Genomic DNA, 47,110 nt, shown 5'->3' with positions numbered 1-47,110 from the left:
ATCAACAGCCCTATTCCAGCACAAACCAAAAAAACTGTAGACAAGCTCGATTTCCATCGAGTTTGTCTACAGTCTGAAAGGCTAAACCAAAAATTGGTTTAGCCTTTGTTGTGAGGTTAGCGCTGCTTGTCCGGATATTGCCAAACGCCGGTGGCTCTCATTAAGTCGCGGTATATGACCATTGTTTCGTCTTTGGTTACGTTGTGGGCTTCTTCAATCGATGGGTAATCCAAGTAAACAACATTCGTGAATGCCCGGTCGCTGTTTTTTGCTTTCATTTTATCGTAAAAATCGCTTGCTTCCGTAAAGATGGTGAGTGCGCGTCTCATATGGCTGGCGCTTGTCACGAGCGTGACATCCTTCAGACCTTCTTTTTCAAGGATTGCTGTAGTGAATAGGGCATTTTCAACGGTGTCTGTTGATTTATCCTCTGTCAAAATCCTACCTTCCGCTATACCGTTAGACATCAACCACTCCTTCATCAATTTTGCTTCTGTATTGCCTTGTTTCGGCACGCCGCCGGTCACAATGATCTTGGAATTTGGATACTTGTTGGCTGCGGCTAGGCCGACCTTTAACCGTTCAATTAGTGGTGCTCTCATCGTGCCATCATCCGCAAGTGCATATCCCAGAATCACTATTGCATGCTTGCTCTGCGACAGGTTATCCGGCACCTCTATGTTTAAGATGGTTTTCATAATCGTTTCTGTAGTGGAAAATTTTTCAAGGTATTCATTGGTTTTATGGGTGTCAAGCCGTTTTAAGTTGGCAATGGCCGTTTTATACGCTTTCTCATCCCCATTTACTTTGGAATAAACCCCGTATAGCAGATGTGCATTATAGTTGTCAGGATCCAAATTCAGAATTTGCTGGTAGGTCGCTAATGCTTCCGGGATTTTCTTCTGGATGATTTGTGTGGATGCCAGCGAGATTTTGAGATCCACATCATGAGGGTCCAGTTTGACGGCCTCATTATATGCCGCTTCGACTACATCATATTTGCCTTTTAGGGTAATGCCTTTGAAAATTTCTTCCTCCGCTTGCTTGAGGTCACCGCCATGCCAGTAATAGTACATCGCGATATCTTCTAGTTGATTTATTCGATAGGAGGTAGGTTCATCTGTTTTAATGGGGGTAACAACCGGATTTGGGTTGGTTTCCTCCGCCTCATTGAAAGTAGGTGCCGCAAAAGCGGATGATAGTGTGATGGTCCCAGCTAATGCAAGGGACAATCCCAATTTGCTGTTCCATTTATTCATAGAATCTCTCCTATATTTTTAGTTGCCGTTAAGATAAGGTGCCGACCGTTCTAATTCAAGGTCCACAGTGATTGGCAGGTGATCGGAATAGGTCGATTGTAAAACCTGTTGACCGGAAAACTTCATTCCTTCGCTAACGAAAATATAATCAATTCGTTTTGAAGGGTTTTTAACCGGAAATGTATTGGCATTATCTGCATCTTGAAAAACATCAACAAGATTGCCGCCAGTTCGCAGTAATTCCACTTCTTCCACACCTGGTTCAGCGTTTAAATCGCCCATGAGGATGGCCGGGGTTTCTTTTTTCGAAAGAATATCATTGATTTCATTCACTTGTGCCAGTCTTTGCGGTACATCCAACCCCAAATGGGTATTGTAAACCTGAAGATGATTTCCTTTTACATTAACAGTCGCTTCCAGTAAGCCACGCTGCTCTTTTCCAAAGCTTGATAAAAGGTAATTCTGAGATTGGATAATCGGATATTTGCTTAAGATGGCCGTTCCATATTGGCGGCGATCCTGTCCCTCTACAGCAGGGTTAAGGTCAAGATTGGCTCCATACACATAATGATACCCAAGCATTTTGGCGAGCACTTTGGCTTGATCTTTGAAATTACTGCGTGCGCCATAATGCCTATCCACTTCTTGGATTCCCACAACGTCAGCCTGTTTCTCGGTAATCAAGTCAGCAATTCTTTGAAGATCAAGGACATTATCGACTCCTACTCCATGATGGATATTGTACGACATTACCCTCAAGTTAACCTTGTAGCCCCTGGGAAACTCAGATACAGTTGCTTGTGCCGGAATGCTGCTAACGGTAAAGAACGCTAGCACAATGGCGGCAATAAAACTTGTGATTATTTTCATCATTTTTGTAATCCCCTGTACTAAGTATTTTGAACCACTGTCACTGTTAATAGGAACCTGCTCTGCCATGCCTCCTTTCTGGGTAAATTCCCTAGGTGGATATCCCGGTGAGTATATTGAAAAAGCATAAAGCTTGTCCAAACGTAGTGCAGGAAAAGAAGGAACAACAAATAGGCAGGGGAAGACGATGAAAAGGCAAATCCTTTTGATACGTGCCGCCCTGCCTGAGAGAACCAGTAACATACGTATAAGAATATTCACAGAAAATTATAACAATTAATAAAAGCCTTTTAAAGAGGAAAAAGGCCTGTTTTAAGGCGGGGTGAGAGTGGGAGAATAGCTTGTCCAACATATGGTTTCGGTGAATGCTAACTTTTGTACTTTCGGTGTTCATTCTCAACGGTTGTACTTTCATTTTATATAGAATTTATATAATCCATTAAATGTATTACAACAGAAAAAGGTGTAATGATATAGAAAAAAATCAGGACTATATTCACGAAATAAGTTACACTAATAGTAAATTTAAAACATAAGGAGAAATGTAACATTATGAAAAAATTTTTAATATTAACCTCCGCACTAACTCTATCTATAATTGTTGGTTGTGGCAATCAAGACGTAGGAACGAAAAATGGTTCTGATTCCGAAAATAAAGAAGCAACTACGGAAAATACAAATGAAGAAAAAGAAACGAATGATGAACTCTTTTTTAAAGATAATGAAGCAAAATTAAATGACTTAAGAATTAAAATTACTGAAACTAAAGTTATTCTAGCTGGTGAAAAAGGTAATGAATACGGTGAAAAACCTGTATTTGCAATTTGGTATGAAACAACTAATTTAAGTGATAAAGAAATTGACCCTACGACTGGATGGATGGCAGTATTTGAAGCAGTACAAGATAATGATCCTAATGCAGTCAATACTCTTGAAGTTGGTGGACTACCAGATGAACAATTTCTCGATTCTCAATTAGAAACAATTAAAAAAGATGGTACAGTTAAAAATGCAGTAGCTTATGAATTAGATGATTTAGAAACACCTGTAACATTAATCGCTACACAAGGTATTGGTGGTGATAAGTTAGGTGAACAAACTTTTAAAATTAAATAAACGTTTTAAATAGGTTTAAGAAGCACTCCTTTGTGAGTGTTTTTTTGCTAATTGATCCCAAAATATTACATCCCTGAACAGGATGAGGTTTTCAACAAGGTAAGGATAAGAAAAGAGGATTCCATTAAAGCAGAGCCGCCCCTTTTTAGGGGTTTTTATTTATCAATTTTTTCAGGATTAATTTGAACATTAATCCTGAAAGAATGTTCCCCTCGATGTTTGTGTGAACCGATTCTTAAATCAGCACTGGATATTGCAGGTAAATAGCTGGGTAATCCTCTCTGGCTGTGATTTGGCCGGCGAGTCGGTTGCTCGATTTATTATGAGAACAATATGGCAAACAGGTGCTTGATGCGGTAGAAGAACTGATTGTAGAAGGGAAAGTTTTAACTGCTGATATGAAGGGGACAGCCTCTAAATCTTAAGCATGTGACCGGTTGGTAAGTGCTCTAACCTTACTGAAGTTAGTTAATGTGGTAGAATAATAATATGGCAGCATATGAGGCTTCGGTCTTCATATGTTGCTAGCTTTTTTCTGGCTAGTAAATATTCCAGGAAAAGTATTATCATTGTTATTCTTGAAATTGTTTATAGAGTAAGGACTCTACATAAAAATCAAATTGATAAGGAGATGATTGGATGAATAGCAAGAAGGCCGTTTTTCGTATTTCTTTAGTTCTCAGCCTATTGTTAATTAGCGTGGGCATTTTTGCTCCTAAGCAGTTGGAGAGATTCTCAAATTCATCTCTAACCTTTATTTATAATAATTTTGGCTGGTTTATTCTTGGAAGTACCTTCCTTTTCTTTGCTTTCTGTATGTATATCGGCATTTCAAAGTTTGGTCATATTCGTTTGGGGGATGACGATGATCGACCTGAGTATAAAACAGCTACCTGGATTGCCATGCTTTTTAGTGCCTCTATTGGGATCAGTCTTGTTTTCTGGGGTGTAGCGGAACCTGTTTCCTACTATATTGACCCACCGTTTGGTAAAGCTAATTCTGAGGAATCTGCAAAGCTTGCCATGCAAGTTGTCTATCTGCACTGGGGAGTTTCAGCATGGGCATGTTACGCGGTTGTAGGTGTTTCGTTAGCGTTCTTCCAGTTTAGGAGAAAGCTTCCGGCATCCTTGAGCTCTGTTTTTTACCCATTAGTCGGTGACAAAATTTACGGTGCATTTGGCAAATTTATTAATATTATTGCCATTCTTTCGATTGTTATTGGAATTGCAACCTCCTTGGGATTTGGAACACTTCAAATTAATAGTGGAATGCACTATCTTTGGGGGATTCCAGTGAGTTTTCTCGTCCAGGTCATTATCATAGCTATAACAACCGCGCTTTACCTCACATCTTCCGTTTCCGGACTACAAGCCGGCATCAAACACTTATCAAATCTTAATATGCTTTTAGCCTTTTTTTTATTGGGATTTATGTTGATTCTTGGACCAACACAATCCATTTTCAAAATCCTTTTTCAGGGCATTGGCGATTATGCCCAGAACTTTATCAGCATGTCATTCCGTCTTGAGCCGTATAGTGCCGAGAAGGGTAAATGGATTGGCAGCTGGACACTATTCTATTTTGGCTGGTGGATTGCCTGGGCACCGCTAGTAGGAAGCTTTGTTGCAAGGATTTCAAAAGGAAGGACCATCAAAGAATTTGTGATGGGGACTGTGTTTATTCCTGTTGTTGGAGGATTTTTGTGGTTTGCTGTAATGGGAGGTTCAGCGCTTGATCTCATCCAGAATCAAGGCAAAACAGCCATTGCAGAAGCGGTCTCCTCTGATGTGACATCTGCCTTATTCGAGTTTTTTGAGTATTTCCCGCTGAGTACGTTTTTAAGTGTCTTGGCAATGGTGCTTGTCATTATCTTCTTTATTACTTCTGCGGATTCTGCGATTTTTGTGCTTGGTATGATCAGTGAAAACGGGAATTTAAATCCTGCTGCTTTTACGAAGATCATTTGGGGTGTCGTCATTGCTGCGGTATCTGCTGTTCTGATTACGACAGGGGGATTACAGGGGTTGCAGTCAGCTCTTGTAGCAACCTCCTTGCCGCTTGCTATTTTAATATTGTTTATGTGTTACTCCACTTATAAAGGTCTTGAAAGTGAATTGAGCCAAGCATCCAATAAAGAATACAAACAAGTACAAACTACCAGAACCCTTGAGAAAAAAGCACAGTAAAGGTGGGGAGGTTTCCTCACCCTTACTAAAGATTTTTCGAAGCCGCAACGATAGAGTAGGTATAAATACAGTTAATCCCTACAGGGACTTCCTTCGTACGGTTACCACGAAAATGAAAATCAATAATCATATGAATCTCATTAACACATGTTTAATCCGAATGTTCTGTAGGTAACAATTTGATGTATGATATCATCCTGTAGGGCCGCAGGCTTCAGGTCGATACCCAGCAGCGGCTGATCAGGCTAACTAAGGCGAATATGGCAGTTGCAGACCGGAAGATGTCCGGGAGAGCCGCAAATTTTCTGCTGGTGATGATTTGATACATTAGTACGACCTTTTGTGGCTTACCGGGTGACAGGGGATAAACTCTCAGCCAGGTGTAAGACTCTGGCCGCCATCAGACTGTCAAAGAAAATTGCTAAATTAAAGTGCCTGGCCGTATCTGTATAACAGAGTTAGAGACTTTTGTCCCAGGCACTTTTTATTATTCTGTTAACATCAACTCAAACAAGGAAAAAAACCTCGATTGGATTACATGAATCTCATTTGCCTATATCAACTACCATAGACTCCACTAATTCTTCCCTGATCTTCGTAATATGCTCCTCCATCAGCTCTTTCGCTCTATTCGCATTCCCAGAAGCAATTGCCAGATAAATTTCCTTATGTTCATCCAATGTATCTTCGTACCGGGAGGGATCTTTGAAGCGATGCTTTTGAGTAGCCCTAATGGTATCCTCCATATGGCTGCTAAGGGTATGAATCATTTTGATGAATATCGAGTTATAGGTGGCCTCGACAATTCCGGTGTGGAAATCAATATCCGCTTTTAGCCCCAGTTCGGGATTCTGTTTGGACAGAGCCATATTCATTAGTGCTGTACGCAGCTTTTCAAGGTCTGTTGAAGTGGCTCTCTTGGCAGCAAGGAAGGCTGATTCTACTTCAAGTGCGCGCCTGAGTTCAAGCATTTCATAGACCATGGGATTTTCTTCTTTGACAGCTTTCATGATCTCTTCTTTTCTCGACTGGAGGTCAAAGACTTTAACGAAGCTGCCGCCGCCTTGACGGATTTCAATAAGCCCGTTCTGTTCCATGAATCTTAAGGCTTCTCTTATGCTTGTCCGGCTGACATTCAATTGGCTTGCCAATTCTCTTTCTGAAGGCAGCCTATCACCGGGCTTAAGATTTCCGTTCAAATACCGTTCTGTGATTTTATCTACTAAAACTAGATAGGTCTTTTTCCTCGCCATAAACCGTAACCTCTTTCCAAAATCGTCCTTATAAACTGTCCTAAATGTAACAGAGGTAAAATCTATTAATCAAGATGAAAAAATTTAAATGAATTATTGAATTTTTCTGATAAGTTAGTATAATTGATTTAACTTGTTGGACCAATTTTGCTTTTGGTTCGACCAAATTTTTCCTATAGAGAAAGAAGGAGTAGTGGATGGAAACAGCTAGTGTGAGCCTCATACATGCTTTAAAGGAGGTTCTTTCTGAACAGCAGGTAACGGAAAATCAGACAGTCAGGGAATTGCATGGCAGGGATGAATCATACCATAGGGAGAGTCTTCCTGATCTCGTTGTCTTTCCAGAAACAGCACAGCAAGTCAGTGAAATTGTACAGCTCGCAAACAAATATGAAGTGCCCGTGGTACCCTTTGGGCTGGGATCCAGTCTGGAGGGCCATGTCATACCATACGAGCAGGGCATCACGATTGATTTTTCACTTATGAATAAGATTTTTGAGGTACGTGAAAATGATTTCCTTGTCAGGGTACAGCCCGGTGTTACACGCACCCAGCTGAACAAGGAATTGAAAAAGTATGGTCTGTTTTTTTCTGTGGATCCGGGAGCCGATGCGACACTTGGCGGAATGGCGGCAACGAATGCCAGTGGAACGACTTCGGTCAAATATGGGGTCATGCGTGATCAAGTGCGGGATCTTGAAGTTGTTCTCGCGGATGGTTCGATCATCCATACTGGAAATTTAGCTGCCAAATCCGCATCAGGATACCATTTGAATGGTTTATTCGTCGGATCGGAGGGGACGCTCGGCTGCTTTACGGAATTGACGTTAAGAGTTTATGGAATCCCTGAGCATGTGATGGCGGCAAGGGCTTCTTTTCCTTCATTGAACGATGCGGTAGAAGCGGTAGTATCGATTTTACAGGCGGGTGTACCGATTGCCAGGGTAGAGCTTGTCGATGAACCTTCCATGAAACAGGTGAACCTGTTTAGTGAAACGAACTATAACGAAAGTCCAACCCTCTTTCTGGAGTTTCACGGGAATGAGGCGGGCTTGAAGCAGGATGTAGCATTCACAAGAGAAATCGTTGAAGACCATCATTGTCTGGATATTCAATTTGAAACAGATAATGCAGCGAGGAACCGGTTATGGGAGGCGCGGCACAACCTTGCTTATGCCTATATCCACGGCCATCCTGGAAAGAAAATGATGGTAACGGATGTCTGCCTTCCGATTTCAAAGCTGTCCGGCGCTATAAGCCATGCAAGGGAAGCGCTCAATTTCCTTGGCCTTGATGGAGGTATACTTGGACATGTCGGGGATGGAAACTATCATGTTCTCTTGATGATTGATATGAATAACCCTGAAGAGGTTGACAAGGCTGAAAAGCTCAATGAACGAATTGTCCTCTATGCCCTTGAGCATGGCGGAACATGCACAGGTGAGCATGGAGTAGGAGTCGGCAAGCAAAAATATCAGCAAATAGAACATGGGCAGGCATTAAAGGTTATGGAAAAAATCAAACTTGCCCTTGATCCAGACAATCTGTTTAATCCAAATAAAGTCTTGAAGACAAAGGAAAGAGCGTGATTAGATGAAAGCATTAGAAGCAGTCAGTACAATCGCAGGAAAATATTTTGCTGTTTGGGTTATTTTAATATCTGTCATTGCTTTTATGGTTCCGGACCCATTTTTGGGACTTGGAAGCTATATCACCATCCTGCTTGGAGTTGTCATGTTTGGAATGGGGCTCACATTGAAGGCGGTCGATTTTAAGATTGTCTTTACCAAACCACTTCCAGTGCTAATTGGAGTTTGTGCACAGTTCATCATCATGCCTCTGGTTGCTTTCGTCATTGCAAAACTTTTGAATTTGCCGGCAGAATTGGCAGCCGGCCTGGTATTGCTCGGCTGTGTACCAGGGGGAACAGCTTCTAACGTTATGGTGTATCTGGCAAAAGGGAATGTGCCATTGTCGATTGCCATGACTTCTGTTTCAACCCTGTTGGCACCGATCATGACCCCATTGCTGCTCCTTTTGCTGGCGGGCCAGTGGATGCCGGTTGATGCTGTAGCCATGTTCAAGTCCATTGTCCAAGTAATCATTGTTCCAATCATTTTAGGGCTGGCAATAAAGAAATTCTTCCCTGTTGCAGTGGAAAAAAGCTTAGCAGTTTTACCGCTTATTTCGGTAACGGCGATTATCACGATTGTGGCTACCGTTGTTTCTGGCAATGCTTCAACCATGGCCACTTCAGGGTTCTTGATTTTTACCGCTGTCATGCTTCACAATGGATTCGGACTCTTGCTTGGCTATTTTACAGGAAAAGCGCTTGGCCAGGATGAAGTAAATCGAAGAGCGATTGCAATAGAAGTTGGAATGCAGAACTCAGGCCTTGGCGTTGCGCTTGCGACCGCTCACTTTGCGCCATTGGCTGCACTTCCAAGCGTGCTGGCAGCTGCCTGGCATAATATTTCCGGGCCAATCATTGCTACTTACTGGTCTAAAAAACCTGCCGACAGCATTGAAGAGGGGCCGGCAGTCCGTCCAGTCGGAATCAAGCTATAGAGTGGATTTAAGATGCCTTGCTTCGTTAATGGTTAATGATCGGGGATGCAGGCACCTTTTAAAACACGTAGAGTAGATGTGACCTTCTTTCTTTATGTTTGGTTTATCCCTGCATATGAAAGGAGGTTTTTTATATCGATGAGCAATAAGTAGGAAGAAAAGTCGTTAATCACGGCATTTTTCATGAAAAAGAAAATTGTAAATCTGCTTAAGTCGTATCTTTATAACATTTTCATACGCAGGTTTTGGAAAACAATAAGGTGAGGGAACTTGATTCCTTGCCTTACCTTAGCCTTAGATAAAAATAAAGACTTGCGGTTAAATCTTGATGGTTAACAGAAAAATGGGTGAATGTCCAGTGTTTATTTGAAAATTTTGAAAACTTAAATTAAAATGGAAGATGTTACAAATATTGTTAGGAGGGTGATTGTACTGCATATGAAGCTATTTGCCGCAGGTTTGTCTTCTTTCCTTTTGTTGGGCCTTGGCAGCTCAGCGAGTGCGGATTATGTAAAATCCCAGGCAAGCGAATCGCTGATTCCCGGAGCCCACTCAGTCACGGAAACGTATTTTGACGGAAAAGATGAAAACTGGCTGACGACAAAGAATCCTTCGCAGTTCCAGAAAGCCACCGTTTTTGGCAATATAGGGCTTGCTCCGATCTACTGGGGCGATCCTGCTGCCGGGACAGGCTGGCACCAGATGTATAAGCCAGCTCCCATCAAAGGAACCCAAGTGAATGGGATGTTCGAAGATGCCCAATTTGTCATCCGTGTTCCTGAACACTGGAATGGAAAACTGGTGGTTTCCGGGATCCCGGCGACCAGGAATGAAACATCAACCGACCTCTTATTCAGCGACTATGTTCTCGAACAGGGCTATGCTTTTGCCGCAATTGACAAGGGGACACAGGGAGAGCTTAACCCGGAAGATCCGTTTGCGAAGGTGAAAAATGCCCTGGTTGCTGATGATGACAGTGTTGCAGAATGGAACATGCGATTCCGCCAGGTAACGAAATCGGCCCAGGCCTATCTTGCCGAGCATTATCATGCCCAGCTTATCAAAAGCACCGATTCTTCCAACCCGGCAAGCGGCCTCGTCACTACCAATCACCCAGTCCCTACATACGCAATGGGGATATCGAACGGCGGGTATGTGGTCAGGTATGCACTGGAAAATGACGATCCGGAAGAGACAGGAGAGCCGCGATTGTTTGACGGTGGGGTGGATTGGGAAGGGGTTCTCTGGACTGAAAAGCAGCCCAATTTGATCAGTTCCCTGACGGCTGTGGTAAATAATGCGGCACAAGCGATTTATGGAAGCGGGAAAGAACAGGAAAAAGCACGGGTAGAACTGTACAAGGCTGGTCTTCCTAAGGGATCGGAAAAGCTCTGGGCCTATCACGATCAGATCTATTGGTTTGTCACCTTGAATATTTACCGTGACCATTTCGATCCTGAAGCTCCAGGACGGATCCAGTGGCCTAACTATCTGAATTTTATCAATGGAGTAAGGGACCGATCATATGATAATATTTTTGAAGATTACAAGTACGTTGCCCGCGGAAGAGAAGTGAAAGATAACATAAAGGAGATTTCGAACACTGGTGATATTGACGTGCCGCTTGTCAGCATCACCGGCTCGCTTGATTCGCTGATTTTCCCGGAAATCCATGCAGAAGGTTATGCGAAGCTGGTAAAGAAGGCAGGCAAAACTGACCTGCACCGAATGTATATCATTGAAAATGGCAATCATGTCGACAGCCTGGTCTGGAACCTGGCCACGGATAAAGAAAAAGAGCTTCAACCTTTATTGCCATATGCGCATCAAGCCTTTGAACTCATGGTCGACTGGGTGGAAAACCACGAAATCCCTCCAGAAAGCAAGAATGTGCCATTGCCAGGAAACCCTGTGAAAGTCATCGACATAAAGACCGGAACTGAACGCGACCCTCGATAAGCAGAAAGAAGCTGCTTTCCTGGCAGCTTCTCTTAACTGAGAAAGATGCAGATAAACATGCTCATGAAGGAAGCACTTAACGTTGGAGAAAAGGACACCAAAATATCATTCCTAGTTCTGGAACATTTGTAGTCTTAAAATCTGAAATGAAGGTGGAATACTATGTCGACTTCAAAGCAAATCATCGTCCCGCATTTATGGTATGACAAGGAGGCAAAAGCAGCAGCTGAGTTTTACTCTTCCATTTTTCCACACTCGAAGGTCCATGATGTAACAACAATCCCTGATACGCCCTCTGGAGATTCTGATAGCGTCACATTTGAGCTTTGGGGCCAGAGGTTCATGGCAATCAGCGCAGGACCCCATTTTAAAATAAATCCGTCAATATCTTTCATGGTCAATTTCGACCCATCAAAAATAAAAGACGCCAGGGAAAAACTAAATGAGGTTTGGCGCAAGTTGTCCGAAGGCGGCACAGTGTTGATGCAGCTTGATAAGTATCCTTTCAGTGAGTGGTATGGCTGGATTCAGGACAAGTTTGGTGTGTCCTGGCAACTAATCCTCACCGATCCGGAAGGTGAAGAACGACCTGCGATCATCCCGACCCTTTTGTTTGTTGGTGAAAGATGCGGTAAGGCAGAAGAAGCATTTCGATATTATTTATCAGTATTCAAGAACTCAAAAGAAGGATTTGTCGCCCGCTATCCAAAAGGCATGGAACCTGACAAAGAAGGAACGATCATGTTCTCTGACTTCATGCTTGAAAATCAGTGGTTTGTCGCAATGGATAGCGCCCATGAGCATAAATTCAGTTTTAACGAGGCAATCTCCTTTATGGTGTATTGCGACAACCAGGAGGAGATTGATTATTACTGGGAAAAACTCTCTACAGTTCCTGAAGCAGAACAATGTGGATGGCTAAAAGACAAGTTTGGTGTATCCTGGCAGGTTGTGCCAATCGAAATGGAAGAAATGATGAGCAAGAGCACACCCGAGCAACTTGAACGCGTAACGAAAGCATTTCTTAAAATGAAGAAACTTGATCTAGCGGAATTGAAGAAAGCATACAAGGGAGATTGAGAAAGTCATTCGACGTCAGTAGCTAGATAGGATTTAATATTTATTCGATAAGCTCTTTAGCATTAGGCTGAATATCCGAAACGAGTACTATATCTATTAAACAAGGCAGGGAAATGATTCCTGCCTTATTTATATGAACACTGGAAAAATTCTTAAAGGATAGATTTGCCAATTAGGCCGGTTGGTTTCCACTTCTGGGGAGCCGAGCGAACCGCGAGGGATGGAAGCCCGGTTGTAATGAAATGCAAGCTAATGATATGTGACCTTTCAAAGCTTAAGGATCAAAGAAAGATTACACAAGAGATGGATGTGTGACCTTTGCAGCCTCAAAGTATAGGGGAAGAACAGGCAAAGCAATTGGTGCGACCCAAATGGAGCGCCAGATTGAGTTGAAATGGGATGCAAGAGAGGTATGCGACCCATTTGGAGGCTCAAGGAGAGTTGAAATGGGATGCAAGAGAGGGATGCGACCCAAATGGAGGATCAGGTTGAGTTGAGATGGGATGCAAGAGAGGGATACGACCCATTTGGAGGATCAGGTTGAGCTGAAATGGGACGCAAGAGAGGGATGCGACCCAAATGGAGGATCAGGTTGAGTTGAAATGGGATGCAAGAGAGGGATGCGACCCAAATGGAGGATCTGGTTGAGTTGAAATGGGATGCAAGAACGTGATGCGATCCAAATGTAGCATCAAGGAGAGTTGAAATGGGATGCAAGAGAGGGATGCGCCCCATTTGGAGGCTCAAGGAGAGTTGAAATGGGATGCAAGACAGTGATGCGACCCAGATGGAGCATCAAGGAGAGCTAAAATGGGACGCAAGACAGGGATTCGACCCATTTGGAGGTTCAAGGAGAGTTGAAATGGGATGCAAGACAGTGATGCGACCCAAATGGAGCATCAGGTTGAGCTGAAATGGGATGCAAGAGAGGGATGCGCCCCATTTGGAGCATCAAGGAGAGTTGAAATGGGATGCAAGAGAGGTATGCGACCCATTTGGAGGCTCAAGGAGAGCTGAAATGGGATGCAAGAGGGGTATTCGACCCATTTGGAGGCTCAAGGAGAGTTGAAATGGGATGCAAGAGGGGTATTCGACCCATTTGGAGGCTCAAGAAGAGTTGAAATGGGACGCAAGAGAGGGATGCGACCCAAATGGAGGATCAGGTTGAGCTGAAATGGGATGCAAGAGAGGTATGCGACCCAAATGGAGGCTCAAGGAGAGCTGAAATGGGATGCAAGAGGAGTATGCGACCCAAATGGAGGCTCAAGGAGAGCTGAAATGGGATGCAAGAGGGGTATTCGACCCAAATGGAGGATCTGGTTGAGTTGAAATGGGATGCAAGAACGTGATGCGATCCAAATGTAGCATCAAGGAGAGTTGAAATGGGATGCAAGAGAGGGATGCGCCCCATTTGGAGGCTCAAGGAGAGTTGAAATGGGATGCAAGACAGTGATGCGACCCAAATGGAGCATCAAGGAGAGCTAAAATGGGACGCAAGACAGGGATTCGACCCATTTGGAGGTTCAAGGAGAGTTGAAATGGGATGCAAGACAGTGATGCGACCCAAATGGAGCATCAGGTTGAGCTGAAATGGGATGCAAGAGAGGGATGCGCCCCATTTGGAGCATCAAGGAGAGTTGAAATGGGATGCAAGAGAGGTATGCGACCCATTTGGAGGCTCAAGGAGAGTTGAAATGGGATGCAAGAACGTGATGCGATCCAAATGGAGGATCAAGTTGAGTTGAAATGGGACGCAAGAGAGGGATGCGACCCATTTGGAGGCTCAAGAAGAGTTGAAATGGGACGCAAGAGAGGGATGCGACCCAAATGGAGGATCAGGTTGAGCTGAAATGGGATGCAAGAGAGGGATTCGACCCAAATGGAGGCTCAAGGAGAGCTGAAATGGGATGCAAGAGGAGTATGCGACCCAAATGGAGGCTCAAGGAGAGCTGAAATGGGATGCAAGAGGGGTATGCGACCCAAATGGAGCATCAAGGAGAGTTGAAATGGGATGCAAGAGGGGGATGCGACCCAAATGGAGGATCTGGTTGAGTTGAAATAGTACGCCAAAAAAAGCGATGAAGCCCATTTGGGAGTTGTGGAAGGTTTAAGCAGGATGCTTAAAGTTGAGAGAACGGTCATAGGAGATAAAAAAAATGTGCTTTTTCCAAAAAATGTAAGAAAGCACGGTTATTTTCATATTCACTTAAAAAAATACTAGCGGCCTCCCTTATTTATGGATAGGTTCTCCTCTCGATTTATATTTGTCAGGTCATAAGCCTTTATCGCAAGCTCGATGTTCAGGCGGTTCTCTTAATGCATGAAATCTTCACCAAGCAACTCTTTCAATTTCTCAAACCGCTGGTAAATGGTTTGCCGGTGTATGTAGAGTTGTTTGGCAGCCAGTTGCTTGGAATTGATGTTTCCGAGATACACTCGCAACGTGTTTAACAGATCTGTTGGGTGTTGCTGGTCATACAGGATGACAGGGGAGATGGATAAAATTCTCAAAAATATTCAAGTTCCAGCGTTTCAGGAAGGATGACCTGGCGAATATTCCGCAAAGTCAGCCGGAATCTTTGGGGTTTCCACTTCAAACTCGTTTCTGATTTTAAAATCTGTTGTTTCCAGTCGGTCGACTACCTCGCCAGCTTCAGTATAGGTTTCAGATTTCAGTATAATGCCTGTATTTTCGTCCATCCAGAGCGTAAAGGTTTTAGCATGCAGTTTCTCCTGGTAATAGGGAGAGAATGTGCCATCGATCACGACAGCATTCCGGCTAAGCATCTTCTCCGTTCCGCGTACCTTCCAAAGGCTGTAATCCTCCAGGAACCCGAGGGCGATTTCTTTTGCATGTAGCGAATTTTCCGCCATCCCAAGGTTTAAATCGGTCTCCGGGTAATGGTATTCTTTGCTGCCATCGCTATTTTTCACGATAGCTTTTTCCGTTTCCAGGAATTCTCCCTTATCCCTGATGTCCTGTTTTATTTTTTCAAATATCTTGTCATTCGTGTAGAGAATGGTTGTCTCCCCATTTGCATAGGATTGTTCTTCGGTTGTTTGTTTTTTCAGATCAGTTGTTTTTACATGGTATTGGACTTTTTTGTCCTTCCATTTCAATTGATATTTGACCGTATAGTCATACCCGACGTCGTTGGATGTAAAATGGAAGCTGCCCTTCACTGTATCGAAAAAGTGATAACTGTTCAGCATCCGTTCCTGGACTTCTTGTTGATTCGTGATGTTCAATGGATAGATGGTCTCTTTTACTTTGGCTGCGTTTACTTTGGCGACGGACGGTTCGACTTGCTTTTTTTCAGCTGGTCTGGAGGGATCATCCGTTTCGCTCATTTCTGTGGAAACAAGGATTCCAGCAATTCCGATGGAGCAGACAAGCGCCGCCCCTGCAATCACCTTTCGCATAGAACTTCCTCCTTAGTATGTACTGTATAGGATTCTCGCACCATCTGCCCCTGTGCCTCCCAATGCATTAGAGGTGACTACAAGGGCAAGTATACCTGTCTTTGCCTTGCTTGTTTTTCCTACATAATTCCATCCGCCCGGCGCGGTCCGCTGGTTTAAGTATGCCCTCATGGTTACATCATTGGTTCCTGAACCGTACCAAATGATCCGATAATCGGCTTTTTCATTGCTGAATTTTGTGTCCCATATATAGACCGAGACCTTTCCGTATAATCCGCTGCAACTCGGAAATTTCCAATCATACTCATATATTTTGCCGTCCACCGGAGCATATGGCATATACCTGTGATCTCCCCGGTAGGAATTGGAGGAAGTCTTATACTCCCATGGACCAGCATAGGGATTGTCAGGTGAATTGTAAGCATTGTTGTCATTATCGATATAATCCGCTCCTCCATTTACACATCCTGCATACGCTTTGGGTGCGTACAATCCAGGTGCAGCTATGATGGCTATGAGCATCATGAGTAGAAAGAACCTTCTCTTCATATCCAGCCTCCTATTCGCTAGTAATAATTTCCAATCACTAGCGTACCAAAGGATTTTTCCATCATCAACCAATTCTTTATATTTGTCGGAATTTTCATGCGAAAAGTTTCATGGAGAATGAAAAAACAAACCTCGTTCTCTAAAATGATTGTTGTTTTCTGAATCATATTAGAAGAATTTAATAGATCGTACCAATTCTCCTAGCGTATTCATGGGTTCCTTTAAGACCTGGAGAGGCTAAAGGTTATTTAAAAAGGGGAAAACCTTCTGTTTAAATAGTTTCCTGTACTGCCAGCAAATAATTTATCTTGAGCAGAGATGTCCAGTAAGAGAAAACAGGCGGATTTAAACAAGCGGGAATTTTTTGAAAATAGTTGACTTTTCCTCCATTCATGGCATAAGATAATGAATACATTAATTCCGACAAATATTATAAGAATTATAGGTTAAGTGGGTGATAGTGTGTTTTTACAGATTCAGAATGTCAATAAAGAATTTACGAATCAAAAGACAGTCAGTCTGGTTCTCTCGAATATTAATCTTGATATTGAAGAAGGTGAGTTTGTTTCCATCCTTGGTCCCTCAGGATGCGGAAAATCTACTTTGCTTTCGATTGTCGCCGGGTTGGCAAAACCTTCATGCGGGGAGGTTTTACTCAATGGAACACCAATCACTAAACCAGGGAAAGAAAGAGGAATGGTCTTTCAACAAGCTGCTTTGTTCCCGTGGATGACCGTTGAGGAGAATGTGATGTTCCCGCTCCGCAAAGAAATGAGAAAGGCTGATGCGAAGGAAATTGCCCATCGGTTTTTGAAAATGGTGCAGCTGAGCAATTACACGAAGCATTCACCACATGAATTATCAGGCGGGATGCAGCAGCGTGTTGCTCTCGCCAGGGCGCTTTCGATGAATCCCAAGGTTCTGCTGATGGATGAACCATTCGGGGCGCTTGATGAGCAGACGCGCTCCAGGCTTCACGTCGAGCTTGAGAAAATATGGCTTGAAACAAAAAAAACGGTCCTGTTCGTGACCCACAGCATCAACGAGTCAATCAAGCTATCAGATCGAATCATTGTCATGGGAACAAGACCTGGGGTTGTACTTGAGGAAATCCATGTCCGGATTCCAAGGCCGCGAGCTCCGTACCCGCAGGATGCTGCGAAATTGGAAAAAAGAATCATGGGATTACTGCAAACGGAAATAGACAAGGTCGAGGGAGAGGAACTGGCATATGCTTCAAACAATTAAAAGACTGATCTTTTTTTTGTTGCTGATAGTCATGTGGCAGGGCGCAGTAACAATCTTCAGTGTTTCTCCATCTCTCATGCCGGCGCCGACGGATGTTTATGAAGCGGTCGTCCAGGGGTTTGCTGATAAAACGTTGATCCATGACATCCTGGCAAGCTTCAGGAGGCTGGCGATTGGACTGAGCCTTGCGATTGTCATCGGGGGTGGCCTTGGGGTCTTGCTGGCAAAAAATAAAACGGCAGACGAAACACTTGGGACATTGGTACTTGCACTGCAAAGTGTTCCTAGTATTGTATGGCTGCCCATCGCCATCATGTGGTTTGGGCTGGATGAAAGTGCGGTGATTTTCATCGTCATCCTTGGCGCGACCCTTGTGATGACCATCAATATGAGGATTGGCATCAAGAATGTACCACCTCTTTATATAAAGGCTGCACAGACAATGGGCTCCACAGGGATGGACCTGTTTTTCAAAGTCATAATCCCGGCATCCATTCCATATGCGGTGACAGGGGCCAGGCTAGGCTGGGCATTTGCATGGCGAGCCCTAATGGCGGGGGAGATCCTAAGCACCGGACCAGGACTGGGATACACACTGAAGTACGCATCAGATTTTGGGAATATGAGCATGGTGATCGGAATCATGATCATCATTGGATTGATTGGGACGATCGTCGATATGATTCTCTTCCAGCGGATCGAGCAAAGCGTCATCCGCCGCTGGGGACTGGAAAACTAAGGAGGATACGGGATGAATACGAAGACAAAAATGCTTGGCCTTTCATTATTACTGGGTGTGGGATTGCTTGCTGGCTGCGGAACGATCGACAAGGGCAGCGGTTCAGGATCCAGTGAAGCAGGAAAAAAGGTTGTAATCGGCTATTTCCCTAATATCGATCACGCTCCGGCAATGGTCGCGAAAGAAAAAGGCTACTACGGAAAGGAATTAGGGAAGGAAGTCAAAGTCGAGTACAAGACGTTCCCTGATGGCGGGGCTTTCATGACCGCGCTTAAGACTGGTGACATTGATGCCGGGCTGGTTGGTCCGGGGCCTGTCATGAATAACTTTACCAATGGCGCCGATGTGAAAATCATTGCCGGTGCTTCCTCTGGCGGCACCGCGATTGTTGCTAGCAAGAAAAGCGGGATCGATTCGGTTGAGGATTTCAACGGAAAAACATTCATCACGCCTGGCGTAGGCTGCACGCACGATGTCCAAATGGAAACATTCCTAAAAGAATTGGGAATTACATCAGCGAGGATTGGCGGAACGATGAAGCATGTGACCGGGAACCCAGCTCAGTACGCGAGTATGTTCGAATCAGGGAAAGTCGATCTTGCTGCTGTCCCTGAACCATGGGCGACTCAATTGGTGAAAAAGGCCGGCGCGAAAGTGATCGTTGACAGTAGCCAGATTTCTTACGGAAAAACATTGCCGAACACGATTTTAGTGACTAGCAGCAAGAAAATGGATGCTGAAAAGGAGATCATTGCTAAAATTGTCAAAGCTCAGCAGCAAGCGATCGAATTCATCGCTGAAAATCCGGAGGAAGCAAAAGAAATCACCATTAAGGACATTAAGGACATCACAAAGCAGGAACTTGAGAAAGACATAGTCGACAATGCATGGAAGAACCTCCGATTCACTGAGGAAGTCAACAAGGAGGTCATCCAGCAGTTTGCTGAATCCTCTTTTGATCTTCATTTTCTTAAGGAAAAGCCGGATTTTGATGCTTTGATCGACCCTCAATTTATTAAGAGATAATTACCCGGCAGGTACCATATCATCCCGTTTCGTGAAACAACCAAATAAGTGATCGGCTGTCAGCCCAAATCCCAGATGATTTGGGCTCTTTTGATTACTTGAGCAATCATAACAAGCTTTGAAATTATGAAGAGCAGTGCCTGTTTCAAGACCAATGAACCGGTTTTTTAAAATTTTCTTACTGCTGTCGGTTTTTATTGTTGGTCCATGTTTACGATTCCTTTTAACTATGGTGATCCGGAAAAATGAGGTTGTCATCTGGGTTACGGAAATGATGACTGATAGGCTGGGCAAAAAAATGCCATATTGCTTTTAAAAAGGATTTCTCCCGATCCAGGCGAATTACATATTAAAATGGAATGAGAGGGGTAATAGATGATGACATCGGATGTATTAAGCAGGTTTGATGGCCTTGGGTTGGCTGAATTGGTCAAGAGGAAGGAAATTCATCCTCGCGAACTGATTAAGGCGTCCATTCAGCGAATTGAAGAAATCAATCCCCGGTTGAACGCTGTGATCCACACCATATATGAAAAGGCAATGGAAACAGCGGATTGTGTTGATGGAACAGGGACATTCGCCGGTGTGCCCATGCTCCTGAAAGATATCGGGCAGGAAATCGAAGGAGAACCGATGACGGCTGGATCGAGGGCAATGAGGAATTATCGAGCTGGATCTGATTCGGAATATGTAAAGAGAATCCGGAAAACCGGGAGCTTAATCCTCGGGCAGACGAATGTTCCGGAATTTGCCTTGATGGGAATCACTGAGCCAATATTACATGGCCCGACCAGGAATCCGTGGAATACTGGACATACTCCCGGTGGTTCAAGCGGAGGTTCAGCGGCTGCGGTTGCCGCTGGAATGGTACCTATTGCGGGTGCGAATGACGGCGGTGGCTCAATCAGGATCCCAGCGGCCTATTGCGGTTTGTTTGGTTTGAAGCCGACAAGGGGCAGGGTTCCAGCTGGCCCAAGATTCGGACGCCACTGGCAAGGCGCTTCGGTTGACCATGTACTCACCAGGACTGTTCGCGATAGCGCTGCCATGCTTGATGCAATTGCAGGATATGAGAAAGGTGGCGCTTTTCATACCCCGCATTTCCCCGGTTCCTTCCTTGAAGAAATGAGGAAACCTTTAGGAAAGTCGGCCCGCATTGCTTTTACAACCTCATCCCCGCTTGGAACCGAAGTCCATCCAGAATGCAGGAAGGCAGTTCTGAAGACCGCGCGGTTCCTGGAAAAGGAAGGCTGCGAGGTTGAAGAGGTGGAAGCACCGGTTAATGGAAGGAAAATTGCCAACAGCTATATGACATTATACTTTGGCGAGGTAGCAGCCTCGCTAGAATCACTGGAAGAAGTGCTGGGAAGAAAGGCGAAGTTCGGCGACGTGGAACCAGCCACCTGGGTACTGGGTCTCCTGGGTAAGGCCACTTCAGCCGGTGAGTTTGTAATGAGCCTCAGGGAATGGGACAAAGCGGCCTTCCAGATGGAAGCTTTTCACGAGACATACGATTTTTATCTTTCACCAGCAACAGCTTTTCCTCCCGCAAAAATAGGCGAACTGGAGCCTGGCGGGCTGGAAAAGTGGCTGATTGAGCTTGCCGGGAAAGCAAATGCTGGAGCTTTATTGAAAAAAGCAGAATCGTCGGCCAGCTGGCTGAAAAGAGCCTGGAAAGGACTCCGTTTACACAGCTTGCCAATTTGACTGGACAGCCAGCCATGTCCGTACCACTCCACCTCACAGAGGAGGGGCTGCCGTGCGGCGTTCAGTTCATGGCAGGGCGAGGGCGGGAAGATCTTTTGTTAAGATTGGCTGGCAAACTCGAACAGAGTGAGTCATGGGTTGAACTGAAGGTTAAACCTTAGCTTTTCCACAGTTAACACCAAAACCATCATGGACTTGGATTGCCGAATTGAAGGAGGAAGTGGGGGATTATTGCCTTTCAATCTTATGCTTTTGGAAACTCTGAAGCTATCAGAAGCCAGTAATGTGGGTGAACACTGAAAGCCTTCAAATCATCCATTTTAAAAAATGAGATTGAATCAATTATGAGATTGACCCAATGAACTAGGAGGAAAAAGCCATAGCTGTTGGGTTATGGGGGATACCCAGGGAATCGTCCAGCAGCGGTCATGCTCCCGCACCGCAAGGACAACTTCCTTTTTCCTGTCCAATCCGTAAAAAACTCATCCTTCCAGCATTCAGCGGCTTCGCCGGAGATTTTTGCATGGTCGTTTTGCGTTACCAGGACAAACTCTTCTTCCGGTTCAAGAATGATCATGTACCATACCTACCATTTATAATACAAAGATATCATGTTGAAATTTATAAAAAACTGAATAGTCAGACTAGTAGAATAAATTTAAAGATGCTATTATTAAATCAAATCGGTAAGGAGTGATCATGATGATCAGCAAGGTTGGACAAATTATGCTGTATGTGGAGAACCAGGACGGAGCGGTGAAGTTCTGGACAGAAAAGCTGGGTTTCAGTGTGATTTCCGAAGGAGAAAACGGCGAAATGAAATGGATAGAAGTTGCTCCGGCAAAGGATTCTGCAACAAGTATCGTACTGCACAACAAGGAGATTGTGGCTAGAATGTCGCCGGGCTTAAATCTTGATACCCCTTCGTTAATGTTCTTCACGGAAAATCTTGATCATTTACATAAAGAACTGACTGACAAGGATATCACTGTCGGAGAAATTGTCGAAATGCCGTCAGGCCGCGTTTTCAACTTTGCCGATGAAGAAGAAAATTACTTCGCTGTCATGGAAAAGAAGTGAAGCAATCCGCTCTTGAGTGCATTCCCACCTTTTACATTTTAGGATTGGATACAGAGAAAAGGATCGAATAGTGAAAAGCCACTTTTAGCACTTGGTTTTCCCTATTCAATTTCATGGAGGGTTTTCCATGTGTTTCCTTAAGGAGCATTCATTCCTGCAGGAAACCATTAAGAGCATGCGGCCGAAACCTTTCATTGACCTGGTTGGCTTGAATGCTCGGAACCTTAGGTTTCGGGCATTTTTGTTGCCGAAAATGCCTGCCTTGATCATTAAGGTAGATAATTGTTATCTCCATTTAATCCTTATAAAATCCCACTGACATATTTGCCTGTTAGCATAAGACTGGAAGTCAATAGCAGAAGGGATGGATACAATGAAGAAATGGACAGCTGGCATTGCGATTGCTGGGGCAGTAGTCCTCAACCCATTAATCGGGCACGCAGCGCTAGGGGACCAGACCTTGAAGCCGCAAATGCAGCATAGCGATGTTCAGGAACTTCAAGAGGCATTAAAGGAAAAAGGTTATTTTACATACAGCCAAACGACTGAATATTATGGACCTTACACAACGGAGGCAGTGAAGGATTTCCAGCAGGATGCCGGTGTTGAAGGGGATGGGGTCACAGGAAGAGAAACATATAAGGCATTGGGTATCTTCAGCAAGGAAGCCATTGTCAAAACAGCGAAGAAATATGAAGGAACTCCATATGTATGGGGAGGGGAATCTCCTGATGGATTCGATTGCAGCGGTTATTTGAACTATATCTTCAGGGAAGGTGCAGGAGTCGGCCTGGAACGTACGGTTGCCGGAATGTATGGCGACGGAAAGAAAGTTGGTTCGCCAGCTGTTGGCGACATTGTTTTCTTCAACCTTGAAGGAAATGGGCCGAGCCATGCAGGAGTGTACGTGGGAAACAATGAGTTCATGCACAGTTCTTCTACCAAAGGGGTAACCACCTCGACATTGGAAAACTCTTATTGGTCTGACAGATACATAGGTGCCAAGCGATACCGATAATAGGAAAGAGCCGGTTTGACAATTGTCAGGCTGGCTTTTTCATTGCTGGCAGCATGCATGAAAAAGAGGAATTCCAACCTGGAAAGCGAATTCTTTTTATGTGGCAAAAAGTAAGAGGAGGAATGGATATGTCTGAGCGTTACCCGGTTTTAGAAGGAGCCGAACCGTTTTTTTTCGAGGGAAATCGCGTTGGGATCCTGGTATCACATGGCTTCACGGGGTCTACCCAGAGCATGCGGCCATTGGGCGAGGCATACGCCAAAGCAGGCTACACGGTATGCGGGCCGCGCCTTAAAGGGCATGGAACCCATTATGAAGACATGGAGCAAACTACTTTCCGGGATTGGATTGCTTCCGTGGAAGAAGGGTATCATTGGTTAAAAGAACGTTGCGATACCATTTTTGTGACAGGCCTTTCAATGGGCGGCACCCTGACATTGTATATGGCTGAGAATTATCCAGATATCCGTTCGATTATCTTGATTAATGCAGCAATCGAAATTCCGTCAATGGAGCAAGTGCGCCAGCTTGAAGGTACAAGATTCTTAGATGCCATTGGCTCGGATATTAAAAAGCAGGGGGTCAAGGAATTGGCATACGAGAAAACACCTGTTCAGTCCGTCAAAGAGATCCTGGAATTTATGGGGGAAGTAAAAGCGAACCTTTCGAAAGTGACATGCCCGGCGCTTATATTCGTTTCCAATGAGGACCATGTTGTTCCGCCTGATAATGCCCAGATCATTTATGACAGCATTCGTTCCGAAAGAAAAGCAATCCATCACCTGGAAAACAGTTACCATGTGGCGACTCTTGACAATGATCAACAGGTCATTATCGAAAAGACACTTGAATTTATTAAAGAGACCCTATGAGGAAGACATTTTGTCTTCCTTTTTAGATCATTCATGGATGGTGTATTTTTGGTACTGTACTGGACGATTGACAGGATCCTGGATAAATTGGAAGGCAAAGGCCCTCTGCCAAGCCAAAGACAACTTTTACTAGCAACAGAAAAATCGCCCAGAAGGCTCTGAGCGATTAGGAGTGATTTCATTTCGAGGTACTTGTTTTCCCAAAGAATTTCAACAAATCCGTCAGGACTTCGCTGTAAGTAGAGAGGCGTGCTTGGATGCGCCCCGGATAAGCCTCTTCGATGAAGGATAGAGTATCGTTTTCTGTGTGCCAGATTCCTCCGTATTGTTCAGTCTGATTGTATCCATCAAGTTCACCGATTTCCCAGTTCGTAGATTCGAAGTAGGCAAAAGGAATTCCCAGTTCATCGAATGGTGCATGGTCGCTCCATCCTCCAGTTGTTCCAGCTGGATAATCAGGGTTCAATCCAGGGTTGGTGCCGATATCGAGCTTTTTCTTATCCGCGATTTTCAGGGCCTGATCACGTATGAAACCTTCTTCACCCGCGCTACCATGGACATACATTTTGTCACCTACTGCTAGGCTGTCGAGGTTAACCATGCCTGCCGTATCTTTAATTTCGCCTTCAGACATCTGATCGGCGTAATAGGTAGAGCCGTTCAGGCCCCCTTCCTCTGCGCCAAAGGCTACAAAGACAATGGAGTAAGGAGTTGAAACCTTTTTCAGGACTTCCGCTACTTCGAGCAAGACCCCGATCCCCGAAGCGTTGTCGTCCGCCCCTTTACCAATCGCAACTGAATCATAATGAGCCCCGACAATGATTTGTTTGCTTGATTTACCAGGCTTGTAAGCAACCACATTGGCTGATGAGATTTCCTTGCCTTTTCTCGTAAAAGTAAATGGCTGCACACTTGGCTCATAACCTATCCGTTCGAATTGCTGTCCTATATATTCCCTTGCCTTTGCTTCTCCATTCATTCCCATTACCCGGCTTCCGATTTCTTCAGACAAATACTTTGTATGTTCGTAGGCCATCGCTCCTGGTTTATGTACGAGTTGCGGTGAATCAGCGAAAGCACCGGCAGCAGCTGAAATGACGAAAATCATAGCCGCGGCAACTGATAAAAACATTTTCTTCATGACATCTTCTCCTTTATATAAAAATACAATACTATGAATAATTATAAAGAAAGACTCAAAGAGTTACAAATTTTTTTACTCAGTATTAAAATCCGGGATCGTTCATAAATTCAATAATGACAGAAGAAAATACAGGAGAGGTGACCAGATATTGGATTTTGACATGCAAAAAGCGAATATGCTGGCAGAAAACCTTAAGCTTTTTATCAGATTTGTAGATCAAAACTATGAAAGCAAGAATAGCCTGAGGGCGAATCTGGATAGATTGTATCAAGTGAAGCTTCTTGTAGAGGAATATCAGCTGCCGCTGCTTGCAGCGGAACTTCAGAGGATTAATATGCATACCTGGGACGGAGCGTACACATATTTACTGGTTGGCAGGATAAAGAAGGGATTGTGTGTAATAGAAGAATATGTGAACCATCATAAGGATGATTTATTTTTATTTAGCGCCAGGCTCTATACATTGGAAAACTTGAGTGGCACTTTCGGGGAAGAGCGAAATGACCCCACACAGAAAAAGGAAACTGTGCGGTAACGGTCTTCTTTTTAGGATGAATGAGGCTTAGTCAGTGCAATGACAGTAAAATGGATACCAGCCTGATTCATGTCTTCATCATCTGATGGATCATCATCCGATAAACTATATTCCAATGTCACGGCTATTTTGTTTTTTCCTGTAAACTCCTCACTCAGGGGGAGAATATTGGCCATTGCCCTCAGACTTTGGATATGGTTATCCCCATTCAAATATTCCATTCCAAAACCTGAAATAAATGCTTCTGCATGGACGACCTCTTGTGTACATGTCACGGTTTTTACCTCTTTTCGTTCATGAAGCCATCCCTTGGCAGGTGTGAAATTGCAGACACCCCTCCTGAATTCAAGCTTTTGGCCATTGGCTAAAGGTACTTCCCAATTTGATAGATAGTTCATTTGAATGTCCTCCTTCACTTTTTGGTGAGTAATGGACAGTCTAAGTTGACTGCAACGTGATGCTGGCGTACTGACCATTTGTCAAACGGTGGAACAGCTTCTGTGTCATTCTTCCCCCTGCCTGGTTCGGCCATTATTAATCCCAGTTGCGTTTGGGAGTAGTGGATTAGTTTCATCCTAGTATCCATTCACATGTGCTGGAGATTCGGCATCCAGTTCGCTCCCCAGTTCAGCTGCAATTTTCCTTTTCAACACTTGTAAGTGGTTAAACATCATCTTGTTCATCAAAAGGCTTAAAAAGATGGGGTGAACCGGCAAGGGTGCCGTGAAAATCTTCCAGAACATCCTCCTCCTATTATCCAGGGTATTTTGCGAGCCATCCTTCCTTTATTTAGGATTTGTTGAAAAAAGCAATTTATTCTCGCTTGCTTTAAAACCTTGATTTTATATTGGGTTGTGCACGGATAAGAATGCGGAGATACAAACAAGACAGATGCGTTAAAATAGATAATACAAAAATGAAATCATATATGGATAGTAGAAAAGAATTGAATCCTAAAGCTAGTATGCAGAAATATGGACATAAAGGAATGATTGCCGGCAGGAACTATGTGGATGACCGGGATCCAGGGGTTGGATGAACAAAAACCCTCCAAGGAAGCATCGGGACTTTTTCGAATAAAATGAATTGGCAAGAAAGCAAAAGATCCAATAAGGGAACAAGATAGGTTTCAAGGGCTTAAAGAGTGGGATCCATGCAGGGGAGTTGAAAACGGCTCCTCTTTTTTTATTGGATGAAAAATAAAGGGAATCGGCCGGATTTTCCATAGTTAACGAAGAATGGTGATTTTGAGGACAAATGACAGCGAGCGAAAAAGGTGGAAGATTGACCGGTTATTCACTAATGTTTTATTCTTGTGGAACTGGTAGCCTTGAAGATGGCCTGTTTTTACAGAATAATGGACAGGAGGGATAAAGGGATGAAAAAAATTCTCTCTTTAGTGATCGCGCTTTCTCTTTTTGCCGGGTCATACACTGTATTGGCTGATGTACAGCTAAAAGCAAAAACGAAAGTGACCGATCACGAAGATTTAACCCAGAAGCAACACAATATTGACTTAAAGGAATCCTCCGTGACAGATTCGCGCTTTATTACTGAAGAAGAAAAGAATTTACTCGCAAGACTGGTCCATGCGGAAGCAAAAGGAGAACCTTTTGAAGGGAAGGTAGCTGTAGCTGCTGTAGTCTTGAATCGGGTTGAGCATAAGCATTTCCCTGATAGCATCAGGGAGGTCATATATGAACGGAATGCGTTCGAACCTGTCTCGAATGGGTCCATCAACAAACCAGCAGACGGCGATGCCGTCCAAGCCGTTGAAAAAGCGGTAACGGATGGAGAGGCCTACGATCAGTTGCTATATTTTTATAATCCTGACACGGCAACCAGTGACTGGATATTTAGTCGAGATGTTATGAAAAAGATTGGCAATCATTCTTTCGCGATTTAAAATGCAGTGCTGCCGGAAGGTAGTAAAGTGAATCGTTAACGGCTCAGTATTAGAGTAATTTACCGATTTACATCGGGGGCAAGACAGAGGATTCTGAGGAAATACAGGCAGGGAGAACCAGAATTGACTTCCTCAAGGACCAAAGCTGCACAGTGGGATAAACCCCATGTGTGGCTTTTTTGTATTTGGAAGAGTGAACTTCGAGTTATTAAAATCATTTTTAAAATAATTTCGCATACATAGCTTGACGAAAACCAATTAAGTTTGTAATATACTCATAGGGGTAAGGGTATTAATCCGATTTCATCATTACTGACTGACAGAACAGGGAGAGAGTAAATGAAGTGACTAAAATTTTTTAGTGAAAATGAAAGCGGTACCAAAAAGAAAGTCACACAGCTTTTATACTTTAGCAGCAAAAGAGACAACATACAGTTTCCGGGTAATAAAAATCCTTTTTGAAATCATAATAACACTGAGAGGGTGGAAAAAATGAACAAAGTCAGCAAGCTGAACTTTTTAAAGGACAGATGCCCAATTTGCGGAGAGTCGCTAATCCTGAAAAAAGATTCATGGACAAAGGCTGCATACGCAAAGGAGTGTCCGAATGAACATTATTGCAAGGAATACCATCCTTTGGCTGAAACTGTGATCCACAAAAATACAAAATGTTAAATAGGGGTGAGGTTCATTGATAAGGAAAATTCTGCCTGATTGGCTTCTGAATTACGATAAATCAGATTTAAGAGGGGACTTATCCGCAGGTTTGATTGTTGCCATCATGTTAATCCCGCAGGGGATGGCTTATGCGATGCTGGCTGGTCTCCCGCCGGTAATCGGTCTGTATGCCTCTACTATCCCGCTTATCATCTATGCATTGATGGGTTCCTCCCGTCAACTAGCAGTTGGCCCTGTTGCGATGGTTTCCCTGCTTGTTTTGACAGGTGTGTCAATGCTGGCTGAGCCTGGGACCGATGAATACATTGCTCTTGCCCTGCTCCTGGCATTGATGGTCGGGGTGTTTCAGCTGGCAATGGGATTGCTGAAGCTCGGTTTTCTAGTGAACTTTTTATCGCATGCGGTGATCACTGCTTTTACATCAGCAGCAGCCATCATCATCGGCCTATCGCAATTAAAGCAGCTTCTGGGAATCAAGCTTGAGAATACAGAAAATGTTTTCCTCTTGCTTGGTGAGGCCTTCACCAAAATCGGCCAGACGAACCTCTTCACTTTTGGAATTGGAATCGCAAGTATTTTGCTGCTCGTCCTGGTCAAGAAAAAGTGGCCAAAGCTTCCTGGGCCGCTGTTTGTCGTGTTGCTTGGCAGTCTGGCAGTATATTTCTTCGATCTTGAGGAAAAAGGGGTAAGCATCGTAGGGGAGGTTCCAAAAGGAATCCCGAATATCTCCCTTCCTGCTTTTGAATTGGATGCCTTGATTGGACTGCTTCCCATCGCCCTTACAATTACATTCGTTGGCTTCATGGAATCAGTGGCTGTCGCAAAGGCGATTGCAGCCAAGGAAAATTATAAAATCGATGCCAACAAGGAGTTAAGAGGTCTTGGAATGGCCAATATAGCAGGATCCTTTTTCTCCGCTTACCCTGTAACCGGAGGATTCTCAAGGTCTGCCGTCAACTATCAATCAGGAGCCCGGACAGGACTAGCATCCATTATCACTGCGGTTCTCATCCTGGTAACCTTGCTGTTCTTTACAGACTTGTTCTACTACCTGCCTAACTCCGCCCTTGCCGCAATCATCATGGTAGCGGTGTACGGCCTGATTGACTTCAAGGAAGCGGCGCATTTGTTCAAAGTGAAAAAAGCTGATGGATTCACGTTTGTCATTACTTTTATCGCCACACTAACAACAACCATCGAGAAAGGCATCATTATTGGCGTTGTTTTTTCTCTTCTAGTATTTATTTGGAGAAGTGCTTACCCTCATGTGGCCCAGCTTGGTTACATCGAACGGGAAGATGTCTTCCGCAACATCAAGCGATATCCTGAGGCAAGGACGCTCGAAGATACCATCATTTTCAGGATCGACGCCTCCCTGTATTTTGCGAATATGACTTTCTTTGAGGATAAGCTTAGAAATGAAGTGGCCGAAAACCCTGATACAAAGCGGATCATCCTTGATTTTTCCGGCGTGAACGCGATGGATGCTGTCGCGATCGATGCCCTTGAAAAAGTGATGAAGGAATATGAGGATAGTGGTATCAAGGTCATGATTGCTGGCATGAAAGGGCCAGTCATGGACTTGATACGGAAGGCAGGCTGGGAGGAAAAGTATGGAGAGGCAATCCGATTTCTTTCCATCAATCAGGCACTCGATAGCCTCAAGGAGGGAATGCCATGGCAGAAGCAAAGCTTGGAGCCAATAATGAAAGGCTAGTAAAAGAAATAATAACCACCGATCCTAATTACTTCAAGAAGCTTTCAGAGGGGCAGACTCCTGATTATTTTGTTATTAGCTGCAGCGATTCCAGGGTCAGTCCATCTGTCATTTCTGACTTGCCGCTAGGGACCATTTTTGTTCATCGGAACATCGCAAACCAGGTGCATCATGAAGATGACAGCCTGACAGCGAGCCTGTATTATGCATTGAAATACCTTAAAGTCAAAGAAATTGTCATCGAGGGCCACACCGGATGCGGGGGAATCAAGGCAGCACGGGATGGCCTTGAGGATAAAGAACTGAAGAGTTGGCTTGATATCATCAATTCAAATCTCCCACAAGAAGATGCCGGCATTTCTTATCCGGAATTGTCAAAAGCCAATGTTTTGAAACAGGTGGAAAATCTAAAGAACCATCCTGTATATAAAGAATATGGACATGGTGTTGAAATAAGAGGCTGTCTGTTTGATATCGAGACAGGAAAACTGGAAAGAATCATCTAAACACTTAAGGAGGAATGGACATGAAGAGTGAAAAAGTATTAGATGCAAAAGGGCTTGCTTGCCCAATGCCGATTGTAAGGACAAAGAAAGCGATGGACCAGCTTGAATCAGGGCAAATCCTGGAAATCCACACAACCGACAAGGGGTCTACAAAGGACATTCCTGCCTGGGCCGATGCAGCCAATCATGAAATCCTTAAGACCGAACAAGATGGTGAAGTGTTTAAGTTCTGGGTGAAAAAAGCATAGAATGAAACAAGCAGGAAACCCGCTATGAAATTAGCGGGTTTTTCCTATGGGTGCAATCAATAACGAACGGAATTTTCCCGGTATGCTTCTTTTATTTTGGCTATGTTAAAGACCAGTGTTGATTTTTGAATACTTGCTGGAGTGGAAATCAACAATCAAATTATACATAGCCTTAAAAAAACTCTTTACATTGTCGTTACGTCAACCTGTAAAGTGTAAGTATCAGGAGGTGAACACATGGAATATACGATTCAGAAACTCGCGCAAATGGCTGGTGTCACAAGCCGGACTTTACGGTATTACGATGAAATTGGGATCCTCAAGCCGGCAAGGATGAATTCATCCGGATACCGCATATACGGAGAGGCAGAAGTGGACCAGCTCCAGCAAATCCTTTTTTACAGACAATTGGATGTCGACCTGGAGACCATTAAGAAAATCCTGTCTTCCCCCGCTTTTAACGAGGTGGAAGCGTTGGAGGGACACAGACAGAACCTATTGGCAAAAAGAGAGCAATTAGACCGATTGATCGCCAATGTCGAAAAGACCTTGGCGTATAAAGAAGGGAGAATAAAGATGGAGAATCATGAAAAATTTGAAGCGTTCAAAGAAAAGTTGATTGATGAGAATGAAAGGAAGTATGGGGAAGAAATCCGGGCAAAGTATGGGGATGAACAGATTGAGGAATCAAACAAACAGCTGAGGGGAATGTCTGCGGCCAAGCTGGCCGAAGCAGACAAACTGGAACAGGAAATCCTCGATAACTTGAATGATGCTTTCGCCACCAGAGACCCAGCAGGCGAGCTTGCCCAAAAAACAGCTGATCTTCATCGCCAATGGCTGACCATTTTTTGGGGAAAATATACAAAAGAAGCGCATGCTGGCATCGCCCAAATGTATGTGGACGATGAAAGGTTCGCCAAGTATTATGGCAGGAAACATCCAGCTGCTGCGAAATTTTTAAGAGATGCGATTCTTATTTATACCGAGCAAGAAAAGTGAGAGGATGAGGCCGTACTGATGGCCAAATGTCCACCTTGACTTTTTTACATCACAATCCCCTCAATGAATTCATCTCTCTTGTACAGATGTATTGAGCAGAAGCACTTCTCTGATTGGAGCGGGAGGTGTGAGACTCCGGGAGGATCAGCATGCAGGCGGGACCTCGCGGGCGCTTTATCGCTCGGGAGGCTCACCGCACGCCCCGCGGAAAGCGAGCATCCCGGAGCGATAATCAATCGGCAAATTTAATCAAGCCTATCCATTAAGAATTTTTTTCAGTGAACGCTTCAGATATCTAAGGTTTTTCACTTCATTTCTTCCTTGCGCGGAAATTATTCTGGAGCACCGGCCAGTTTTGTGGAAATGGGATGCCAAGAACCCAGTAGCTGACTCCTCTAAGTCCATATTGCTTGACCATATCATATTTTGCCTGGACGCTCCTCGCATCCTCGTACCAGACGATATGCTGCTGTCCCCTGCTGTCAGTGTAGCGGAAGACCGGCGCCTGGTACGTTTCATTATAATCGATTGCCACTCTGTGCTCGGCAGCAAGGTTGACGGCGGCCTTCTGGCTGACGGTTGTTGCTAAGGTCCCTTGAACCCAGGGGATTTTCCAGTCCCGCCCGTATAGGGGAATCCCCATCAGGATTTTTTCGCGAGGGATAGCGGTGACTGCATAATCAAGCACCTTCCTGACCTCGCTGATCGGCGCGATAGCCCATGGCCTTCCGCCTGCCCAGCCCCATTCGTACGTCATCAACACAATGAAATCCACGATTCTACCCTGTGCTTCATAATCATGTGCTTCATAAAGCAGCCCTTGCTGATCAGCCCTTGTTTTCGGGGCAAGCGCGGTCGATACAGTATAGCCTTCAGGATGCAGCTTCGCTACTGCTTTCCGCAAAAAGGAATTGTAATTCTCCCGGTCTTCCGGATAGACGTATTCAAAATCGATGTTCAAGCCTGCATAGCCCTTTGCTTTCATTGTCTGGACTATGTTTGTCAGCAATCGGTCCTGAACCCCGGGATTCCGTAAGATGGCTGCAGCCCGGTCTGAATTGAATGAACCATCGGCCTCATTCGTAATTGTCATTAACGGGGAGCTTCTAGTTGGTCCTGCTGCCTCAAGCACTAATGTATCCCTCAAACTCGAAAGGGAGCCATCCTCCCTGACACTATAAGAAAATGGAGAGATATAAGTGAACAGCGCTCCCCTTTTCAAGATTTCCTGCCGGCCACGTTCGTCCATTCGCGTTGTGTAAGCATTCACTTCAATGACTGGTTTGGCGGGTGCCGGGATCCGTAAAGTCTGTCCTGGGAAAATCAAGGAAGGATTGCTGATGCTGTTTGAGCCAGCAATTTGATTGACATGGACACCATACCTTGAAGCAATCGACCACAATGATTCTCCACGCTTGACAGTATGGGGAAAATAAGGGAGTTGCAGCATTTGCCCGATATAAATCAGAGATGGATTCGTGATGTTATTGTAGTTTGCAAGATCTTGTACCGATACACCGAATCGGGAGGCAATTCCCCACATGCTATCTCCGCTCTGGACAACATAATCCCTGTTTATTTGTGGAATCACGAGCGATTGTCCTACGACCAGCCTGTTTGGGTCGTCAAGCTCATTGAGTGACACGATTTGATTTACTTCCGAACCATAAGCTTCAGAAATGCCCCAAAGGGTGTCTCCTTGTCTGACTGTATGGATCTGCATATCTTCATTCCTCCAGTTTTTTCGTCCTTATAAAATGGTATGAAAGCCAAAGTTGTCCTACTAATTTTTCTGGAAAATTCGTATACTGCAGCCGATATAAGTATATAAATAGAAAAACTCAGTAAAGGGGAACAGTGAATGGAATCTTATGCCACGTTTTTACGGCTCGTGGAAATGGCTGAAAAGATGGATTGCAAGGTGATCCTCGATCCCAAGAAGAAAATCTGCTTCAATCCAGACATGTCGATCACCGTCCCGCTTTCGACAACACTTGAAAATATCTATGCATTCGCTCATGAAATCGGGCACTTGATTGATTTTGCCAACGGGGAACTGGAATATGAAAAATGGCTCAATGATTGGTCATACCGGATCACGAAAGAGATGAGCGCGTGGGTGCACGCCTATAAATTGCTTGAAGGATTGGATGTACCGTTAGATGGCTGGAAAGAACATGTTGAGATGAAATTGATCAGTTATTTTAAGTATGAAAAAGTAATAGCTTAAAACTATAATGGAAAAAGGTTATTATTCTTGGCGTGTGAACTGGCACACGTCTTTTTATGGTCTGTAATCCAAATCAAATGGTTGTTTGCCATGGGAATGGAATTTACCGGTTCGTATTGTGATGAACAAGCGTATTTTGATAAGCTCTTTATGGGATATGGTGTAGGAGGGGAAATAAATGCTGGTATCAGACTGTTTATATGGAGACTTCATAGTCGAAAAAGTTTTAGAAGAATTGATACTGTCAAAACCAGTTCAAAGACTGAAGGGGATCCATCAGGCTGGAGCAAGTTATTTAGTGAATGAAAAATGGAATGTGACACGATATTGCCATTCCATCGGTGTCATGCTGTTAATCAGGCGGCTGGGCGGGTCACTCGAGGAACAAATTGCCGCGTTATTGCACGATGTATCCCATACAGCATTTTCCCATGTCGTTGACTTTGTATTTGAAAATGATCATGAAGACTATCATGAATCAATCTATCATTTTGTCATCAAGAATTCGGAAATTCCATCGATTTTAGCGAAGCATGATTACCACTATGAAGATCTATTGCTGGATGTTTCCAAGTGGAATTTGCTTGAGCAGCCCGCACCTGATTTATGTGCGGATCGAGTGGATTATACTCTCCGGGACATGTATGAGTATGGATATATTTCCCTGGAAGAAGCCAGTCATTTTTTGGGGCAGCTGATCGTTGGCAACGGCAAGATCTGTCTCAACAATATTGCCATCGCCGAATGGTTCGTGGAAACGTATTACAAAGAAGTAATCGATTTTTTCATGCACCCCTTGAATATCTACGCAAATGTTACCCTTGCAAGGTTACTGAAAAAATCAATAGAAAGTAAAGTTATTGATGAGATCGATTTTCTTGGTACTGATCAAACAATAATCCAAAAAATAAAGGCTTCCGGCGATACAGAGTTGCTGTCACTTCTGGCAGGTTTGAATCATGGCATTCAAGTAAAAGAGGATAGTGAAAGTTACGATTTACATAAAAGAAACAAAATCCGTTTGCTCGATCCATCCGTCTTATATAATAATGAATTCGTTCCGGCATCCTTCCTTTCGGAAAAAGTGAGGCACCTGGGCAATGCAGCATACGATAAAGCAGTAAAAGGAATGTTTGTAAAAGTCATTTCAGGGTGAATTACAGAAATCCTATGATCTTTGAAAGAATATCGAAGTCGGCTTGTTTTTTTAAAAAAAAGCTGAAGAGGGAAGACATGCAGACATGGATTCATCCCATACACGTCAGACGCCCGCAACCAAGAGGCCAACAGTTCACAGGAACTTGAAAATACCCATATAGACTAACGTGCAAATTTGGACACAAACATCCTTGATTTAGCTTTTATGGAATTATGAGATAAACAAAAAGAAAACTCGCCATCAGCGAGTTTTCCTATTATAACGGTATAGAGGAAGGAATACAGATACTGCAGGAAATTACCTTCTCATTTTTTCAATCGCGTCCGCTACGAATTGGACGGATGTTCCGACAATGACCTGGATGCTGTTTGGACCGACAATTTTGATACCCGGTACGCCTGTGGCTTTGATCTTTGCCTGATCGACGGCAGCCATGTCTTTAACTTCGACCCGAAGGCGTGTGACACAGTTGTCAACGGAAACGACATTGGCGTCGCCGCCGAGGCCGTCATATATTTTAGCAGCCATCACGGTGAATTTGTCTTCCTTTGTATCTGCTACAGGGTCAGCAAGGATTGTTTCTGACTCATCGGAATCATCTTCCCGGCCAGGAGTCAGGATGTTGAACTTGGTGATCAGGAAGCGGAACAGGAAGTAATACAGGACTGCGAATACCAGCCCTTGGACGAGCAGCATGTAAGGTGCGTTTGCCAATGGCAGGCGCGAGCTCAGGACGAAGTCAACGAAACCGGCGCTGAAACCGAAACCGGCTGTCCAGTTAAAGGCAGCTGCTACTGCCAGGGAAACCCCTGTTAATGCAGCATGGACAACATAAAGGACAGGTGCAACAAACATGAATGAGAATTCAAGCGGTTCTGTAACTCCAGTGAAGAAAGATGCGAAACCAGCTGCAAGCATAAGGGATGCTACTTGTTTTTTCTTTTTCGTCTTGGCTGTATGATACATAGCCAATGCGGCTGCAGGCAAACCGAACATCATGACAGGGAAGAATCCTGCCTGGTACATGCCTGTCACGCCTTTTGTTCCTTTTCCAGACCAGAAATTGCCAATATCATTGATGCCAGCAACGTCAAACCAGAAAACAGAGTTCAAAGCGTGATGCAATCCTGTAGGGATCAATAAACGGTTGAAGAACCCGTAAAGCCCGGCACCGGCAAAATCCAATTTACTGATGGCAGTTCCGAACGAAACCAGTCCAGTGAAGATGACTGGCCATATAAAGAAAAGCATGGCGGAAACCACTAGCATGGAAACGGCCGACATGATCGGAACGAGGCGTTTTCCGCTGAAGAACGCAAGCGCATCAGGCAATTTTACATGGCTGAAGCGGTTGTACATCGCTGCTGCCACCAAACCGGAAAGGATACCGATGAACTGATTGCCGATTTTTCCGAATGCTGCATTCACTTCTTCCGGAGCGATGCCTTGCAGCATTGCCACAGAGTTCGTTGAAAGCAAAGTGGTGATGACAAGGTAGGAGACCAAGCCGCTTAGGGCAGCAGAGCCATCTTTATCCTTGGACATCCCAAGCGCGACACCGACGGCAAACAGGATGGCCATGTTATCGATGATGGATGATCCAGCCTTGATCAAAAACGCAGCTATCGGGCTTTCTGCGCCCCAGCCTGTAGGGTCAATCCAGTAACCAATTCCCATAAGGATTGCTGCAGCAGGCAAAACAGCAACCGGAAGCATCAACGACCGGCCAATTCTTTGCAGATATTTCATCATTGTCAAATTCCCCCTAAATAATTCTCTCTAATGCTTTAAATCCGAAACATTCCCGCTTCTTAAGCAAAAAAATGAATAATAGCAAAAAAGTTGAACAAGGATGCTGGATTTAGTAAGAGCTTTCAGTTCTTCCCTCCTTTCGTCATTGGAGAATGCAATCGTTTCCAAAATCATATCAGATATCAGTGGAAATTAATAGCAGGATTTGTCCAAATTCATTTCTTTTTCATAATTGCATTTCCTTGTTTTATGATACGGGCATAGCAAAAAAATCATTCCGTTTTTAAGGATGGCATACGAGCAGATCAAAAAAGCATCTTGACAACAATAACTGTAAGAATTATTATTACAGTATTGAAGGGTTTTACATCACTGATTTTGAGAAAATATCTTGAAGTAAAGATGAAATTCAAAGCAGGAACTCTAAAAGACAGCAAAAAGGAGGGGGATTTATGGATGAAAAACAACTCGTAGGCGAAAAGGCAGCAGAATATGTCCAGGATGGAATGATTGTCGGGCTTGGCACAGGCTCTACCGTTTATTACACACTAAAAAAGCTGGGACAATCGGTCAGAGAAGGTTTATCAGTCAAAGGGATTCCAACCTCCAAAAGAACGGCAGAGCTTGCTAGGAAGTTTGGGATTCCGCTTACAGATTTCCGTGATATCCATGGGATCGATCTTGCAATTGATGGAACAGACCAGGTGGATGATCGGCTAAACCTGATAAAGGGCGGTGGAGGAGCACTGCTAAGAGAGAAAATAATTGCGAATGCGGCGGCCAAGTTCATTGTCATCGCGGATTCATCTAAACTCGCAAAGAAGTTAGGCAGTTATCCCCTTTCAGTAGAAATTGTGCCATTCGGTCATGAAATGACAATGAAAAAAATCCAGAACCTCGGTGCTGTTCCCAAAGTACGGATGGCGGAAGAAAAGCCGTTCATTACCGATAATGGGAATCTGATTGTTGATTGCGACTTCCGGGAAATTGAGTTTCCTGCCGAACTGGAAGCTCATTTGAATAGCATACCGGGAGTTGTGGAAAATGGCTTGTTTGTTGGAATGGCTAGCCAACTGATTACAATAGAAAATAACAAAATCATTGTTAACTCCAGGGAGTGTTAATATTTATGGTAACGATTTTTACAACCCCAAGCTGTACATCGTGCAGGAAGGCAAAAGCTTGGCTAGAGGAACACCATATTGAATACACAGAAAGAAACATCACATCAAACCCATTGACAATTGATGAAATCAAATCAATCCTGCGGATGACTGAAAATGGAACGGAAGAGATCATATCAACGAAATCCAAGACATTCCGCGCATTGGATATGGATCTTGAATCCTTGCCATTGAAGGATTTATATAAACTGATCCGGAACAATCCCAAAATGCTCCACCGCCCGATTCTGCTAGACGAAAAGCGGCTGCAGGTAGGGTATAACGAAGAAGAAATCCGCAGCTTCCTTCCCCGTAGCCTTCGGATCTTCGCAGGCTTGGAATGGAAAATTGCCAATTAAGCTTCATACTTGACAATGAAAACTGTAACATTTATCATTACAGTAATGCATCAAGAATGATTGAGTCGGTTTTATTCGAGAAGTTAGGAGTATGGACATGAACAGTGATTTTACACTTGCGATACACAGTTTAACCCTTCTTGCGCTGCAGCCCGACCGGATGTCGACCAGTGACGCTGTTGCAGAAAGTGCGGGTGTCCACCCTGTACGGATCCGTAAAGTACTGAGTCTGTTGAGAAAGAACGGGATCATTAAGTCCAAGGAAGGGAACGGCGGCGGCTTTCTCTTTGCTCTTGATCTGGATGAAGTGACCCTGTGGGATCTGTACAAACTCACATCTGAAGGCTCCCTCCAGCCGAAATGCCCGGATTCCAACGAAGACTGCATTGTCGGGGCCAACATGAGAGAAGTTTTATTCTTCATTTTTCTTGGCGCCGAAGAGCATTTGGGGGAATACCTGAAAAAGTATTCCATTAAAGAAATTGTTGATTTGATAAAGGCAAAGCCCGTCGATTGAACTTGGGTTTTGCCACGGAACAAATGTAACGAAATATATTACAGTTTCAAAAAAACTGTCAGGCAGGTGAACAAGATGCTCGATGAAAAACCAATCCTGAAAAGGGGCGATTGGGTCAAAACGAAATTGAAAGAAGGAGAATTGATCCTCGGCTATATCGAATCCTTGGACATCATTAACGGGCTCGTGAACATAAATGTTGTAACAAGCGATATTGATGAAGTTGTCGGGCAAACAGTGGTAATCGGCCTTAAATATGTGGAAGGAATCCCAGCCGCCAAGGTGAAAAATAAAGAACAAATTCGCTTCCTGATCGACCTTGCACTGATGACAGGAGACGAGGAATGGTTCCTGGAACTCTCCTCTAAGCTGAAATCTATGGAGGAGCTCGTTAGTGGAGCGAAATAATGGATAAGAGGCATTTCCTTTTGGAGATGTCTTTTTTTATGTGTGCCAGGGCAATGCTCTGTATTTTGATCTCTGCTAAATCCCTCCTAAGGTCGTATCCTTTCAATCGTTTTGCCTGATTTAATGGAAAATTCTAAAGGAATCCAGTCTGCATAAGAAGAATATTTATATAATGCTTATAGTAAAAACTAGCTGGGAGGACAATCAAATGGATATTTTCACTCCCAAAAATGGATTGGCACCATTCATGTACGGGATACTTGTCATCGCAACGACCTTTCTGATGGGCTCTTCTTTTACGGTTGGAAAAATGGGTTTGGTATATGTATCCCCGCTTTTATTGGTTGGCTTAAGGTTTACTTTGGCTGGACTGATCATGGCATTGGCTGTGAAGAACAAACCACATCCGGCATCGTTAAGGAACTGGGCAAAAATATTCGCGATTGGCATGTTCCAGACTGCTGGTGTTATGGCCTGTATTTTCCTCAGCCTAAGGACCATTACAGCCGGGGAATCCTCGATCCTGACCTTTACCAATCCGCTGCTCGTGGTGATCCTTGGCACCATTTTCCTTGGAATCCGTTATATGCTTATGCAATGGATGGGAGCGGTAATCGGAATCCTTGGGGTATTCGTTACGCTTGGCTTCCATATGCAATTCAGTTCAGGTACATTACTAGGGTTGGGAGCGGCTGTGTCATGGTCGATTGCGACCATTCTGATCAAGCAATGGGGCCACCAGCTCAATGTCTGGGTGCTGACAGCCTATCAGATGCTGTTCGGAGGCACGGCATTATTACTGATGGGAGTAACGCTTGAAACCCCGCGCCTGGAGATCAACGGGGCATCAATCGCCATTATTCTGTGGCTCGCCATCATGGCCTCCATTGTTCAATTCACGATCTGGTTTTATCTCATCAATCAAGGCGATCCAGGCAAGACAAGCGCATTCCTGTTCCTGGCACCTTTTTTCGGTGTGCTGACAGGCTGGCTGCTGCTTGGCGAAGTCGTGGAATGGTATGTATATGCCGGTGGAGCATTGATTTTCACAGGGATATTCCTTGTGAACTGGACCTTTAGTAAAAAAGAGAATAAAGAAGTTGCAGAACAAATTTCCTAAAAGGATATTACGGAAACTGATAGGCAGGTATTCTAATGATGAAGTGAAGGAGGAAAAGAAAAAAGAATAGTGGTACATATCTTATTCCATAAGATAAGCCAGAATTAAAAGGGGATTGGAATTGAATGCATGGAGAAATGGCCAGGGTAGTCGGTCTTGACATTCTGGCCAGCAGATGTTGAAAAATGGAGGTTGGGTTGTTGTTCCTATTTGACTTAGCGGAAAAAGCCAAAAGCTTTTTCGCAGGAATCTTTTTTTCTTTTTCTTTTGTAATTTGTCTTTTCGCTTCAATCTCTTTCTTTATGGAAAAGAATTTTTTATACGGGTTGATTCTGTTGTTCTTATCGCCATTCAGTTTACTGTTGGCCGGTACCTTTTTCGCAGATTTGAAAGTGAAAAAAGAAGACGAAGCCTAAAAGGGAGACCGCACGGATTTGGCCAGTGCGGTTTTATCGCTATGTGATGCCCTTTTGTGGTTCAACCTTCGTCCATTCTGCAAATTCAGGATATTACCGTCTATGAATGGCTGGTAATGTTCCGTTGGCAATGTCCTTTTATCCTTGGTATTGATTGTCTTTTGGAAATTCGTCAAGCATTCTTGATTTTTTGTGCAGTACGTAAACGCCAGAACGAAGATGGATTGATTGAAGCAGACATGGGATGGACAGATGTCCCTTCAGCTTGTATCAAATCATCGGAGGAATAAGGCAGTATCCTATTATGAAAGTTTCCAAATAGCAAACGCTGCATTTTAATATAAGGAAAAAGGAATTCACCGATCAGATAACGAAATAGTCGATGATGGACAGGAATGTCTCTGGATTTGAAAAGGGAAATATCTCCTTCAAACTTTTGAGTAGGTATGTCAGTATTGGAATCCTTTTCAATGGAAGCTATGGCGTAGATTAAGTTTGAATATGTATATGTTTCATGTCTAACGATGCTATCTGGAGTCTGTGTATACTTTATGGCAATGGCGGCAGGAATGACGGTTGCAATCAGCGGTATAGTTTTATTCAGGAGCCCGCCTTATACAGGCAATCCAGGAGGAATCGAAGCTTATATCCTGAACATGTATACAGTACCAAATTTCAAGGGGAGAGGGCTTGCAAGGCGGCTTATGCATTGAAGACAGCCGCAAGATGGGAGCAAAAAGAATCTGGCTGCATGCCTCAGAGGATGGACGCCCCCTTTATGAGAAAATGGGCTTCCCGGCAAAAACGAATGAGATGAAAATGTAACTTTAATCGATGGGGGAAGGTGAATTATGACCGTTTATGCCAAAGCAATAGGTGTGATCGTTGGGCTAATGGTAATAATCGGCGGATTGTGGATTGGCCTTTTAGGGCTTTTTGCCAACATGTCGGGATCGGCTTTAAATTCATCTGCGGCAGGGTCAAACAGCAACCATTTGCTGTTTATATTCGTCATATTATTTGGAATCGGCCTATTGACTGTAATCGGGGTATTCATGTTGGATCATAAGATATGGCACGTCATTTATCCACCCTTTTGTTTTTTGACAGGGATGGTCCTTACAATGTTCGCGCTATACTCTATCGGGTCACTGGGAATACGTGCCGGAATGTACAGTTTGTTGACAGGTCTGCTCTATTTGCTGCTCGGTTATTTAGCGAAAGGCTATGTTAAAGACCAGCGTTGATTATTGATACCTGTCGGTTGGAGCGGAAGGCTCACAGCCTCTCGTGGGCTAACTGGGCAGGGGGAGACCAAGGAGGCTCTCCGGCACGTCCGCGGAAAGCGGCCGACTAAAACCGCCGCGTCCTGCGGCAAATTCGGCACTAGGACTTCTTGTCGGTCGAAGTGCATGGAGTGGAAATCAACAATCAAATTTAACATAGCCTAGGGAAAAAGAAAATTTAAAGGAATCAAAACAAAAAAGGAAGAGATAAATGAAAAAAATCATGTTTTTACTTATCACAGCTGCCGCATTTTTGTTGGTTTCATGCCAGGAGAAACCGCAGCCGGATGATCGGCTGAAGGAGTACATAGGACTTTGGAATAAGCAAAACTTTGAAAAAATGTACGATGATTATTTAGCTACCACTTCAACGGAGACATACATGGAGGAAGACTTCACCGATCGCTATAAGAACCTTTACGATGATCTTGGAGTGAAAAATGTTAAGGTTTCCTACAAAGAACCAAAAGATGAAAAAGAGTGGGATGATAAAAAGAAAGTGAAGCTGCCAATCAGGATCCAGATGGATACGGTTGCCGGCAAAATCGACTATGAAAAGAAAGTTACCTTGACGAGGGAGGAAAGAGAGGAGACTGAAGACTGGTTTGTCGAGTGGAACCCCTCATTCATTTTGCCGAATCTTCAACAGGGGGATAAGGTCCGACTGGTCAATGATCCGGCGATACGCGGCGAAATCTATGACCGCAATGACTTGCCTCTGGCCATCAATGGAGAGTCATATGAAGTAGGGGTTGTACCACAGGAATTCAACCCTGATGATTTAGGTAAGCTGAGTCAGCTCCTTGAATTGACCCCGGAATACATCGAGAAACAAATGAATCAGCCCTGGGTGAAGCCAGATTTGTTCGTTCCATTGAAGAAAGTACCTTTGACCCAGCAAAAGAAGGCACAGGAGATGGTCAGTATTCCTGGGGTGCGTGCACCGAAAACGGAGGCAAGGGAATATCCATTCGCTGAAGCAACTGCCCATCTGATCGGCCACACAGGCACGATTACCGCGGAAAAGTTGGAGAAACTCAAAGACAAAGGGTATACAAAAGCTGATCGAATCGGAATTAGGGGCGTGGAGCAGCTTTACGAGGAAAAGCTCCGTGGAAAGAATGGAATCGGCATATACATCGCTAAAGGGAATGGCGATGTCGTAACAGCCGCTGAAATCCCCAAAAAAGACGGGGAAACCATAAAATTGACGATAGATGCCGAAATGCAGAAAACACTGTACGGCCAGATGAAGGGGGAAGCAGGTGCGGCGAGTATCATCAATCCAGCGACTGGGGAAGTGCTAAGCTTGCTAAGCAGTCCTTCTTTTGACCCAAATGAATTTGAATTAGGCATTTCGTCAAAAAACTATAAGCAGTTAGACGACAACCCTAAAAAGCCGCTGTTAAATCGCTTTACTATTGCATACGCGCCAGGTTCGACAATGAAAGCAATCACCTCATCGGTTTTATTGAAGAATGGTTTCGATCCTGAAAAGGTCTACCGAATATCGGGGAAGCAGTGGCAGAAGGATGCTTCATGGGGGAATTACAAGGTTACAAGAGTCAATGAGCATGATGAAACTGTTGATCTTGAAAGTGCCATAAAGCTATCTGACAACATTTATTTTGCACAGGCCGCATTGGAGCTTGGGGCAGATAAATTCATCAGCGGACTTAAGGAATTCGGCTTTGGAGAAGAACTTCCTTTTAACTACCCGCTTACTCCATCACAGGTCTCGAACGACGGAAAAATCAAATCGGACATCCAGCTGGCAGACTCTTCATTCGGGCAGGGAGAAGTGTTAATGAGTGTCCTGCATCTTGCCAGTTCCTATAGCGTTATCGTGAATGAGGGAACCATGATGGAGCCCGTCCTATTGTTTGGCGAGAAGGAAAAAGAATGGAAAACAGATTTGCTTTCGAAAGAAGATGCCCAGCTGCTGAAAAAGAATCTAAGGAAAGTCGTCACAGAGGGAACGGCCAAAAAAGCGGCTGTAGAAGGAATGGAGATTGCAGGCAAGACAGGTACAGCAGAAATAAAATCAAAGCAAGGCACAACCGGAACGGAGAATGGCTCATTCGTTTCATATGACCAGAAAGATCCTGCCATGGTCGTGGCAATGCTTGTAGAAAACGTCCACAACAGAGGCGGGAGCAACATCCCGGTTGAAATGACAAGGAAATTCTATGAGAATTGGTGAGGATTTTACACGTCTAATCTGATTTGCACGCTAAAAAGGCAGCTGATCCTGCGTATTTTTTTCAACAAGCGGACGAGGGCATATTCGAGAAGTCATTATGATTGATGATTAATTGGCAATTGACAAGTAAGGAAAGCTTTTATAAAAGGGAATGATCAGAAAGCAGTTGTGGTTGCAGGTCAGGAAGAGCAATGGTAAGGTGATTCGCAGAGTTGGAGCCCTGCGACCGCGCAGAGGGAAAATTATAAGGGCTTCAGCAGCTTTTTGGGTATGTTCCCGTCGGAGCTGCCACGGCCCCCGGATTTGAACAATTTCAAGAGGCTGCCTTTTGTTTGACAGGCAGTCTTTTTTTATCTCTGCTTTTATAGACAATGGCTTCGAGTTTTCAATCCTTTTATAGTGAAAAATATTAAAATGAGTAAAAAGAGATTGAGACGATCAGGAGACAAGATCTGACTTTTCTGCCAAATGATCATGGATACGGCAAAGTTGTCGGGGGGAATTGAGGATTTTCTGAATTCCATCGTGCGTGGGGATCCCGAGCTGGCACAATTGGTTGAAACCATTTTTTTAGAAAAGCTCCCTCATTACATCCGATAGGAGTGAATACATAGATGAAGAAGTTTCAATAAAATCAATCGTCGCATATACGAAGATCCAGCAAATGGCATTGAAGGATTTCAAGTTCGGAAAGGATCCAAATCAAAACTTGAAGCTTGGTTATTACAGCTTAGTTAAAAAACGGGATGAATAAGAAGGAGGAAATAGCTTGATGATGTCTGCCAGCGAAAAAAGCGGGGGGTACCACTTGGCGGCTGATTGTGAAAATTGCTTCGGATTGTGCTGTGCTGCCTTGCCATATGCAAAATCAGCTGATTTTGCTTTTAATAAAGATAGAGGTATCCCATGCAGGCACCTGCAGGCTGATAATCGTTGCGGAATTCACCATGATCTCAGGAACAAAGGGTTTCGCGGCTGTACCGTGTATGAATGTTTCGGTGCCGGCCAGAGGGTGTCCAGGAATATCTACCAAGGGAAAGACTGGAGGGATAATCCGCAGCTGGCGAGGGAAATGTTCGATGTTTTCCATGTCATGCAGCAAATCCATGAAATGCTCTATTACCTGGCAGAGGCTATGTCACTTGAAGCTACACAAGATCTGACGCCCGCTTTGGGGCATATGTACAAGAAGACACTGAAGGTATTGCCTGCCTTGCTCCAAAGGCCCTCTTAGCACTCGATCTGCCAATCCATCGGGCAAAGGTGAATGAGCTGCTTCTTAAAACAAGTGAATTGGTCCGTTTGGGATATACGCCAAAAACAAAGCTGAAGAAAAGTGGATACCTGATAGGAGCAAAATTGAGAGGAGCCGATCTTCGCGGAGCAAACCTTAGGGGCGCATTCTTGATTGCTGCCGACTTGAGCAAGGCTGATTTAAGATGTTCGGATTTTATCGGAGCGGATATGAGGGACACGAACCTTCGCGGTGCGAACCTTACCGGAAGCATCTTCTTGACACAGGCCCAGATCAACTCAGCCAATGGAAACATGCAGACAAAAATACCAGCGCACCTGAAAGTCCCGGATCATTGGAAAGGATAACATAGTCAGGAGGAAGGCTTGCATGCTATTTCATTAGCATTTCTGGACTCCGTTCATAGAGGAAACGGAAAAATTCTATGTGGAACAGGGGTTCCGTGTATCGCTGCGGGCTGGCAAATATGATGGGGAATTCCAGACATTCAACCCATTACTAACATGGAATGATTTTCGAGAAAAGGAAATTTTGTTTAGGATTATCGAAGTAAGAAAAGGGGCAGTAAATATTACATTCGGGCACGGAAAGAAACCGGTCTATGACCACATCGGGTATCTAGTGGCAAAAGAACAACACGATTTAATTTGTGAGAATGCCAGAAAAGCGGGATGGAAAGTAAGTGTCGGAGAGAGGAGAACTTTTCTTTCTACTCCATACAAATTTCGGGTAGAGCTCCAGACACGATGCAATCGATGATGCCAGTGAAGGAACAATTCTCGCTGGGCGGAAGATAATCGTGGACAGGGAAGGTTTGGTAGAAGAGTTATCACAGGTATTCGGCTGCAAAATCCAGAACATTTCGGCTTCAATAGGTCCCATGGCCACGATAAAGGAAGCAATCTTTACAGGCTTTAAAGCAAGAGATGCGGTAGACCCATATGGGGTGAGAGTTATAGTCACGCTAACCTGATGGTAAGATTTTCGAGTTTGCCGGCGGACTCGATCTTGTTGGTTATTTTTGATGAGGCGGAAGCTAATTTCCAGGTCTGGATTTACAAAAAATGGGCAAACGGGAGATTAACGTCTATAATTGGGAGATTATTGAGTTCGATTGAGAGAATATCGGTGTGAATTAGGAGATTCCAGCTTCTTTTTGGGAGAATAATGAGTTTCAGTGGGAGATTCTTATTCGATGCCAGGGAGTTTGCCGGCGGACTTGATCTTGTTGGTTATTTTTGATGAGGCGGAAGCTAATTTCTAGGTCTGGATTTACAAAAAATGGGCAAACGGGAGATTAACGGCTATAATTGGGAGATTATAGAGATGGATTGGGAGAATATCGGTGTGAATTAGGAGATTCCAGCTTCTTTTTGGGAGAATAATGAGTTTCAGTGGGATATTCTTATTCGATGCCAGGGAGTTTGCCGGCGGACTCGATCTTGTTGGTTATTTTTAATGAGGCGGAAGCTAATTTCCAGGTCTGGATTTACAAAAAATGGGCAAACGGGAGATTAACGTCTATAATTGGGAGATTATTGAGTTCGATTGG

Annotated in this window: 43 protein-coding genes and 1 pseudogene; 32 read left to right on the top strand and 12 right to left on the bottom strand. The window is 44.1% G+C overall.

What is annotated here, in order from left to right:
* Positions 1 to 116: 116 nt before the first annotated feature.
* Together JJQ88_RS15935 and JJQ88_RS15930 are read right to left on the bottom strand one after the other, a co-directional pair.
* The gene (locus JJQ88_RS15935) at positions 117 to 1,259 is read right to left on the bottom strand and encodes a YdcF family protein (protein WP_210367029.1); all 1,143 of its coding nucleotides are present in this window, start codon (positions 1,257 to 1,259) and stop codon (positions 117 to 119) included.
* An 18-nt stretch (positions 1,260 to 1,277) separates the two neighbouring features.
* On the bottom strand, positions 1,278 to 2,198 hold the full coding sequence (locus tag JJQ88_RS15930) for an endonuclease/exonuclease/phosphatase family protein (protein WP_246861222.1): 921 nt from the start codon (positions 2,196 to 2,198) through the stop codon (positions 1,278 to 1,280).
* A gap of 483 nt (positions 2,199 to 2,681) precedes the next feature.
* On the opposite strand from JJQ88_RS15930, the gene JJQ88_RS15925 reads away from it, so the two are divergent.
* Both JJQ88_RS15925 and JJQ88_RS15920 read left to right on the top strand, forming a co-directional pair.
* Positions 2,682 to 3,245, top strand: a complete 564-nt coding sequence (locus tag JJQ88_RS15925; protein ID WP_246861221.1) for a DUF5067 domain-containing protein — start codon at positions 2,682 to 2,684, stop codon at positions 3,243 to 3,245.
* Between the two features lie 639 nt (positions 3,246 to 3,884).
* Positions 3,885 to 5,432 carry a BCCT family transporter gene (locus JJQ88_RS15920; protein WP_210367028.1) on the top strand — a complete coding sequence of 516 codons (1,548 nt, stop codon included), beginning with the start codon at positions 3,885 to 3,887 and terminating at the stop codon, positions 5,430 to 5,432.
* A gap of 545 nt (positions 5,433 to 5,977) precedes the next feature.
* On the opposite strand, the gene JJQ88_RS15915 is transcribed toward JJQ88_RS15920, so the two are convergent.
* Positions 5,978 to 6,685: a FadR/GntR family transcriptional regulator gene (locus tag JJQ88_RS15915; protein WP_210367027.1), complete on the bottom strand. Its 708-nt coding sequence runs from the start codon at positions 6,683 to 6,685 to the stop codon at positions 5,978 to 5,980.
* Between the two features lie 197 nt (positions 6,686 to 6,882).
* Here JJQ88_RS15915 and JJQ88_RS15910 point away from each other — a divergent pair, with 197 nt between their 5' ends.
* The 4 genes from JJQ88_RS15910 to JJQ88_RS15895 all read left to right on the top strand — a co-directional run bounded on the left by JJQ88_RS15910 (position 6,883) and on the right by JJQ88_RS15895 (position 12,292).
* Positions 6,883 to 8,274 carry an FAD-binding oxidoreductase gene (locus tag JJQ88_RS15910; RefSeq protein WP_210367026.1) on the top strand — a complete coding sequence of 464 codons (1,392 nt, stop codon included), beginning with the start codon at positions 6,883 to 6,885 and terminating at the stop codon, positions 8,272 to 8,274.
* 4 nt (positions 8,275 to 8,278) lie between these two features.
* On the top strand, positions 8,279 to 9,253 hold the full coding sequence (locus JJQ88_RS15905; protein ID WP_210367025.1) for a bile acid:sodium symporter family protein: 975 nt from the start codon (positions 8,279 to 8,281) through the stop codon (positions 9,251 to 9,253).
* A 432-nt stretch (positions 9,254 to 9,685) separates the two neighbouring features.
* Positions 9,686 to 11,212 (top strand): alpha/beta hydrolase, encoded by a 1,527-nt coding sequence (locus tag JJQ88_RS15900; RefSeq protein WP_481748309.1) that lies wholly within the window; start codon positions 9,686 to 9,688, stop codon positions 11,210 to 11,212.
* A 162-nt stretch (positions 11,213 to 11,374) separates the two neighbouring features.
* Positions 11,375 to 12,292 carry a VOC family protein gene (locus JJQ88_RS15895; RefSeq protein ID WP_210367024.1) on the top strand — a complete coding sequence of 306 codons (918 nt, stop codon included), beginning with the start codon at positions 11,375 to 11,377 and terminating at the stop codon, positions 12,290 to 12,292.
* Between the two features lie 2,313 nt (positions 12,293 to 14,605).
* Here JJQ88_RS15895 and JJQ88_RS15890 read toward each other — a convergent pair.
* Genes JJQ88_RS15890 through JJQ88_RS15880 form a run of 3 tightly spaced genes read right to left on the bottom strand, consistent with a single transcriptional unit; the run spans position 14,606 to position 16,264 of the window.
* Complete coding sequence (locus JJQ88_RS15890; RefSeq protein ID WP_210367023.1) at positions 14,606 to 14,803, bottom strand: helix-turn-helix domain-containing protein; 198 nt, start codon at positions 14,801 to 14,803, stop codon at positions 14,606 to 14,608.
* Between the two features lie 21 nt (positions 14,804 to 14,824).
* Positions 14,825 to 15,715, bottom strand: coding sequence for a sigma-E factor regulatory protein RseB domain-containing protein (locus JJQ88_RS15885; protein WP_210367022.1), 891 nt, complete (start codon positions 15,713 to 15,715; stop codon positions 14,825 to 14,827).
* A gap of 12 nt (positions 15,716 to 15,727) precedes the next feature.
* Positions 15,728 to 16,264: a site-specific DNA-methyltransferase gene (locus JJQ88_RS15880; protein WP_210367021.1), complete on the bottom strand. Its 537-nt coding sequence runs from the start codon at positions 16,262 to 16,264 to the stop codon at positions 15,728 to 15,730.
* A 462-nt stretch (positions 16,265 to 16,726) separates the two neighbouring features.
* On the opposite strand from JJQ88_RS15880, the gene JJQ88_RS15875 reads away from it, so the two are divergent.
* From JJQ88_RS15875 to JJQ88_RS21700, 5 genes are all read left to right on the top strand, one after another.
* Positions 16,727 to 17,512 (top strand): ABC transporter ATP-binding protein, encoded by a 786-nt coding sequence (locus JJQ88_RS15875; RefSeq protein WP_210367020.1) that lies wholly within the window; start codon positions 16,727 to 16,729, stop codon positions 17,510 to 17,512.
* Complete coding sequence (locus JJQ88_RS15870) at positions 17,496 to 18,251, top strand: ABC transporter permease (RefSeq protein ID WP_210367019.1); 756 nt, start codon at positions 17,496 to 17,498, stop codon at positions 18,249 to 18,251. The genes JJQ88_RS15875 and JJQ88_RS15870 overlap by 17 nt, the downstream gene beginning before the upstream one ends.
* A gap of 12 nt (positions 18,252 to 18,263) precedes the next feature.
* Entirely contained in the window at positions 18,264 to 19,277 is a 1,014-nt protein-coding gene (locus tag JJQ88_RS15865; RefSeq protein WP_210367018.1) for an aliphatic sulfonate ABC transporter substrate-binding protein, read from the top strand.
* Between the two features lie 378 nt (positions 19,278 to 19,655).
* On the top strand, positions 19,656 to 20,984 hold the full coding sequence (locus JJQ88_RS15860; RefSeq protein ID WP_349237149.1) for an amidase: 1,329 nt from the start codon (positions 19,656 to 19,658) through the stop codon (positions 20,982 to 20,984).
* Positions 20,985 to 20,998: 14 nt separating this feature from the next.
* Complete coding sequence (locus JJQ88_RS21700; RefSeq protein WP_349237148.1) at positions 20,999 to 21,145, top strand: hypothetical protein; 147 nt, start codon at positions 20,999 to 21,001, stop codon at positions 21,143 to 21,145.
* Between the two features lie 230 nt (positions 21,146 to 21,375).
* Here JJQ88_RS21700 and JJQ88_RS15855 read toward each other — a convergent pair whose 3' ends face one another.
* Complete coding sequence (locus JJQ88_RS15855; protein WP_210367017.1) at positions 21,376 to 21,561, bottom strand: DUF3891 family protein; 186 nt, start codon at positions 21,559 to 21,561, stop codon at positions 21,376 to 21,378.
* Positions 21,562 to 21,686: 125 nt separating this feature from the next.
* On the opposite strand from JJQ88_RS15855, the gene JJQ88_RS15850 reads away from it, so the two are divergent.
* The 3 genes from JJQ88_RS15850 to JJQ88_RS15840 all read left to right on the top strand — a co-directional run bounded on the left by JJQ88_RS15850 (position 21,687) and on the right by JJQ88_RS15840 (position 23,954).
* Positions 21,687 to 22,064: a VOC family protein gene (locus JJQ88_RS15850; protein ID WP_210367016.1), complete on the top strand. Its 378-nt coding sequence runs from the start codon at positions 21,687 to 21,689 to the stop codon at positions 22,062 to 22,064.
* 373 nt (positions 22,065 to 22,437) lie between these two features.
* Positions 22,438 to 23,082 (top strand): C40 family peptidase, encoded by a 645-nt coding sequence (locus JJQ88_RS15845; RefSeq protein WP_210367015.1) that lies wholly within the window; start codon positions 22,438 to 22,440, stop codon positions 23,080 to 23,082.
* Positions 23,083 to 23,210: 128 nt separating this feature from the next.
* Complete coding sequence (locus JJQ88_RS15840; protein WP_210367014.1) at positions 23,211 to 23,954, top strand: alpha/beta hydrolase; 744 nt, start codon at positions 23,211 to 23,213, stop codon at positions 23,952 to 23,954.
* A gap of 178 nt (positions 23,955 to 24,132) precedes the next feature.
* Here the strand turns inward: JJQ88_RS15840 and JJQ88_RS15835 are convergent, their stop codons facing one another.
* Positions 24,133 to 25,095: a M20/M25/M40 family metallo-hydrolase gene (locus tag JJQ88_RS15835; RefSeq protein WP_210367013.1), complete on the bottom strand. Its 963-nt coding sequence runs from the start codon at positions 25,093 to 25,095 to the stop codon at positions 24,133 to 24,135.
* Between the two features lie 151 nt (positions 25,096 to 25,246).
* On the opposite strand from JJQ88_RS15835, the gene JJQ88_RS15830 reads away from it, so the two are divergent.
* On the top strand, positions 25,247 to 25,633 hold the full coding sequence (locus JJQ88_RS15830) for a hypothetical protein (protein WP_210367012.1): 387 nt from the start codon (positions 25,247 to 25,249) through the stop codon (positions 25,631 to 25,633).
* An 11-nt stretch (positions 25,634 to 25,644) separates the two neighbouring features.
* On the opposite strand, the gene JJQ88_RS15825 is transcribed toward JJQ88_RS15830, so the two are convergent.
* Together JJQ88_RS15825 and JJQ88_RS15820 are read right to left on the bottom strand one after the other, a co-directional pair.
* A complete protein-coding gene (locus JJQ88_RS15825) occupies positions 25,645 to 26,031 on the bottom strand; it encodes a hypothetical protein (RefSeq protein WP_210367011.1) in 387 nt (128 codons plus the stop codon).
* Positions 26,032 to 26,208: 177 nt separating this feature from the next.
* Entirely contained in the window at positions 26,209 to 26,376 is a 168-nt protein-coding gene (locus JJQ88_RS15820; RefSeq protein WP_210367010.1) for a hypothetical protein, read from the bottom strand.
* Between the two features lie 635 nt (positions 26,377 to 27,011).
* On the opposite strand from JJQ88_RS15820, the gene JJQ88_RS15815 reads away from it, so the two are divergent.
* The 6 genes from JJQ88_RS15815 (at position 27,012) to JJQ88_RS15790 (ending at position 31,690) form a co-directional block, all read left to right on the top strand.
* Positions 27,012 to 27,539, top strand: a complete 528-nt coding sequence (locus JJQ88_RS15815; RefSeq protein WP_210367009.1) for a cell wall hydrolase — start codon at positions 27,012 to 27,014, stop codon at positions 27,537 to 27,539.
* Positions 27,540 to 28,031: 492 nt separating this feature from the next.
* Positions 28,032 to 28,214, top strand: coding sequence for a hypothetical protein (locus tag JJQ88_RS15810; protein ID WP_210367008.1), 183 nt, complete (start codon positions 28,032 to 28,034; stop codon positions 28,212 to 28,214).
* Positions 28,215 to 28,230: 16 nt separating this feature from the next.
* The gene (locus tag JJQ88_RS15805; RefSeq protein WP_210367007.1) at positions 28,231 to 29,934 is read left to right on the top strand and encodes a SulP family inorganic anion transporter; all 1,704 of its coding nucleotides are present in this window, start codon (positions 28,231 to 28,233) and stop codon (positions 29,932 to 29,934) included.
* Complete coding sequence (locus tag JJQ88_RS15800; protein WP_210367006.1) at positions 29,895 to 30,440, top strand: carbonic anhydrase; 546 nt, start codon at positions 29,895 to 29,897, stop codon at positions 30,438 to 30,440. The genes JJQ88_RS15805 and JJQ88_RS15800 overlap by 40 nt, the downstream gene beginning before the upstream one ends.
* A gap of 20 nt (positions 30,441 to 30,460) precedes the next feature.
* The gene (locus JJQ88_RS15795; protein ID WP_210367005.1) at positions 30,461 to 30,688 is read left to right on the top strand and encodes a sulfurtransferase TusA family protein; all 228 of its coding nucleotides are present in this window, start codon (positions 30,461 to 30,463) and stop codon (positions 30,686 to 30,688) included.
* A 237-nt stretch (positions 30,689 to 30,925) separates the two neighbouring features.
* Positions 30,926 to 31,690: a MerR family transcriptional regulator gene (locus tag JJQ88_RS15790; protein ID WP_210367004.1), complete on the top strand. Its 765-nt coding sequence runs from the start codon at positions 30,926 to 30,928 to the stop codon at positions 31,688 to 31,690.
* Between the two features lie 310 nt (positions 31,691 to 32,000).
* On the opposite strand, the gene JJQ88_RS15785 is transcribed toward JJQ88_RS15790, so the two are convergent.
* Complete coding sequence (locus JJQ88_RS15785) at positions 32,001 to 33,413, bottom strand: LysM peptidoglycan-binding domain-containing protein (protein WP_210367003.1); 1,413 nt, start codon at positions 33,411 to 33,413, stop codon at positions 32,001 to 32,003.
* A gap of 138 nt (positions 33,414 to 33,551) precedes the next feature.
* On the opposite strand from JJQ88_RS15785, the gene JJQ88_RS15780 reads away from it, so the two are divergent.
* Positions 33,552 to 33,920 carry a hypothetical protein gene (locus tag JJQ88_RS15780; RefSeq protein WP_210367002.1) on the top strand — a complete coding sequence of 123 codons (369 nt, stop codon included), beginning with the start codon at positions 33,552 to 33,554 and terminating at the stop codon, positions 33,918 to 33,920.
* Positions 33,921 to 34,098: 178 nt separating this feature from the next.
* On the top strand, positions 34,099 to 35,076 hold the full coding sequence (locus tag JJQ88_RS15775; RefSeq protein ID WP_210367001.1) for an HD domain-containing protein: 978 nt from the start codon (positions 34,099 to 34,101) through the stop codon (positions 35,074 to 35,076).
* Between the two features lie 300 nt (positions 35,077 to 35,376).
* On the opposite strand, the gene nagE is transcribed toward JJQ88_RS15775, so the two are convergent.
* Positions 35,377 to 36,831, bottom strand: coding sequence for an N-acetylglucosamine-specific PTS transporter subunit IIBC (nagE, locus tag JJQ88_RS15770; RefSeq protein ID WP_210367000.1), 1,455 nt, complete (start codon positions 36,829 to 36,831; stop codon positions 35,377 to 35,379).
* Between the two features lie 452 nt (positions 36,832 to 37,283).
* On the opposite strand from nagE, the gene rpiA reads away from it, so the two are divergent.
* From rpiA to JJQ88_RS15725, 9 genes and pseudogenes are all read left to right on the top strand, one after another.
* Positions 37,284 to 37,955: a ribose-5-phosphate isomerase RpiA gene (gene rpiA, locus JJQ88_RS15765; RefSeq protein ID WP_210366999.1), complete on the top strand. Its 672-nt coding sequence runs from the start codon at positions 37,284 to 37,286 to the stop codon at positions 37,953 to 37,955.
* Positions 37,956 to 37,960: 5 nt separating this feature from the next.
* Positions 37,961 to 38,353: a transcriptional regulator SpxA gene (spxA, locus tag JJQ88_RS15760; RefSeq protein ID WP_210366998.1), complete on the top strand. Its 393-nt coding sequence runs from the start codon at positions 37,961 to 37,963 to the stop codon at positions 38,351 to 38,353.
* Between the two features lie 97 nt (positions 38,354 to 38,450).
* Positions 38,451 to 38,870 carry an RrF2 family transcriptional regulator gene (locus JJQ88_RS15755; RefSeq protein WP_210366997.1) on the top strand — a complete coding sequence of 140 codons (420 nt, stop codon included), beginning with the start codon at positions 38,451 to 38,453 and terminating at the stop codon, positions 38,868 to 38,870.
* 75 nt (positions 38,871 to 38,945) lie between these two features.
* Positions 38,946 to 39,278: an IDEAL domain-containing protein gene (locus tag JJQ88_RS15750; protein ID WP_210366996.1), complete on the top strand. Its 333-nt coding sequence runs from the start codon at positions 38,946 to 38,948 to the stop codon at positions 39,276 to 39,278.
* 235 nt (positions 39,279 to 39,513) lie between these two features.
* Positions 39,514 to 40,398 carry a DMT family transporter gene (locus tag JJQ88_RS15745; protein ID WP_210367031.1) on the top strand — a complete coding sequence of 295 codons (885 nt, stop codon included), beginning with the start codon at positions 39,514 to 39,516 and terminating at the stop codon, positions 40,396 to 40,398.
* Positions 40,399 to 41,504: 1,106 nt separating this feature from the next.
* A complete protein-coding gene (locus JJQ88_RS15740; protein WP_246861220.1) occupies positions 41,505 to 41,639 on the top strand; it encodes a GNAT family protein in 135 nt (44 codons plus the stop codon).
* 26 nt (positions 41,640 to 41,665) lie between these two features.
* Positions 41,666 to 42,061 carry a hypothetical protein gene (locus JJQ88_RS15735; protein WP_210366995.1) on the top strand — a complete coding sequence of 132 codons (396 nt, stop codon included), beginning with the start codon at positions 41,666 to 41,668 and terminating at the stop codon, positions 42,059 to 42,061.
* A gap of 250 nt (positions 42,062 to 42,311) precedes the next feature.
* A complete protein-coding gene (locus JJQ88_RS15730) occupies positions 42,312 to 44,303 on the top strand; it encodes a penicillin-binding transpeptidase domain-containing protein (protein ID WP_210366994.1) in 1,992 nt (663 codons plus the stop codon).
* Positions 44,304 to 45,075: 772 nt separating this feature from the next.
* Positions 45,076 to 45,905: pseudogene (locus JJQ88_RS15725) on the top strand (pentapeptide repeat-containing protein).
* Positions 45,906 to 47,110: the final 1,205 nt, after the last annotated feature.

The sequence above is a fragment of the Bacillus sp. REN3 genome (assembly GCF_017912555.1).
Taxonomy (GTDB): domain Bacteria; phylum Bacillota; class Bacilli; order Bacillales; family Cytobacillaceae; genus Mesobacillus.
The sequence above is the reverse complement of the archived record's forward strand: the minus strand, read 5'-3'. Positions and strand labels throughout refer to the sequence as shown.

Coding starts and splice junctions, on each gene's coding strand:
- JJQ88_RS15935 (WP_210367029.1), bottom strand. CDS start 1,259: ATGAATAAATGGAACAGCAAATTGGGATTGTCCCTTGCATTAGCTGGG.
- JJQ88_RS15930 (WP_246861222.1), bottom strand. CDS start 2,198: ATGGCAGAGCAGGTTCCTATTAACAGTGACAGTGGTTCAAAATACTTA.
- JJQ88_RS15925 (WP_246861221.1), top strand. CDS start 2,682: ATGAAAAAATTTTTAATATTAACCTCCGCACTAACTCTATCTATAATT.
- JJQ88_RS15920 (WP_210367028.1), top strand. CDS start 3,885: ATGAATAGCAAGAAGGCCGTTTTTCGTATTTCTTTAGTTCTCAGCCTA.
- JJQ88_RS15915 (WP_210367027.1), bottom strand. CDS start 6,685: ATGGCGAGGAAAAAGACCTATCTAGTTTTAGTAGATAAAATCACAGAA.
- JJQ88_RS15910 (WP_210367026.1), top strand. CDS start 6,883: ATGGAAACAGCTAGTGTGAGCCTCATACATGCTTTAAAGGAGGTTCTT.
- JJQ88_RS15905 (WP_210367025.1), top strand. CDS start 8,279: ATGAAAGCATTAGAAGCAGTCAGTACAATCGCAGGAAAATATTTTGCT.
- JJQ88_RS15895 (WP_210367024.1), top strand. CDS start 11,375: ATGTCGACTTCAAAGCAAATCATCGTCCCGCATTTATGGTATGACAAG.
- JJQ88_RS15885 (WP_210367022.1), bottom strand. CDS start 15,715: ATGCGAAAGGTGATTGCAGGGGCGGCGCTTGTCTGCTCCATCGGAATT.
- JJQ88_RS15880 (WP_210367021.1), bottom strand. CDS start 16,264: ATGAAGAGAAGGTTCTTTCTACTCATGATGCTCATAGCCATCATAGCT.
- JJQ88_RS15870 (WP_210367019.1), top strand. CDS start 17,496: ATGCTTCAAACAATTAAAAGACTGATCTTTTTTTTGTTGCTGATAGTC.
- JJQ88_RS15865 (WP_210367018.1), top strand. CDS start 18,264: ATGAATACGAAGACAAAAATGCTTGGCCTTTCATTATTACTGGGTGTG.
- JJQ88_RS15860 (WP_349237149.1), top strand. CDS start 19,656: ATGACATCGGATGTATTAAGCAGGTTTGATGGCCTTGGGTTGGCTGAA.
- JJQ88_RS21700 (WP_349237148.1), top strand. CDS start 20,999: ATGTCCGTACCACTCCACCTCACAGAGGAGGGGCTGCCGTGCGGCGTT.
- JJQ88_RS15855 (WP_210367017.1), bottom strand. CDS start 21,561: ATGATCATTCTTGAACCGGAAGAAGAGTTTGTCCTGGTAACGCAAAAC.
- JJQ88_RS15850 (WP_210367016.1), top strand. CDS start 21,687: ATGATCAGCAAGGTTGGACAAATTATGCTGTATGTGGAGAACCAGGAC.
- JJQ88_RS15845 (WP_210367015.1), top strand. CDS start 22,438: ATGAAGAAATGGACAGCTGGCATTGCGATTGCTGGGGCAGTAGTCCTC.
- JJQ88_RS15840 (WP_210367014.1), top strand. CDS start 23,211: ATGTCTGAGCGTTACCCGGTTTTAGAAGGAGCCGAACCGTTTTTTTTC.
- JJQ88_RS15835 (WP_210367013.1), bottom strand. CDS start 25,095: ATGAAGAAAATGTTTTTATCAGTTGCCGCGGCTATGATTTTCGTCATT.
- JJQ88_RS15825 (WP_210367011.1), bottom strand. CDS start 26,031: ATGAACTATCTATCAAATTGGGAAGTACCTTTAGCCAATGGCCAAAAG.
- JJQ88_RS15820 (WP_210367010.1), bottom strand. CDS start 26,376: ATGTTCTGGAAGATTTTCACGGCACCCTTGCCGGTTCACCCCATCTTT.
- JJQ88_RS15815 (WP_210367009.1), top strand. CDS start 27,012: ATGAAAAAAATTCTCTCTTTAGTGATCGCGCTTTCTCTTTTTGCCGGG.
- JJQ88_RS15810 (WP_210367008.1), top strand. CDS start 28,032: ATGAACAAAGTCAGCAAGCTGAACTTTTTAAAGGACAGATGCCCAATT.
- JJQ88_RS15800 (WP_210367006.1), top strand. CDS start 29,895: ATGGCAGAAGCAAAGCTTGGAGCCAATAATGAAAGGCTAGTAAAAGAA.
- JJQ88_RS15795 (WP_210367005.1), top strand. CDS start 30,461: ATGAAGAGTGAAAAAGTATTAGATGCAAAAGGGCTTGCTTGCCCAATG.
- JJQ88_RS15790 (WP_210367004.1), top strand. CDS start 30,926: ATGGAATATACGATTCAGAAACTCGCGCAAATGGCTGGTGTCACAAGC.
- JJQ88_RS15785 (WP_210367003.1), bottom strand. CDS start 33,413: ATGCAGATCCATACAGTCAGACAAGGAGACACCCTTTGGGGCATTTCT.
- JJQ88_RS15780 (WP_210367002.1), top strand. CDS start 33,552: ATGGAATCTTATGCCACGTTTTTACGGCTCGTGGAAATGGCTGAAAAG.
- JJQ88_RS15775 (WP_210367001.1), top strand. CDS start 34,099: ATGCTGGTATCAGACTGTTTATATGGAGACTTCATAGTCGAAAAAGTT.
- nagE (WP_210367000.1), bottom strand. CDS start 36,831: ATGATGAAATATCTGCAAAGAATTGGCCGGTCGTTGATGCTTCCGGTT.
- rpiA (WP_210366999.1), top strand. CDS start 37,284: ATGGATGAAAAACAACTCGTAGGCGAAAAGGCAGCAGAATATGTCCAG.
- spxA (WP_210366998.1), top strand. CDS start 37,961: ATGGTAACGATTTTTACAACCCCAAGCTGTACATCGTGCAGGAAGGCA.
- JJQ88_RS15755 (WP_210366997.1), top strand. CDS start 38,451: ATGAACAGTGATTTTACACTTGCGATACACAGTTTAACCCTTCTTGCG.
- JJQ88_RS15750 (WP_210366996.1), top strand. CDS start 38,946: ATGCTCGATGAAAAACCAATCCTGAAAAGGGGCGATTGGGTCAAAACG.
- JJQ88_RS15735 (WP_210366995.1), top strand. CDS start 41,666: ATGACCGTTTATGCCAAAGCAATAGGTGTGATCGTTGGGCTAATGGTA.
- JJQ88_RS15730 (WP_210366994.1), top strand. CDS start 42,312: ATGAAAAAAATCATGTTTTTACTTATCACAGCTGCCGCATTTTTGTTG.